This window comes from Sutcliffiella horikoshii (genome assembly GCF_019931755.1).
Classification (GTDB): Bacteria; Bacillota; Bacilli; order Bacillales; family Bacillaceae_I; genus Sutcliffiella_A; species Sutcliffiella_A horikoshii_E.
Genome location: NZ_CP082918.1, coordinates 1,724,733 through 1,780,715 on the forward strand (window position 1 = coordinate 1,724,733; position 55,983 = coordinate 1,780,715).

Here is a 55,983-nt window from a genome sequence, read left to right on the forward strand (position 1 = left end):
AGCTGAGAACGTAACAGTTGATTTCTCAAAAGTTCAAGAATGGAAAGCTGGAGTTGTTAAGAAATTGACTGGCGGAGTAGAAGGTCTACTTAAGGGGAATAAAGTAGACATCGTTTCTGGAGAAGCATACTTCGTAGACGGTAACACAGTTCGTATCATGGACGAAAACTCTGCGCAAACATACAAGTTCAATAACTGTATCATTGCAACAGGTTCACGCCCAATTGAAATTCCAACTTTCAAGTACTCCAAACGTGTTCTTGATTCTACAGGTGCATTGGCACTTAAAGAAATTCCAAAGAAACTAGTTGTTATCGGTGGAGGTTACATCGGTACTGAACTAGGTACAGCTTATGCTAACTTTGGAACAGAAGTTGTTATTGTTGAAGCAGCAGATGAGATCTTAGCTGGATTTGAAAAGCAAATGAGCTCACTTGTAAAACGTAACCTAAAGAAAAAAGGTAACGTAGAAATCTTCACAAAAGCGATGGCTAAAGGTGTAGAAGAAACAGAAGATGGTGTGAAAGTAACAATTGAAGTAAAAGGCGAAGAGCAAACAATCGACGCTGATTATGTATTAGTTACTGTTGGTCGCCGTCCTAACACAGATGAGCTTGGTCTTGAACAAGTTGGTGTGGAAATGACAGATCGTGGCGTTGTCAAAATTGACAAGCAGTGCCGCACTAGCGTTTCTAACATCTATGCTATTGGTGACATTGTAGATGGACCACCACTTGCACATAAAGCTTCTTACGAAGGTAAGATTGCTGCAGAAGCAATTGCTGGTGAGCCTGCTGAGATTGACTACTTAGGTATTCCTGCAGTAGTATTCTCTGAGCCAGAACTTGCATCTGTAGGTTACACAGAAGCGCAAGCGAAAGAAGAAGGTATCGAAGTAACAGCTGCTAAGTTCCCATTTGCTGCGAACGGCCGTGCATTGGCATTGAACGCAACAGACGGATTCTTAAAGCTTGTAACTCGTAAAGAAGATGGATTAATCATTGGTGCTCAAATTGCCGGTTCTAGTGCATCTGACATGATCGCTGAACTTGGTCTTGCTATTGAAGCTGGTATGACAGCGGAAGATATCGCCATGACTATCCACGCGCACCCAACATTGGGAGAAATCACAATGGAAGCTGCAGAAGTAGCAATGGGAAGCCCTATTCATATCGTTAAGTAATGGAACAAACTAAAGAGCCTCCGCAAATGTGGAGGCTCTTATTTATGCTTTAAACCACAAAAAAGGAATTCCTCCGGCTAATAGGTGGAATTCCCAGCTTGATTTAAAGCTTGTTCAATGGAAACAACGATATCTTTTTTAGGCTTTGAACCTTCGATTTGTGTTACTACTTCATTATCATGAACCACAATTAAAGATGGAGTTGCCTTTACATTGAACTGCTTATATAAGAGTTTTTCATTTTCAGAATGAACTACTTTTAAATTTGCAACTTCATCTGGAAATGAATTTTTCAAATCAATGATCGCATCATAATATGTACTCTCATCCTGTAAATTAGATTCGTCCGTAAAGAAAACGAGTGTCCGAGAATCATCAGGAAATTGAATGTGAGTTATCGATTGATTTTCTTGACAGGAAGATAAAATGAAAAAAGACAACGTGAAAAAGATAACAGCGCCTCTAATCATGGCAATCCTCACTTTCTATTAACAACATATATTAAAATGAATAGTTACTTTTTGTTCCGCTATTTGGTGCTATTCTACCATTAAATTTTATGTAAACAGGCCTTGTCACGTAAATGTTACATAATTGAAAAATAGATAGCTCCTTTCCGGCATATTAATTATAAAGGTTTTCATTCATGAAAAATCGGTTACATAAATAGAAATATGCAGTAAGGAGCTGCTTTTATGAAAAATTATGTGGTGTTTTTAATACAAAATATTTTTTGGGGAACCTATAGTCTGATAGAATGGTTTTCGGTTCGAGATAAAATGCAGGCCAAAATTATTTTGTTAGGTATATTTATCTATCTCTGTTATACCCTCGCCATGTCAATAATTCATAAAAAGAAGCATGCGGCGTTGACAACTGCCATCAGTTTTATTTTCTATTTTAGTTTTCAGAGCCTATTTTACTATTTTGTTTTTGGTGGTTGATTTATCTTACTAAGATTTTATAACTGGAAAAAGATTGCCTTCATATAGTAAATGCTAGTATGATTAAAGGTGAAACTTACGTATGGAGGAAAGAATATGAAAAAATGGATACTATCAGCATCATTATTGCTCCTCCTTGTAGCTTGCGGGCAAAATGGACAAGTTGAAAATGAACAAAATTCCTCTTCAGAAAATCAGACGGAAGGAAATGATTCTGTAGTGGAAGAGGAAGAAAAAGATGTCCCTGTGTCAAAAACAGAAGACCCAAAGAAAGAACCGGAGGAAGAAGAAGTAGTGGACTCCGAGGAAGATTCGAATGAAGAAGAACAAGAAAAAGACTCAGGTAACGAGGACCAAGTACAAGAAACTTCCCCTCAAGAACCCCAATATGTCGTAAATCCTACCACTTCTGCTATAGAACCAATGGGTGATGCAAACTCAGAGGTGGTTCTATTAACAATAGATGACGCTCCTGATTGGTATGCATTAGAAATGGCTACGATTTTGAAAGAACTGGGAGTAAAAGCTATCTTCTTTGTAAATGGACACTTCCTTGAAACGGAAGAAGAGCAGAAGGTACTAAAAACCATTTATGAGATGGGTTTTCCAATTGGAAATCATACCATGACTCATAAGTCCTTAAGGCAGCTTACAGAAGAAGAACAGCATGAAGAAATTGTATTGCTTAGTGATCGAGTAGAAGAAATCACGGGGGAACGCCCTCGCTTCTTCCGTGCTCCATTTGGCACTAATACAGATTATGCCATAGAACTTGTTAAGCAAGAAGGAATGATTCTTATGAATTGGACCTATGGTTATGATTGGGAAACAGAATACATGGATGCTGATTCACTTGCAGATATTATGGTTAATACCGAATTTCTGAACAGCGGAGCCAATTTGTTAATGCATGACCGCGAATGGACCAAAGATGCGTTAGCGGATATAGTAAAAGGGCTTCAAGACAAAGGATACGAAATACTTGACCCAGACCTAATAGGAACTGAAGATGCAAGCGTAGAAACGGAATAAATAAAGAAGGCCCGCTCAACTGTGAGAGCGGGCCTTCTTTATTCAACGTTTATAGTAGTACATAATGCTGCCGGTAAATAGTTTAAGCTCAGCCTCTAGCTTCTTGGCAAGAAACTTGCAAAGCTCATTAGCCTTCGCTTTATCGCCGTGCGTGCTTTGGTCGTGCAAAGTAACTTGTATGTAGGAGAGGGGCTCAGTCTCGTCGGAGGTGGCTGTCTGTGTGCCTACTCCAATAAGGATCATCTTGTACCGATCCTCCGTACCTTTTAAATAAAACCACTGACCTTTGCCTTCAGGCTTTTCTTTTACTTCGTAGGGGAAAGCTGCCTGGCTGTATTCCCATCCTAATTGTTTTCCAGTTTTAGATGTTATGTCTTTATAGTAGTTTAATAACTCTTTTACATGTTCAACGGTAAGCGTTTTCTCTTTTGATTTGGGAACTAAATTAATGTAAGCGCTACTGGCCATCGAATTCACTCCTAAGATAACTATTCCATTATATATATTCTAGCATTATAGGAAATCAGCTGACAATCACTAAGTGAAAATTCTTGCAAATCAAGCATTTTATAAGTTATAATAATATTCTGAATAACCAAAAAATAAAAAGGAGGTACCTTATGAACTTATTTGACAAGCTTTATGATAACAATGAGAATGTTCCAGTTCGCTTTGTTGGTTTTACGACTAAAGATGTTAGATATGATTTTGGTATCGTGTACACGAATATGTTTTTTGGTAAGCCCCTTGTCATCTGTATGCAAACCGGCCGTTCTACCCTCCTCGACCCTAAAGACATTACTGACCTTAACCACCTTCAGCATGTATTCCGAATTGATTCACAAGAGCAAGCAGAAGACCTTGCAGAGTTTTTTACTGAGGCTATACCGGCAAGTCCTTTTCAAGAACAATATGAATAACAGTTAATCTCCTTCGAGGCCAATGTCCTGTTTTTAGGGCATTGGCCTATTGAATTGACAAAAAAGTGGAACCTATAAGCCCGAACAGGTAGCGAATTGATCAAAACGGTCAAATAGAAGGGTTCTATACGCCCGAACGGTGGAGAAATCCGCGTGAACTGTCCAATAGAAGGAAATAAATGGAACAACCCATAAACTCAATTTTTAAATGTGTTATACAATTTAATCATTGACATAACACATTTGAGGCTTTATGATGTAAGTAACAACATAAAGCGCTTTCAATTAAAGGCGGCTTTGCAAAAAAAATTTCTTTTAGGAAAGAGGTTGAAGGGTATGGGTACAATCATTTGTCAAACTTGTAACAGCGCAGTGGATCACTTTGAGGATGAAAAAGTTACGACTTATTATGCAAAATGTGCAGATTGTCAGTGCTCTGAAAAAAGCGAAGATTTAGCCTAGAATCATATATTAATAGAAAGAGCAGGTCCCCGGGGTATGAGGGGACCTGCTCTTTGTTCATTTTATCGAATTGCTTTGTGTTCTTTAATTACTCTTAAGGTCTTCAATTCGTGATCTTCGGGACCTTGTACTGGGAGTCCTACCTCTAAAGTTCTTGTAATGTAGGACAAGTTATCTTCTGTTATGATCTCCCCAGGAGTAAAAATAGGAATGCCCGGAGGATATACCATGATAAATTCTGCGATAATACGGCCGGCAGATTTTTCGAATGGAACAACTTCCGTCTCAGAGTAGAATGCATCGCGTGGGGCGATAGCTAACACCGGAATGTCGGGAAGAAGAACCTTTACTTTTTCGCCGGAATCTCCAGCCTGGTGATGAAACTCTTCTGATAAGACTTTAAGGGCTTCTAACAATGTTCCTGTCTCAACTTCAGAGTCTCCAGGTGTGATAATACAAAGGATGTTATAGAGATCGGAAAGTTCCACTTCAATATTGTATTTTTGACGAAGCCACTTCTCAACATCATATCCTGTCAGGTTTAAATTCTTTACAGAAATAATCAGTTTAGTCGGGTCATAGTCAAAGGTTGCTTTTCTGCCTAAAATTTCAGGACCTATACAATGTAAGTGTTCAATCTCATTGATAGCATCCCTTGTTTTATTGGCAAGTTGGATGGTTTTTTCTATAAGCAAGTGTCCTTCGGTGGCAAGGCGTTTTCTTGCAACATCCAATGAAGCCAATAGAAGGTATGAGGTGGATGTAGTCGTTAACATACTTAAAATGCTTTGAATGCGATTTACATTCACTAATCCTTCTCGCACATTCAAGATAGAACTTTGTGTCATAGAGCCCCCAAGCTTATGGACACTTGTCGCAGCCATGTCAGCTCCGGCTTGCATAGCCGATAAAGGAAGCTCCTCATGGAAATGGATATGAACACCATGGGCTTCATCCACAAGAACAGGCACATTAAAAGAATGGGCAATTTCAACAATCTGACTTAAATCGGCTGAAACACCAAAATAAGTAGGGTTAATGACAAGTACACCTTTTGCATCAGGATGTTGCTGAAGCGCCTTTTCTACAGAGTCTGTCGTGATGCCATGGGAGATCCCTAAGTCTTTGTCCACTTCTGGGTGAATAAAGATTGGTACTGCTCCTGAAAAAACAATGGCTGACATGACAGATTTATGAACATTCCTAGGCACGATAATTTTCTCTCCAGGCCCGCAAACAGCCATTACCATTGTCATGATGGCTCCACTTGTACCTTGTACGGAGAAAAATGTATGGTCAGCTCCAAAAGCTTTTGCTGCAAGGTCTTGAGCTTCTTTTATCATTCCCTTTGGCTGATGAAGATCATCAAGTGGCCCAATGTTAATTAGATCTATGGAAAGAGCATTTTCACCGATAAATTCTCGGAATTCAGGGTCAATGCCTGCTCCTTTTTTATGTCCGGGAATATGGAATTGAACCGGGTTCCCTTTGGCATGATTTAAAAGTCCAGTAAATAATGGCGTGTCGTTTTGAGAATATGTCAACTTACTTATGCACCTCTTTAATTTAGCTTAGTATCGGTTTCGTTTATCTTAACGCATCTAATTACGCAGAACAAACATTCACATAAAACAAATGAAATTATAGCATTTATCCCCTTCATTGCATAGCAGGAATTTGTCATATTAAAAAGAAACATATAAAGAGAGATAGAAAGGAGAAGATAATCATGAAATGGGAGACAAGAGTAACTAAACTTTTAGATATAAAATATCCAATTATCCAAGGTGGACTTGCTTATTTAGCGTACGCGGACCTGGCTGCCGCCGTTTCAAATGCAGGAGGTCTCGGGCAAATAACGGCCATGAGTTTGGAAAGTCCTGAATTACTAAGAGAAGAGATTCGAAAGGTTAGAAGGATGACAGATAAACCATTTGGTGTGAACTATGCAATTGGCCAACATGGGAGACCTTTTGAGCATATGTTGGATATTGCTTTGGAAGAAGAGGTCCCTGTCATCTCCATGACAGGAGGAAACCCTTCACCGATCTTCAAAAGGCTGGAGGGCTCAGAATGCAAAAAGTTAGTTCTTGTTGCTGCTCGCAGACAAGCAGAAAAAGCGGAAGAACTTGGCGCTGATGCCGTCATGGTCGTAGGACAGGAAGGAGGAGGTCATTTAGGCAAAAACGACTTAGGTACCATGGTATTAGTCCCTAAAGTAGTAGACGCCTTAAAGATACCTGTCATCGCTTCAGGAGGCATTGGTGATGGACGAGGGTTGATGGCTGCATTGGCACTTGGTGCGGAAGGAATAGAAATGGGTACAAGGTTTATCGCAACAAAGGAGTGCATGCATGCTCATCCCGTTTATAAAGAAAGGCTGGTAGACGGAACCGAGAATGATACGGTGGTCATTAAAAGAAGTCTGGGTGCACCTGCAAGAGCCATTCAAAATACTTGGACGGAACAAATATTGAAGATAGAACAGGAAGCAAAAGGGTATGAAGGATTGAAAGACTTTATTAGTGGCACTGCGAACAAACGGTATATCTATGATGGCGAAACCGATTATGGTTATGCATGGGCAGGTCAGGTAATGGGATTGATCGAGGATGTGCCAAGTGTGGAACAGCTTTTGTCTAGAATGGTAAAGGAAGCGGAAAATATTAGAGAGAAGTGGACAAACTAGAGAAGGAAAATGATATACTTTACTTTTCCACTATACATATAATGAGGTGAAGTTATGGATTTCTCTTATCCCATTTCCTATGACTGGTCTACAGATGAAATCGTAGATGTTATTGCACTATATGAAGCGGTCGAGCTCACTTATAGCAAAGGCGTGGAGCGTGATCAGCTTTTATCCTTATATCGCCGGTTCAAAGAAATAGTGCCAGGCAAGGCAGAAGAACGAAACCTTGCAAATGAGTATGAGGAACTTAGTGGTTTCTCTGTCTATCGTACGATAAAAAAAGCAAAAGACATGAATCCAGGCGAACAGGTGAAGATGTCGAAGTGATAAGAAAATGAAAATCTCAGAACCATGATGGTTCTGAGATTTTTTACTGTATTAAGCTTCCACCGTCTGTTTGGTCATCTGATAAAGTCCTCGGACTGTTTGGATAGCTTCCTCGATGCGCGCGATCGTTTCATCTCCAGAAAGCTTGATTGCCTCTTCTTTTGGTATTTGGATGCCGCAAAGTATTTCCGCTTTCTTTACATTGATCAAACGTTCGAAAAGCTCTTTGTGGGCGTCTTCAGTCAAATCAGATTGGCGGATAACTTCTGGCTTTGTGTGATCCTTGGACCAGACAAAGTCGGAAGGGATCTGCTCTTGAATGGATGTTACATTTTTAAGCAAAATTTCGCCAAATGCTTCTTTCATCGGTGCTTCATAGATAACAGCAAACCAGACAAATACATGGGTTTCCCACAAGCCGATCTGGAAATGTGGTAACATCTTGTATCCGCGTGCGTTGTTTGCAAAGGCAACCCAGGAATCTTTTGGAGGATTCTTGGTTCTTCTTGCATGCTTGGCTACATGATAGTGCATTTCATCACCAGTCATAGCAGTTAGTGAGGGAGAGAAATATTGGCCAAGCTGCTCAAACTTTGGCTGTATTTGAGATTTTAAAACTTCCATTCTTTCTTCAAGACCATCTATTGTAAATACTTCAAAATCTTCTTTTTTAAATCCATCGAAACTTTTGTTTGTCATGTAGTCGCCCCGTTTCTAAATACTGCTTTTTTTTATATTACTTATTTTAGCATAGCCCATTTTCCCTGCCAAAAGATTAGATTTTACAACCTCTTACTTTCTTTTTAGGTAACTGCACATTTTAGTTACCATCTTTCATTCCTTTCATATGATATAGCAACCATTAGAAAATGAATCCTTAGGAACCGAGAAACTTTTATGAAGGAGGGAATTGTTGTGAAACAAGTGGCGACACCTTGGAAGAAGAAAAAAGAGGATAATCAGCGCGCGGTCTTACGAATGGAAATAGATTATGAATTGGCAGTTTTGTATGAGGCAATACAAGAGAGTGATAAGGAAAAAAAGAAGAAAACGATATCTAAATTAGAGCAATTAAGAAAAGAAATGCTAAGTCTAGAGGTTTAGTGGCATGTGCTACTTAGACGAACCTGTATGAGGTTCGTTTTTCTGTGTGACCTATTACTTGATTTTGCCCCTTTGTTTCAGTAAGCTAAAACATACATAATTTGTTTAATCGTAATAGAATAGCTGCAATGACAAGGCTAACAGAAGGGCAGGAGAATACATGAATTGGACTGAAATTGATGAGAATGCAAAAAAGTGGACGAGAGAAGCGGGAGAACGTATTCGAACTTCTTTCAGCAAGGAATTGATGATACATACAAAATCCTCTCCTGATGATCTGGTGACTAATATTGACCGGGAAACGGAACAATTTTTTATAGAACACATTAGAAAAACCTATCCAGACCACCAAATTCTCGGAGAAGAAGGATTTGGTGATGAATTGGATAAACTTGATGGAACGGTTTGGATCATTGACCCCATTGATGGAACGATGAACTTTGTCCATCAACAACGTAATTTTGCCATCTCCGTTGCAGTATATGAAGATGGTATCGGGAAGATCGGGCTAATTTATGATGTGGTTCATGACGAGCTGTATCATGCAAAAGCAGGGGAAGGAGCTTATCTGAACGATACAAAACTCCCACAGCTAGAAGAGGTGGCAGTAGAGAAAGCTGTTATCGGCTTGAATGCAACATGGATTACGGAAAATAAGCGGATCGACCCCACTATTCTGGCTCCGCTTGTGAAGAAAGTAAGAGGCACAAGATCTTATGGATCTGCAGCTCTTGAAATGGCGTATGTAGCAACAGGGCGCATTGATGCATATATTACGTTGAGACTTTCCCCTTGGGATTTTGCAGCGGGACTAATACTTGTAAACGAGCTCGGTGGTAAAGTTACCACACTCCATGGTGAACCTCTTAACTTGCTTGGACAAAACAGTGTCTTTGTATGTAAGCCGGGTTTGCATGAAGTGATCAGCAAGGATTACTTGTATAAATTAAAGTAATAAATGAAACCCACGGCCGTAAATGAGGAAGTGGGTTTTCATTGTTTTTATATGTTATTGCAGGAACATATTGTAAGTGTTTATAATTGTCCGTTTTCGCGCATTTTTCTTTTTGTCTTGAAACCAAGTCCCATGACCACACCGAATAATACAAACGCTCCAACGATTCCAAGCGTGTTTCTTTCTCCAATTGCGATTCCGACCATGCCTAAAGAAACCGCTGCCAAAACAGCATAAAGCATGAAAATCCACTTAATATCCTTCATAAAATCAACTCCTTTGGATAACCCTAATTTCATATAACTTATATTTTACATAAGTCTCTTTCTCTTTTCTACCATGTTTGTGGTATAATACTAAAGTTATTAAGTTGTAAAATTAGGGAGATGAAATAGTGAACATCCGCAATGATATCAGAAACATCGCAATTATCGCTCACGTAGACCATGGTAAAACAACGTTAGTGGACAAATTGCTACATCAGGCTGGTACGTTTAGAACGAACGAGCAGGTAGCAGAACGTGCCATGGACTCTAATGATTTAGAAAGAGAACGTGGGATTACAATATTAGCTAAAAACACGGCAATTAACTATAAAGATACGCGCATTAACATCATGGACACACCTGGACATGCCGACTTTGGTGGAGAAGTGGAACGTATTATGAAGATGGTTGATGGAGTTCTTTTAGTAGTAGATGCTTATGAAGGCTGTATGCCTCAAACGCGCTTTGTATTGAAAAAAGCGTTAGAGCAGAACCTGACACCAATCGTAGTTGTAAACAAAATTGACCGTGACTTTGCTCGTCCAACTGAAGTTGTTGACGAAGTAATTGACTTGTTCATCGAGTTAGGTGCAAACGAAGAACAACTAGAATTCCCAGTTGTTTATGCATCCGCGATCAACGGTACTGCTAGTACAAATCCTGAAAAGCAAGATGAAAACATGGAAGCAATCTATGAGTCCATTGTTGAACATATCCCAGCTCCAGTTGATAACAGTGCCGAGCCGCTTCAATTCCAAGTAGCGCTTCTTGACTACAATGACTATGTGGGCCGTATCGGGGTTGGACGTATCTTCCGTGGAACCATGAAAGTTGGCCAACAAGTTGCTCTAATGAAGCTTGATGGTTCAGTAAAACAATTCCGTGTAACCAAGCTATTTGGTTTCATCGGTCTTAAACGTGTGGAGATCGAAGAAGCAAAAGCTGGCGATCTTGTTGCCGTTTCCGGAATGGAAGACATCAACGTAGGGGAAACGGTTTGCCCGGTTGACCACCAAGATGCACTTCCTGTTCTTCGTATTGACGAGCCGACTCTTCAAATGACTTTCTTGGTAAACAACAGTCCGTTTGCTGGTAAAGAAGGTAAATTTGTTACTTCTCGTAAAATTGAAGAGCGTTTAGAAGCTCAGTTGGAGACAGATGTAAGTTTACGTGTAGACCCTACTGATTCTCCGGATGCTTGGGTTGTTTCAGGACGTGGAGAGCTTCACCTTTCCATCCTGATTGAGAACATGCGTCGTGAAGGCTTTGAGCTTCAAGTGTCAAAACCTGAAGTAATCATTAAAAATGTTGATGGTGTTAAATCTGAGCCGGTTGAGCGAGTTCAAATCGATGTACCGGAAGATTACACTGGTTCCATCATGGAATCTATCGGTGCACGTAAAGGTGAAATGGTAGACATGATCAACAATGGTAACGGTCAAGTTCGTCTAATCTTTATGGTACCTTCTCGTGGACTTATTGGTTATACGACTGAATTCCTTTCCCTTACTCGCGGTTACGGAATCATCAACCACACATTTGACAGCTACCAGCCTATGGCAGCAGGTCAAGTAGGTGGACGTCGCCAAGGTGTTCTTGTTTCTATGGAATCAGGTAAAGCATCTACTTATGGTATCATGGGTATTGAAGACCGCGGAGTTATCTTTGTTGAGCCTGGAACTGAGGTTTACGAAGGAATGATCGTGGGAGAGCATAACCGTGAAAATGACCTTGTCGTTAACGTTTGTAAGATGAAGCAAGCGACTAACGTACGTTCTGCAACGAAAGATCAAACGGTAAGTATGAAAAAGCCTCGTCTTATGACATTAGAGGAGTCTTTGGAATACTTGAACGATGATGAGTACTGTGAAATTACTCCACAATCCATCCGTTTGCGTAAAAAAATTCTTGATAAGAACGAACGTGAAAGAGCAGCGAAAAAGAAAAAGTACGCTGAAGCATAAAAAGTAGAAGCTGGGATGCAAGGGTGCTTAAAAGAGGACCTTTGTCATCCCTTTTTCTAAATAACTGTCTAAAACTGTTAGAAATGGGGAAAAGGCAATGGATGTAACACAAAGATTATCCTTTTTTGCTAGTCTATTCCGTGTCGATGAAAACCCGGATTCAGGCATGTGGCTGTTGTATTTTACTATTTTAGGACTGTCCATTTTAGTTTATAAACTTGGATTCGCCTTGAAACTGCCTGTATTAAAGTCAGTGATTATTTATACTTTCCTTGCTTTAGGAAGTACAGTACTTACGTTTCTTGGAATCTTTCTTCCTGTTGGAGAAGGCTTGGTAGTGGCGGCTTTAATATTGATTATCTATAAGATTCGACTTCATCGTTCTAAGCAAGCGGAAAGCACAGAATCATAGGGGGTCAGTATATGAGGTCTTTACAAGACACACTTTATAATTGGCTGACCATCAAGGTGGTAGCAGAAGCAAGACCGGATGATAAATCCGCGCATGATACCATGAAGTTGTTTGAAGGAATCCTTTTAGAAGATCATAAGCTCTCAAACATCGTAGTCTCTAAAGAGGAACCAATGTATTACGTGGAATATGATAAGGATGCAGAACGGCATAAAGTAAGATTTCCAATCGAATTAATCGACGTGATGCTCGAACAAATTCAGAATGAACCTGATAAGTACCATAATTATGAATAAATTAGAAAAAGGATAGCTCCTTCTCGAGTGATTGTCACTTGCGAGGGATCTATCCTTTTTGCTTCTTTTTATAAAATATAGGAAGAAATACTGCAAACGCCAGATGCCCGATCGACCATAATAGTAACGCAATTGCATCTGTTGGTGCCGGGGTCTCTTTTATAGCCAGTATCGTTAAGGGAAAATACAGAAGAATAGTAGGGAAAGTGATACCTATAGCGAGCAGGTATTGCCTTCTTTTATCAAACAATTGGAAGTGTTCCACTATAAAAGCAAACATAATCCCAATCAGCACAGCAACAATCAGATGAAGGGAGAATTCTGTCAGTTCCGAAAGGTTTGCATTTTTGAAGCCTGGGATAAAATCTACATTCAGTAAAAGTACATATATCTTTTTTCCCGAAAGGACTTCAAGGGCTTTAATGAACACACCCATCAAGATACCGCTTATCAAACCTGTAAAAGCGCCTCTTAGTATCAAGGTCTACCACTCATCCTGATTTTGTTTTTGTTCATATAGCTTAAAATTCCCTGTAGCTTTTCTCTCGTTGGTTCTTTTTTCAATTCTTTCACTGCATTCGTCGCACATATATGTATGGATTGGTCGGTTGCGAAGCCTTTTCGCAACTAACGTTTCGTCATCGATGCTTTCAATTTTATCACAAATTACACACTTGACTCTCATGGTCCACCTCTTTATTCAATCTTATTTAACAGTATAGCATAAAGGGTGAAAATTAAGAATTAATTGCGAACAAGAGCGGTTTAATGTACATCGTAACCTTCTGTTTCTTCCTATAGAAATGTTGATATGGTACTATTAATAAAAATAAAGAGGGGGGATGGACCAATGCCTAACCTTGTAGAAAATGTTCTGGTAGAACCACTCATAGGAGCACTGCAAAAAGAAACCCTAGTGACAATAAGTACTGTAGATCATGAGACAGGTGGTCCAAATGTGAGTGCAATTTCCTGGCTGTATGCGCCAGATGAGAAAACCATTTTACTTGCCGTCAATGCGGAATCACGCATCGTTAAAAATGTCCTACATAAAAGCGAGCTAGTGGTAAATCTGATGGCCAATGATTCCGTTTATTCCATTCACACCAAAGCAACTGTCAAAGTGGAGAGAATGGAAGATGTTCCACTGAAATTGGCATTATTGCATCTAGATGTAAAAGAAGTGAGGGATGTCATGTTTTACGGAGCGAAGATTAGCGTGGAGCCGAAATTCGAGAAGACATATGATGTGGAAGCTGCTAAGAAATTGGATCATCAGGTGATGACAGCGATTCAAAGGTATAGCTAAGCGCAGGTGATTCTGGAACCAGGTGTATGCCTGGTTTTTTTGTTGAAAGGTAAGGAGATATAAAATCCGGTTGATTTCCGTTCCAGGCGCTTCGCTTGCCTGCGGGCGGTCCGTGAGCCTCCTCAGGCTTCGCCTTCCGGGGTCTACCTGTTCCTTCCTCCCGCGGGCGTCTGCGCGCCTTCCACTCCAATCAACAAGGTGGCTTCATTCATCAGAGGGTTTATGAAACAGCACTTAAACGAGTTAACTGAATAAGCATTTACGTATCGTTTACCTAATTTCCAGCTGTGGATTGGAGCAAATGGCGAAGACTCCAGCGGGGGAATAACGGTAGATTGAGACCCCTGAAGCGTTGGGAGGAGGCTCAAGCACCGTCCCGCGGAAAGCGAGCCATTTGCGGAAAGGAACAGCGTCGATTAACCAATAACTTATGATTATGCTAAAGGTGGACCTGGTGCTTTTTGCACGTTTTCTTTGAGAGAGAGAAGAATATTGCTGTGTTATGTCGATTTCTTGATATAATCTGTTTTTTCTTGATATATCCAAAAATTTATTGATATATCTCCAGAATTATTGATATATCAGGAAATTTATTGATATATTGATTTTTTTCTTGATATCCCATCCTACACAGTACCAGCACTGCATAAAAAACTGCCCCGAAGTGGATTAAACTCCACTTCGGGGCAGCAAACAACCTGTTTAGTCCTGCTTAACTTCCTTATATCGTTCTTCGTCCTTTAGGTTATTGGACTGATTCTGTTGTTTCTGTTCCAACTGTTTTTCTTGATCCTCTGGAAGTTTGGAATTATTTTGCTCCGTAGGGTTTGGAGCTACTGGTTCTTTCAGGTCAATCGGAATTTCCGGCATAACCCTTCCAACAATCTCTGCCAATTCTTCCATCACGCCTGTTACAGGCCGGCCGTTTTGAATGTCTCGTCCCATTTCTTGCAGACGAACAAAGGAGTCTGCATCTGCAAGGATGATAGCCGTAGCCCCATATGGGTCGTTCTTAAGGCTCTCTGCCACCGAATATTTAATGGTGCTGACTCTTTCACGGTCTAGATCGGAGTTTACGTCAATCCCAACCACTGCATATGGACCAAGCACAACAGCGGTTGCATCATTTACATTGGGAACTCTTGTAGCAAGTTCCACCAGATGAGCGGACACTTCCTGTCCTGTTTTTCTATCCACCTGGACATCTGCAGAATCTTTGACATGAATGATTCGAGAGTTTTCATCTTCACTTGAAATATTTTTTGGTTGATTGTTCATACAACCTGTAAGAGACAATGTAACGATTGCAGTCACTAATAAATATCTTTTCACCTATTTCACTCCTTCTTTAGGATGATTCCATTTTCATCTGTCTTGATTTTATTGTTTATTTGTTCTTCTATCTTTATTCATTCCGACATATATTTTAACAACGGTCCGTCCCTCTTTTATGGTCAAGTAGTAACACACTAATTGTATTGGGGCCATATAATGAAAGGGAGGATGCCTTGATTCACTCCAGAAAGACAAAAGAAGGGCTGAGAGTAGGAGGCGGCAGGTTGGGTAAAATTTATGTGTTGGATACAAATGTATTGTTACAGGATCCATATGCAATCTATTCCTTTGGGGATAATGAGGTAGTTATTCCTGCGGTGGTTTTGGAAGAAGTGGATTCGAAAAAAAGATATATGGATGAAATAGGAAGAAACGCCAGACAAGTTTCCAAAATAATTGATTCCTTAAGAGCTACAGGAAAGCTTCATGAGAAAATACCCTTGCACAATGGGGGAGCGCTTCGGATTGAGTTGAACCATAGGAGTTTCCATCAGTTGCAGGAAATTTTCGTGGAGAAGACAAATGATAATAGGATTCTCGCAGTCGCGAAAAATCTTTCATTGGAAGAGCAGACAAAAGAGGATGGGCGCACCGTCATATTGGTGAGTAAGGATGCCTTAGTGCGCGTAAAGGCAGATGCAATCGGGTTGATTTCTGAGGATTTTTTAAATGACCGTGTAGTGGAAGTGGATCATATTTACAAAGGGTTCCTCGAGATTTATGTGCCGACAGATACCCTTAACACTTTTTATGTAAAAGGGGAAATTAGTGCGGCTGAATTAGCCAATCACCCGTTTTATGCCAATCAATTCGTAATCATGAAGGATGCATTGGGCGGTTCGGCTTCAGCAGTTGGTATTATTGACTCCACTGGGAAGAAAGTAAAAAAACTAGTTTTTGATCAAGATCATATTTGGGGAATTAGACCTCGTAATGTTCAACAAACGATGGCGTTCGAAATGCTTTTACGGTCAGATATACCACTTGTTACATTGACGGGTAAGGCAGGAACGGGGAAAACTCTTTTGGCGTTAGCTGCAGGGCTTATGCAAACGGAGGATTTGAATCGTTATAAAAAACTGCTAGTGGCACGGCCTATTGTGCCGGTTGGTAAAGATATCGGCTTCCTTCCTGGCGAAAAAGAGGAGAAGTTAAGACCGTGGATGCAACCGATCTATGACAACTTGGAATATTTATTTAATACAAAAAAACCGGGAGAGCTTGACGCTATCCTTGCTGGTATGGGATCCATTGAAGTGGAAGCATTGACCTATATTAGGGGTAGAAGTATTCCCGAGCAATTTATTATTATTGATGAGGCCCAGAACCTTACGAAGCATGAGGTGAAAACCATTTTGACGAGGGTAGGGGAGCGGAGCAAAATTGTTTTGATGGGTGATCCGGAGCAGATTGACCATCCTTATTTGGATGAGTATAACAATGGTTTGACTTATGTGGTGGAGCGGTTTAAGGACCAGAAGTTGGCTGGGCATGTGAAGCTTGTAAAAGGGGAACGTTCCATGCTTGCAAAGCTTGCCGCTGATCTTTTATAGAAGATAGGGGTTTGTTAAACACCGCTGTTGATTTCCGCAAAAGAAAAGTGCCGCCGTAACTTTGTCACGGCGGCACTTTTGGGGAGTCCCATTTTATTTTACAATGATTTTATGTACTCCTGTTAGCGGTTCAGAATGATTGGAGCCGTCCTCGAAGTAAATGTGGACAGGTCCGTTTTCTTTTAGCGGTTTGCCTTTTTTCGAAAAGGCAAGAATGATTTCTTGTGCAGTTGGGATGTCTACTTCGAGTTCCTTATCCTCTCCAACAAATACAACTTTCGTAGAATCAGGTTGTGGTTCTGCATTGTGCAAAAATGGACCGAATTTTATACCAAATGTACCGTTCAACAGTTTTTCTTTTTCAAATTTACGTTCTGATTTCAATGTCGGCGGTTGAATGGCACCTTCCCTGATTTCACGCTCCCAATGTTTCGAAACTGCTTTTGTATATTCTTCTAGCTCATCTGTTTTCTCTCGTTTTTGTTCTGTGAAATATGTATCTAAATCAATTCTGCGATCGTCGAATATCCAGACACCCGGATCGAGTGTAATCGAGAAATTGACTTTGCCTTCTATTCTGATGATATTTTCCATGTTGTCCCCCTCAATTGTAATCCTTTTCATTATTATATAACTTGAATGTTTTTTTGTCATGTAATCGGGGAATCTATTGGTAGATTAACGTCGGATATTAAGGGGTGTCGCGATTGGCATGTAGAAGTGAGGATATTTTACAGTCATTAGTGGAAGAAGCAAAGAAGGTAGCATTTGAAGGGAAGGTGGCAAATTACATACCTGCATTACAAAAGGAAAACCCTGAGCATTTGTCATGTGCCATTGTTTATCCAGATGGTAACTGTGTATCTGCAGGGGATATTAAGAAGCGATTTACGCTGCAAAGCATTTCAAAAATCATAACACTAGCACTTGTCCTAATGGATTATGGGCCTGAACATGTTTTCCATAGAGTAGGGATGGAGCCAACAGGTGATCCTTTCAACTCGATTATCAAATTAGAAACCTCTTCAAAAGCCAAGCCACTCAACCCAATGATAAATGCGGGTGCCCTCGCCGTCACTTCCATGATGAAAGGCAGTAATGCCGAGGACAAAGTAGAATATATATTGGATTTTGTCAGGAAGCTAACAAATGAACCTGAAATTGATTTTTGTGAAGAAGTCGCTATCTCAGAATTTACTACATCTTTTCTAAACAGGTCTCTCTGTTTTTATATGAAGGGTGACGGAGTAATACATGGGAATGTAGAAGAAATTATGGAAGTATATACGAAACATTGCGCCATAAGAATGAATTGTCTTCAATTGGCACGGATGGGTGCTGTTTTTGCAATGGATGGAATTAATCCGTTGACGAACGAACGGGTGATGCCAAAGGAAGTTGCGCGAATCTGTAAAACATTCATGGTTACTTGCGGTATGTACAATGCATCTGGTGAATTCGCCATAAAAATTGGCATACCGGCAAAAAGTGGCGTATCAGGGGGGATTATGGGTTCTGTTCCGGGACGGATGGGAATAGGTATATTCGGACCTCCATTAAATGAAGTGGGGAACAGCCATACAGGTCTAAAATTACTAGAATTACTACAGGAAAAATATGATTTAAGCATGTTTTAATATTCGGTTATAGTAAATACGCTTATCCTCCTTGCAATTTTTTAAAAATAACGATAAAATTTATAGATAAGATAGGCAATTGTACGTAAACGGAGGGATCGATATTGGCATCAGATATCGTGGTCGATCATCGTGATAAAGCTATTACGCTTTTAAAAGCTGATTCAGATAAAATTTTAAAGCTGATTCAAGTCCAAATGGACAACTTGACCATGCCTCAATGTCCATTATATGAAGAAGTGTTGGACACCCAGATGTTCGGACTTTCTCGAGAAATGGATTTTGCGGTTCGCCTTGGCTTAATTTCCGAAAAAGAAGGGAAAGACATCCTTTCTAAATTGGAAAAAGAACTTTCCGCACTCTACGAAGCATGGGAAAGAAATTAATACTAATAACGCTCAATCATGCGATAGTTGCTGATTGAGCGTTTTTATTAAATTTCACATAGAACAGTTGTAAATCAACATTAATCTCATTTTTTCTACATAATTAGTAAGGATTGTATCGAAAAAGAGGAAAGTTATCGAAAAATAATGTATAATGACTTTTATAATTGATAAAATATTCTAAACTTTTCCGCGCGAGAAGTAGCTACTAGGGGGAGACAATATGACGAGAAAAATAAACAAGGTTCTTGTTGCGAACCGCGGCGAGATTGCAATTCGTGTTTTTCGAGCTTGTACAGAACTGAACATTCGAACAGTTGCTATTTACTCAAATGAGGATATCGGCTCATTCCATCGCTATAAAGCAGATGAAGCATATCTTGTAGGGGAAGGCAAAAAACCAATTGATGCATATCTTGATATCGATGGAATCATTGAGATTGCAAAAGCAAATGACGTAGATGCGATTCATCCTGGTTATGGTTTTTTATCTGAGAACATACATTTTGCCAGAAAATGTGAAGAAGAAGGCATTATCTTTATAGGGCCAACATCCAAACATTTGGATATGTTCGGAGACAAGGTAAAAGCAAGAACGCAAGCTCAGCTAGCCAATATACCTGTTATACCGGGTACAGATGGTCCGGTTCACTCTTTGGATGAAGTGATGGACTTTGCTGCAACTTACGGCTATCCATTGATGATCAAAGCTGCATTAGGTGGCGGCGGTCGAGGAATGCGTATCGTCCGTAGCAAATCTGAACTGCGTGAGTCATTTGACCGTGCAAAATCAGAAGCGAAAGCAGCATTTGGTAACGATGATGTGTATGTAGAAAAACTAATCGAAAATCCAAAGCATATTGAAGTTCAAATACTTGGAGACCAACATGGTGAAATCATTCACTTGTTTGAACGCGATTGTTCCATTCAAAGACGTCATCAGAAAGTGGTGGAAATTGCCCCGAGTGTTTCTCTTACTGATGATCTGCGTGAACGAATTTGTAACGCTGCAGTAGAGTTGATGGAAAATGTGGATTACATTAATGCAGGTACAGTTGAATTCCTGGTTGCAGGAGACGAGTTTTATTTCATAGAAGTAAACCCTCGCGTGCAAGTAGAACACACCATTACAGAAATGGTAACCGGTGTGGACATTGTGCAATCCCAAATCATGATTGCAGAAGGACATGCCTTACATAGCAGCAAACTTGGTATTCCGAAGCAAGAAGACATTAGGGTTCACGGGTTTGCGATTCAGTCCCGTGTAACAACGGAAGATCCGTTAAATGGCTTCATGCCGGATACTGGAAAGATCATGGCATACCGTTCCGGTGGAGGATTCGGTGTCCGCTTGGATGCAGGAAACGGTTATCAGGGAGCAATCATCACGCCTTATTATGACTCATTGCTTGTTAAACTCTCCACATGGGCATTAACATTCGAACAGGCTGCATCCAAAATGGAGCGAAATCTTAAGGAATTCCGTATTCGTGGTATCAAAACCAATATCCCGTTCCTAGAAAACGTAGTAAAGCACCCGAATTTCATGAACGGGGAATATAATACTTCCTTTATTGATACTACGCCTGAACTTTTTGTCTTTCCTAAACGAAAAGACCGTGGAACGAAAATGCTTACGTATATTGGGAATGTAACGGTTAACGGATTCCCAGGTGTGGAAAAAAGGAAGAAACCTATCTTCACGAATCCTAGAATGCCGGAAGTCAGCCGCATCGAGGAAGTTCCAAGCGGTACCAAGCAAATATTGGACGAGCGTGGAGCAGATGGATTAGTCAAGTGGGTGACAGATCAGAAGGAAGTCTTATTAACAGACACGACCTTTAGAGATGCCCATCAGTCTTTATTGGCTACACGTCTTCGTACGAATGATTTAAAACAGATTGCGGAACCAACAGCTAAGTTGCTGCCAAATCTTTTCTCCATGGAGATGTGGGGGGGAGCAACATTTGATGTTGCATACAGATTCTTAAGTGAAAATCCTTGGGATCGTCTATTGACATTGCGCGAAAACGCACCGAATGTTCTTTTTCAAATGTTACTAAGAGCTTCTAACGCAGTTGGTTACAAGAACTACCCAGACAACCTGATAAAAGAATTCGTCGAAAAGTCTGCTTATGCAGGAATTGATGTCTTCCGTATTTTTGACAGCTTGAACTGGGTCAAAGGGATGACCTTAGCAATTGATGCGGTTCGAGACTCCGGAAAACTGGCAGAGGCAGCAATCTGCTACACAGGAGATATCAATGACCCAAGCAGAACGAAATATGATCTGCAATATTATTGTGATATGGCAAAAGAATTGGAAAGAAGCGGTGCTCACATTCTTGCTATCAAGGATATGGCGGGGCTTTTAAAGCCACAATCAGCTTATCGTTTAATTTCAACTTTGAAAGAAACGGTGGACATTCCAATTCATCTTCATACACATGATACTAGTGGAAATGGAATCTATATGTATGCAAAAGCAATTGAAGCAGGCGTTGATATTGTGGACGTGGCCATTAGCTCCATGGCGGGGCTGACTTCTCAGCCAAGTGCCAATTCCCTGTATTATGCACTTGAAGAAACAGACCGCAAACCGGATGTATCGGTAAAAGCTCTCGAACAGCTTTCTCATTACTGGGAGGATGTACGTAAATACTACAGTGATTTTGAAAGTGGCATGAACAGCCCTCACTCCGAGGTTTATATGCACGAAATGCCTGGGGGGCAATATAGTAATCTTCAACAACAAGCGAAAGCGGTAGGACTTGGCGCGCGTTGGGAAGAAGTGAAACAAATGTACCGTCGTGTAAACGATATGTTTGGTGATATTGTCAAAGTAACACCATCCTCTAAGGTAGTCGGTGATATGGCATTATTCATGGTTCAAAACAACTTATCTGAACAAGATGTGCTGGAAAAAGGAGAAACGATAGATTTTCCGGATTCTGTTATTGAATTGTTCGAAGGGTATTTGGGACAACCTCATGGAGGGTTCCCTGAAGATCTGCAAAGAGTCATTCTAAAAGGGAAATCACCAATTACGGTTCGTCCGGGCGAGCTATTGGATGATGTAGACTTTGAAGAGATTCGTAAGAAATTGTTTGAAACATTGAATCGTCAAGTAACAAGCCATGAGATGATTGCTTATGCTCTATATCCAAAAGTGTTCTTGGATTATCAAAAGAAATATGAACAATATGGTAATGTATCTGTCTTGGATACACCGACGTTCTTCTTTGGTATGAGACTTGGAGAAGAAATCCAAGTGGAAATCGAGCAAGGAAAAACATTGATGGTTAAGCTTGTTTCCATCGGAGAGCCGCAAAAAGATGGTACGAGAGTTGTGTACTTTGAATTGAACGGACAACCTCGTGAAGTGAACATAAAAGATGAAAGTGTCAAATCAGATGTAGTGACAAAACCTAAAATGGATGCGACAAACCCTACACATATCGGTGCAACGATGCCAGGAACAGTTATCAAGGTATTGGTGGAAAAAGGGGAGAAAGTTTCCAAAGGAGATCACTTGATGATCACAGAAGCGATGAAGATGGAGACGACCGTACAAGCTCCATTCAGTGGTACCGTTAAACAAATACATGTGGCAGCTGGAGAAGGCATTGCAACTGGAGACTTATTGATTGAAGTAGATAAAGTTTAATTAACATTTACAATTAAAAGAACCTGAGAGTGATGGACCATCCTTCTCAGGTTCTTTTTTATTTAACCCATCCAAACTTTCTTTCGTTTAGTTATGTACCTATAATGGTGTCTGAGGTGACTAACTTATGACTTTATCAATCATGTGGTTTCGCAGAGATTTTCGCTTACAGGACAACACTGCCTTATACCACGCGGTAAAGGAAACACAACATAGAAAAGAGCCTTTACTGTTTGTATACCATCTAGATCCGGTTTTCACCACAAATGATACCCCTAATCACCGCTTTTTCTTTGCTGCGTTGGACAGGTTTGTTAAACGGTGTGAAAAGCAGGGGATATATATTCATTTAGTGGAGGGGACTTGGCAAGAAGCATTCTCTCAAATTTTAGAACACTTCCCTGAAGTGACATCATTATACTATAACCAAGATGAAGTCGGAGCTGGGCAAAAGCGAGATGAAGCTGTAGACAAGTTCGTTCTTGAAAGAGGAATTCGGGTTTCTTCCCATATCGACTACACCATCCACGGTGCTAATGAAGTGAAAAAGCCGGACAATTCCATTTACAAAGTTTTTACTCCCTATTTTAAGAAGTGGATTGCTCAGCCTAAAAGAGATCCGTATATCTTAACTAAAGAAGACCTAACTATAAACAGTATCAAAAATGATGCATTGTATTCTAAGGGGAAAAATGCTTTAACAAATCTGATAAAGGTATCAGATCAACATTTAATTCCGGATGAAGAAGCTGCATGGAAAGTATTAAACTCATTCTTAAAAATGAAAATTGATGAGTATGATCGTTTTAGGGACATCCCCTCTGCTGATGCGACTTCAAGGTTATCCGTCCATTTAAGAACAGGAACTATATCCGCTAGGACAGTTTTGTATTATATTCAAGAAAAGCAACAAACTTCCTATAGCACAGGGATGGATACATTTTTAAAAGAACTGGCATGGCGGGACTTCTACAATATGATTTATCATCACTACCCTGATAGCAAAACAATGGAAATAGATGATAAGTATCAGGAGCTCAAATGGAATGACGATCACAACCTTTTAGAGTTATGGAAAAAAGGAAGTACAGGATTTCCAATTGTAGATGCGGGAATGAGGCAACTGGCCGAAGAAGGATGGTTGCATAACCGTGTAAGGATGATTAACGCTTCCTTCCTCACGAAAGACTTTATGATGGATTGGAGGCTGGGAGAGAGGTACTTTGAACAGATGTTACACGATTATGATGAGGCATCCAATATCGGAGGCTGGCAGTGGGCAGCATCTGTTGGGACGGACGCAGTGCCGTATTTCCGTGTCTTTAATCCTATTACACAATCAATCCGGTTTGATCCTAAAGGGGAGTATATTAAAAAGTACCTTCCAGAGCTAAGTGGAGTTTCCGAAAAGTACATTCATGAGCCTTGGAAAATGGATGAATATGAACAAGAGGAAGCAGGATGTGTGATAGACAAAGATTATCCTCGACCTGTGGTAGACCATGCGGTACAAAGGAAAAAGGCAATTCAAATGTTTAAGGAATTATAGTGACTTTATATAAAAAACGAGTGGGCGTTGTGAGCCCACTCGTTTTTATATAGATTTCGTTGTTTGGTTGTTTAGTTTCACTTGATTGGTTTTATTCCGGGTTACTAGCATTAAGAAGTAGCTCAATACTCCGAATAAACAAGAGATAATTAAAGCGTGTAAAAGTGCTACAAAGATATTTAAGTTGGTCAGCACAACTAATGCTCCGGTTGTAGCTTGAGAAAGTACAAGAATGGAGCAAATGACCCAGCCGATTTTTATTACAGGCTGGTGTTTGTATTTCTTGATGGCAAGGATTGTGACATAAACAATCCAGACGACAATTAGTCCTGCCGCAGCTCGGTGTCCCATTTGAATCCATTCATGCATTTGGGTGGGAATCCCCAGTCCGTTCCGTGTACAGCTTGGCCAACTTGGGCATGCTAAGCTTGCGCCAACATGTCTTACTAATGCTCCACTATATACCACCAGATAGCAGTAAACAATAATACCGATAATATGGAACGACATACGTCGGTCTACTATCAATGTTTCAGCATCAAACTTCTTATCTACTTCAAAAATGAGTAGTGTAAGAAGGAAGACGGAGGCAAATGAAATGAGTGAAATCCCAAAGTGAAGTGCCAGAACTGCAGAAGATTGTCCCCACATAACAGCAGCAGCTCCAATTAGAGCTTGTAAGATTAATACCAGAAAGGATAACAGTGCCAAAAATTTTGTCTCTCGTTTATGGCCAATTACTCTCCAAGCCCATACTGCAAGAGTCAGAACCATAAGAGCTGCTAATCCTGAAACTATACGGTGACTTAACTCAACAATAAGAGCGAAGTCGATATTACTTGGAATAAGTTCACCATGACAGAGAGGCCAAGATCTTCCGCACCCCATACCGGAACCGGTTTTTGTAACAAGTGCTCCCCCAATCAAAACAAATAGCATGACAATAGACGTGCAAACGGCGAACCATTTTAACAATTTATACACTAGATTCACCTTCTCAGAAAGAATTTGTATCTCCCTTATATTAAAAAAGAAACAGAAATGGTAAAATAATAAACGTCCTCCCAATACTACACAATCTTACGGTAATTGACAATATCCTCATATAGTTCTCGTTGAGGAAATTATTATCGTGAAAAAGGTTGAATAATGGGGTGGAGTTTGCTAGTAATATATAAGGGAAGTTTGTAATTAGCTGTTTCACACTTGTGAAAAGCTTCAACAAATCCTATTATATACCGTTTTATTACGCACGGGTTGCAATCTCTCTAGGTGACACAAATTAGTCATATTTTCTTCAAATATAATTCACAAAGTATTTAGCAAATATGATTTAATATACAGAGAGAATGTTGCCAAGCACTTGTTGCTCTTTACGTGCATAACCCGCATTAAAGTGCGGTAGTGAAAACGCATTCACATGCTCATTTGTTTTGCAAATGATTGCATTAAGGTTCAAAGGAGGAATATAAATGGCAAATTTGAGGACTTTGGACCAAGCGCCTGCTTCATTATCAGATGAACGTCCTCAAGATATGGAAGTTGCTCCTTCAAAATGGAAAGACTTCTTAGCGCTAATTAAAATTGGAATAGTGAACTCCAATTTCATCACAACGTTTACCGGTCTCTGGTTAGCTATATATTTTACCCAGACAGATGGTTTTATCGCTAATTTGGATATTGTCCTTTTAACTATGATAGGATCTTCACTGGTAGTTGCGGGTTCCTGTAGTTTAAACAACTATATTGACAGAGATATTGATCATCTCATGTCTAGAACGAAGAACCGTCCTACTGTAACCGGAAGAATGGATCCAAAAGGAGCGCTTTATCTTGGTTTGTTCCTTACAGCAGTAGGAACCATTATCCTAGCTTTTACAACGATTACAGCAGCTGTAATCGGACTTATCGGGGCTTTCACCTATGTGGTTTTATATACAATGTGGTCAAAAAGGAAAAATACGCTCAACACTGTAATAGGAAGTGTGTCAGGTGCGGTGCCGCCGCTTATCGGATGGGCTGCAGTTGACCCAGGACTTTCTTTGATTGCCTGGATATTATTTTTCATCATGTTTGTATGGCAAATACCACATTTCCTTGCCATCGCCATCCGAAGATGCGAGGAATACCGAAATGCAGGCATACCAATGCTTCCTGTTGTTCATGGTTTTGACATAACAAGAAGACAAATGCTTGTATGGGTTGCCTGTTTATTGCCGCTTCCTTTTTGGTTATTTGACCTCGGAGCGGGATTAATCATATTGGCGACACTGTTGAATTTAGGCTGGCTTGCTCTTAGTATTGCAGGTTTCAGGATGAAGGATGGAATGAAGTGGGCAACATTGATGTTTGTTTACTCATTAAATTATCTAACTATCTTATTTGTTTCCATGATCATCGTTACTATCTTTTAAGATCAAGGAATATATAAGAGAGCATGACAGCTATTGCTTATAAAGGGTAGCTGTCTGTTTTCACGCGAAACACCTCAAATTTTAAGGGTGAAATTACATAACCTGTGGTATAGTAAACAATGGGTGCGAAAATTGTCCTTTTGAGGTAAAAAGTGTATAGCTGATATGGTGAAAACCAGTTGGCTCTAAATCTTTGTGATTAGATTCTTTCTCTAAGCTTTGAAGGAATTTATCAATACATTCTACTTCACTCACTAAATATGAAAGAGGGGTTTGATTAGGCTATGAAGAAATGGCTACCTAATTGGCGTATAGTATCACTTTTCAGTGTAATGGCGCTATTCTTAGCAGGCTGTGGTAAACCGTTCTTATCTACACTTCAGCCAGTAGGTGAAGTGGCAGATATGCAAAAATCACTGATTTTGTTAAGCTCAGCAATTATGATTCTTGTAGTAGTTGTGGTTTCTATTATCTTCATTTACGTTGTGGTGAAATTCCGCCAGCGTAAGGGCGATAAAGAAATTATTCCAAAGCAAGTGGAAGGAAGCCACAAGCTTGAAATCACCTGGACTGTTATTCCGATTTTATTACTTTTAATCTTAGCAGTTCCAACTGTATCTTACACTTTCAACCTTGCGGATGTCCGCGAAATGGATAAGGAAGAGTCTGATGCACTAGTAGTAAACGTTACTGCACATTTGTACTGGTGGGAGTTCGAATACCCAGAGTATGGTGTTGTAACAAGTCAAGACTTATATGTACCTACAGATGAAAATGTTTACTTCAACTTGGAAGCAAGTCAAGTAAAACACTCATTCTGGATTCCTTCTGCGGGAGGAAAAATGGATACAAATACGGACAACGTAAACCGTTTCTGGTTGAACTTTGATTCAGAGCGTGTTGGCCAAGCAGAAAACTTATTCCACGGTAAATGTGCCGAGTTATGCGGACCTTCACATGCACTGATGGATTTCAAAGTGAAAACCATGCCTCGTGAAGATTTTGATCAATGGATTGAAAACATGCAAGGCAAAGAGCATGCAGCAGATACTGATCTTGCGCAAGCTGGTGAAGAAATCTTCAACCAAAGCTGTATCACATGTCACGCTGTTGGAGCAGATGCACAAGCTGACGCTGGGGTTGCACCTAACTTAACAAACTTCGGGGACCGCACTAAAATTGCTGGTATATTAGATCATACTCCAGAAAATCTGGAAAAATGGTTGAAAGATCCTGAAAAAGTTAAACCAGCTAACTTGATGACAGATACTTACGGTAACTTGGAACAAGAAGAGGTTGACGCTCTTGTTGAATACTTAATGTCATTAAAAGTGGACGAAGAATAGATTTCACAGAAAGGGAGGTTACATTGTGAGTACGTTAGCACAGAAAAAAGGCTTTGGCGCAACTGTATGGGACTATCTGACAACAGTAGACCATAAGAAAATTGCCATCCTTTACCTTATTGCCGGCGGTTTCTTCTTTATCGTCGGTGGCTTGGAAGCGATGTTCATTCGTATCCAGCTGGCTTTGCCTAATAATGATTTTTTAGCTGCAGGCCTTTATAATGAAATACTTACTATGCACGGAACAACAATGATTTTCCTGGCAGCCATGCCATTATTGTTTGCGTTTATGAACGCAGCTGTTCCATTACAAATCGGTGCACGTGATGTTGCATTCCCATTTATCAACGCACTAGGTTTTTGGTTGTTCTTCTTCGGAGGAGTATTCCTGAACATGAGTTGGTTCTTAGGTGGGGCACCTGATGCTGGATGGACTTCTTATGCATCGCTTTCACTAGCATCTGAAGGTCATGGTATTGACTTTTATGCGTTAGGGCTTCAAATATCGGGTATTGGTACACTAATTGGTGGTATTAACTTCCTAGTTACGATCATCAACATGCGTGCACCTGGTATGACATATATGCGTATGCCATTATTCACATGGTCTACGTTTGTAGCATCCGCATTAATCCTTTTTGCTTTCCCTCCATTAACTGTAGGGTTGGCGTTAATGATGTTCGACCGCCTTTTCGGAACAGCATTCTTTGATCCGAACCTCGGGGGTAACACGGTAATCTGGGAGCATTTATTCTGGATTTTCGGACATCCTGAAGTTTACATCTTAATCTTACCGGCATTCGGTATTTTCTCTGATGTATTCTCAACTTTCTCTAAGAAACGCTTGTTCGGATACTCTTCCATGGTATTTGCAACTGTTTTAATCGGATTCTTAGGATTCATGGTATGGGCTCACCATATGTTCACAACAGGTCTTGGACCGATCGCGAACGCAATCTTTGCGGTTGCAACAATGGCAATTGCCGTACCAACTGGTATTAAAATCTTTAACTGGATGTTCACGATGTGGGGCGGACAGTTACAAATCAATACTGCAATGCTTTGGTCTATTGCTTTTATTCCAAGTTTCGTACTTGGTGGGGTAACAGGGGTAATGTTAGCTTCTGCTGCGGCTGACTATCAATACCATGATTCTTATTTCGTAGTAGCCCACTTCCACTATGTAATCGTTGGTGGAGTAGTGTTTGGTCTATTCGCTGGACTTCACTACTGGTGGCCGAAGATTTTTGGTAAGATTTTAGATGAGACTTTAGGAAAGATAACTTTCTGGTTATTCTTCATTGGTTTCCATTTAACGTTCTTTATCCAACATTTCCTTGGACTTATGGGGATGCCACGTCGTGTATTCACATTCGGTAAGGATTTAGGATGGGAACTTGGGAACTTAATCAGTTCCATCGGTGCTATTTTCATGGCACTTGCAACTGTTGTATTGTTCATCAATATCATAAAGACTGCTTTAAGCAAGCAGACTGTTGCTGGCGATGCTTGGGGCTATGGCCGTACATTAGAATGGTCCATTCCTTCTCCACCACCAGAACACAACTTTACGCAAACACCACTTGTTCGTGGACTTGATCCTCTATGGGTTGAGAAGATGGAAGGTAAAAAAGGCATGACGCCTGCAGAACCAATCGGAGACATTCATATGCCAAACGGTTCCATTCTTCCGTTCATCATTTCATTAGGTCTATTCATTGCAGCATTTGGTGTTATGTATAGAGCAGATTACACATGGGGTCTTCCAGTGATGATCATTGGTCTATTAGTAACATTTGGTGCCATGTTCTTCCGTTCTATAATCGACGATCATGGATATCATATTCATAAAGAAGATCTTCTTGCTGAAGATGATGACAAGGGGGCGAAGCTATAATGCATACAGAAGAAAAATTCACAGCAGAAACTTTCCCAGCTTCGCCTGAAAAGGCGACCCTTGAAGGCAAAAACAAGTTTTTAGGCTTCTGGCTTTTCCTAGGTGGAGAGACTGTACTTTTTGCTTCATTGTTTGCAACATATTTAGCTCTAAGTGGACCTGATTCCATTGTTTCCGGTCCAAACCAAAAAGAATTATTTGATTTAGCACTAGTTTTTGCTGCAACAATGATTCTTTTAACGAGTTCTTTAACAAGTGTGTACGCAATGTACCACATGAAAAACTTTAACTTCAAAAAGATGCAATTGTGGATGGGTATCACATGGCTTCTAGGATTATCTTTCTTAATCTTAGAGATCTATGAGTTCAATCATTATATCCATTTAGGCCATACAATTACTAGTAGTGCATTTGGTTCTGCATTCTACGTATTAGTTGGTACTCACGGTGCCCACGTATTCTTCGGTTTACTTTGGATTGGAACTCTTTTAATCCGTAACATGAGACGTGGTTTGGATCTATACAATGCTCCAAAGTTCTATGTAGCTTCACTATACTGGCACTTTATCGACGTTGTATGGTTATTCATCTTTACTGTTGTATATTTAATGGGATTGGTGTGATGACTGATGGCAAATACTCAATCAAATACAGGTAACCCAAAAGTAGACTTAGAATTCCGTCGTAAAAAGAATAAGGAAGAGATGAAATACCAGGTTGTATCCTTCGTATTGATGATTTTCCTTACTCTTCTTGCATTCCTTGCAGTAGGAGCTGAGATGTCCAAGTACTTTATCGTACCTTTCATCATTTTGCTTGCTATTGTACAGTGTATCTTCCAACTATACTATTTCATGCATATGAACCATAAAGGGCATGAAACTCCAGCTTTATTCTTATATTCTGGATTGGCAGTTGGATTAATTACAATCTTGGCATTTACTACTATCATCTGGTGGTAAAAACCAAACAAAAAGGCAGCCCATAGAGGCTGTCTTTTTTGTTGCCCAGGGAAGGAACATTGTCTAATTCATGACACTTTCTGCTAATGTGGACTATCCTATTTGTATCACATTGAATGAGCTTGTGCTTGTATAGTATAATATGGTTATGCAAAGTGAGACTGATTAGAGTCTCGATAAAATTGAGGTGACAGCATAATGATCGGCAACTTGGATATGTTCGGATTCCAAGCTTTGTGGAGTCCATTTTTATTGATTTTCACTATTATTACCATAGTATTATATTTGTATATAACCGGAAAAGGGAGACACCGTTTCAAAGACTCTGAGGAAATATCGAATAAGCAGCGAACTCTCTTCCTTATCAGTATGATACTGTTTTACCTTGTAAAAGGATCACCAGTTGATTTGTTATCACATTTGATGTTAAGTGCGCATATGACTCAAATGGCGATATTATACTTGGTAATTCCGCCTATTTTACTTATGGGAATGCCTGCTTGGGTTCTTAGAAAAATTATTAATCTTCCAGTGGTAAAGCCGGTGTTCCGGTTCTTCTCAAAACCACTTATTGCATTATTCGTTTTTAACGTACTGTTCTCCCTTTACCATATTCCAGTCGTATTTGATACGATAAAGGTTGATATGGTGTATCATACCACTTATACAGCTGTTATGTTCTTAGGTGCGTTTATCATGTGGTGGCCGCTTGTTAATCCACTTCCTGAAGAACAACGACTATCAGGTATCAAGAAGATTGGCTACATCATGGCAGACGGAATGTTATTGACACCTGCTTGTGCTTTGATTATTTTCGCTGATCAGCCACTTTACTCTACCTATTCGGAGTTGACGGCATGGATGGCAGCACTTGCTTTGTGTGTACCGGCTGGAACATTAAGCGGTCTTGATCTTGGTGGACCAGAGTTGTTCAATGCTTTGCCATTAGTAGAAGATCAACAACTCGGCGGAGTCATCATGAAGATTATCCAAGAAATTATGTACGGCAGTATTTTAGCTTATGTTTTCTTTGGTTGGGCAAAACGCGAAAGAGAAAAGGACGAAATCGACCTAAACAAAGCCATGCATCCAAAAATGGTGGAGTAAAGGAAAAACAGCAACACTTTATTGTTGCTGTTTTTCTATGTAGCATTATTTACAATATAATGAACGTTTTATAATCATGTTGATTGAACGTTAAATGTTTTCTAAAATAAAGATTGAATAGAAGTACGAGAGGAGAACAAAATGGATCACTCAATCCCAATAATGCCTACAATAAGTACATTTTTTATTGTACTGAGCGCAATATTTGTCGCGATAGGCTGGTACTTAATAAGTAAACGGAAAATTGAAGCACATAAAAAAGCCATGTTTTTTGCAGCTATCTTCGCCATTATTTTCTTCGTTATCTATGCTTCAAGAACTATTTTTGTTGGCAATACGAGCTTCGGAGGACCTGATGATATAAAAGTTTATTATACAATCTTTTTACTCTTCCACATCACCCTTGCGACAGTTGGGGCTGTTATGGGAATCATCACCCTATGGACAGGCTACAAAAATAAGCTGGATAAGCATAGAAAGCTTGGCCCGATTACAAGCATCATCTGGTTTTCTACCGCCATTACAGGCGTTGCAGTTTATTTGCTTTTATATGTAATTTATCAAGGCGGCGAAACTACTTCTGTTTTCAAAGCAATATTAGGTTTATAAAAAACAAAAAAGGTGGTTGGACTATTGTCCAATCACCTTTTTTCGTGCTAAATTTTAAAGTTCATTTTAATAATTCCTGCTTCACGTGCAGAATTAAATGCAATCAATAATAAAGGTCCTACGATGAATCCTAGTATACCAAGGAGCTTTAAACCTAAATACATGGCAATCAAGGTTGCTAGTGGAGAAAGTCCGATATGACTACCCATTACTTTCGGTTCGACAGTCCTTCTAATGACGAGAAGCACGATCGCCAAAATGGACAATTGAGTTCCAAGTCCTATATCACCCGTGATAAAGTGAAATATTGCCCATGGGCCTAAGATAACAATAGATCCTATAATTGGAATGAAATCGATGACCCATATTATAAAAGCCATAATTAAAGCCACATCTGGTGCAATAAATAACAACCCAATCAAGCTGACGAAAAATATAATGACGCTGACCAGGAATTGTGCTTTAAAGAAACCGAATATTACATAAGATAATCTTGAGCTCATGAATTTGACCTTGGCTGCCGTTTCTTCTTTTAAGTGTGAATATAGACCTGCTTTTAGACGAGGCATATCAATTAAAAACAAGAATAGGGCAATCAGGTAGACAATAAAACTCACCAAATAATTTGGGATATTTGTGAAGATATTTTTTACATTTTGTATATTAAACAGGTCGGTTAAATATATTCTCAGATCATATAGAAATTTGTCTACTTGCAAGCTGATTTCAGTCACAAACTCTGGTGGAAGGTCCTCAGAAGCATTATTCATATCTGATTGGAAATCACGCCATACCCTATTGACTTCATTTATGTAAGAAGGGGCATTTTCGACCAAGTTGATGCCTTCTGTAATCACTTTCGTTGTTAGGAAGTATCCTAAAATCCCGATACTTGTCAGGAATAAAAGAAATACAATGAAAACAGAAAGGTTTCGTTTCAACTTTGCTCTCGCTTGTAAAAGCCTAACCAAAGGTTCAAGAAACAATGCAGTAATCAAAGCGATGATGATGGGAATCGATACCGGCAATATAAAAAATGCAATTACTGCTATTACAGCAATAATGATTAGTATAAAAAGTGTTCGAATACTAAACAGCGTTGACAATGGATGTCTCCTTTCTAATACCATACTCCTACATTAATTATAGTATGGATTTTATTGAAATAACAGTATGTAAGAAAATAAATATGTGAACTGTTTCTTTTTATACATTCTTTACATCGCAGAAGGGAAAAAGTAAACAAACGTTAAACAAGCACAGCTTTTGGCATAATGGCATAAAATAATAAAACCCCTCAGGAGAAAAGGAGGTATACATGATGTTGGTACTGAAGAAAGGACAGGAAGAGATGAGTAATATGCTCCTGCAAACGGTTATAGCCATCTGCATATCAGATATTGGTGATATTAAACTTCTTCCACCAAGGTCGGTGGGAAGATTGTATTCCATTTTAAATAGAGACGAAATAAATCGGGCACTGATTCACTATCATGATGAAAAAAATCTTAGCATCGACCTTTTTGTTGCCATCGTATACAACAAATGTATTCCACAAAAATGCAAGGAACTTCAACAATTAATAAAAAAAGAAATTGAAATCATTACCGGACAAACGGTATCGGCAGTTCACATTTATGTGGACGCAATTTGGAAAAAGTAAAAATCATAAGAAAAAGGTGAAGCTAGGCCTAAATGCCAGCGATTCACCTTCTAGAATGTTGCATTATTTTATAGCATCCATACGTTCTTTAGCTTGTTTTAATAAAGATGTCGAAGTGGATACGATATTTGATGGAAATGTTTCGCCTTCTCCATACTCCACGCCATGTGGATAGTAATGCTTCCCTAATAGCGGTGTCATTAAGTTAATGATAGCATGAGACCCGCCAACATCACCTTCTACAGCATAACCTTGTACACGAAGGTAGAAAATTCCTTCTTTTGTTTCAAATTTACGGTCATAGGTTACTCGCTCATAATCCCACTGACCAGCAAGGTCAAAACCTAAATCTTCCATAATGTCTGTCAAACGGGATAATTCCACTCTTTCATTTTCAAAACCTGTATTTTCAATTTTCATGTATGTACACTCCTTTTTCTATCTCTGTGAAACCAAATAAAGTATGCTCCCTGTTTATAATAGTACGAAAGCGGACAACTTTCAATAAAAGGTTCTCAATCTAGCCATAGTCCAGTTAAGTTTTTTAGAAAAATTCATGATTTTGTAGAAAATGGTGAACCTAAAGATGTAGAAGATGATACCTTTATCCTCTTCAAAATAGTTGACTGCTATGTATGAAATATAACGGAGGTAGAAATATGCAAACAGTGAGAGATGTTATGACAACGAATGTAGACTTTTGCACGCCATTGGATAATGTTTTTGAGGTGGCAACCAAAATGAAAGACCTAGATGTAGGAGCTATTCCTATTGTGGAAGACGGGGAGCTTTTAGGAATGATTACAGATAGGGATTTAGTTGTTAGAGGGATCGCAGAAAAACATCCAGGTTCTAATTCAGTTACGAATGTAATGAGCGATCATTTAATTACTATTGGTCCAGATACTTCTATAGCAGAGGCTTCTCATCTTATGGCAGAACATCAAATCCGAAGATTGCCTGTAGTGGAAAACGGACATCTGATTGGGATAGTATCCCTGGGTGATTTGGCAGTGAGGGATTTCTCTGATGATCAAGCTGGCGATGCGCTAAGTGATATTTCAGAAAAATAATTAGAAAGCATAACATACTGTTGATTTCCGTTCCAGGCGCTTCGCTTGCCTGCGGGCGGTCCGGAAGCCTCCTCGGGCATTCGCCCTGTGGGTCTTCCCTCTCCCTTCCTCCCGCGGGCGTCTGCGCGCCTTCCACTCCAATCAACAAGTTGACTGCATTCAACTAAGGGTTTATAAAATGCATCTAACCAAGTTATCTGAAAAAGCATTAAGGTTTCTTCCTAGTAGTTTCTAGCTGTGGATTGGAGCCAATGGTGAAGACTCCAGCGGGGGAGTAACGGTAGCTTGAGACCCCGCAACGAAGTGAGGAGGCTCAAGCACCGTCCCGCGGAAAGCGAGCCATTGGCGGAAAGGAACAGCGGCGATTTACCGACAACTAAAGTTCTCAAGATGACCGGGTGAATTTCGACCGGTCTTTTTAAATGTGAAAACAAAAGTATTCATTCTTCTTTTATAGGGTATAGATAGAATAAATCTACCAATGTCTACTAAAACATAAAAATGTGAATGAAAGTGAATCTAGTAAATATAATGATAGAAAAGGGAGGGGAAAAGAGAATGAGGGGTTTATTCTTCTTGCTATTTATTGCATTTTGTCTATATTTATTTGTAAATGTTGAACCACATGAATTGGAACAGCTCATTAAAGAGCCACCACTCACGGGCCAAATTGCTCCTGAGCAGAGACAATCAGAAGAAAAGGCCTTTGTGCAATCTGAAATACAAATGAATGAAGATATTGAGGGACTAGCATCTTTCATGGGGAAAGAATCACAAACCTTACTGGACAAGTTAGGAGAACCAGCGAGAAAGGATTTGTCTTCCTATGATTATGAATGGTGGATTTATAATGAGAATTTAGAAAATTATATGCAGTTTGGAGTGAATAAGGGAAAGGTCGTCACTATCTTTAGTACAGGCAGTCAAAGTAAAAACGAACTGTTTGAAATAGGGCAGTCTTACGAAGCTCTGAATAATAAATTTAAGTTTACGGATAGTTTAACAGTTTCACATGAAGAAGGCTCTTATCGTTTTCAGTTAAAGCAAGAAGAGTTAGAAACAAGACCCCTTATGAAAGTGGAAGATTTCTATGTGCAGTTATATTTCGATGATTTTGAACAAACACTTTCAAGTATTCGTTACATGGACAGCTCGACACTGATTAAGCAACGACCTTATGAACTTGTTTATAGAGGTCCTTTAGTGGAGCCGAAGGAACTGAGTGAGGAAGAATGGGCAAAGGTCGAAGAAGGGGATGCAAAACAGATCATCGATTTTACCAATATTATTAGACACCGTTTTGACCTTTCACCAGTAGAATGGGACGAAGATACAGCAGGCGTTGCATACTTACATAGTAAGGATATGAGAGAGGAAGACTATTTTTCTCATACATCGCCCACAAAAGGTACTTTGACGGATAGATTAACAGTTGGGGAAGTTCCATTTCGTTTAGCCGGTGAAAATATTGCGGCAAAATATGTGGACGGAGTTGCTGCGGTTGAAGGCTGGTTAAATAGCGAAGGACACCGGAATACGTTATTAAATCCAAGATTTACCCACCTTGGTGTAGGAGTGAAAGAAAAATATTACACGCAGAATTTTATTGAAACCTGGTAGAAATGCAAAAAGACAGTCATAGACTTCATGGCTGTCTTTTTATATTCATTGCATTGATTTCCCCTGCGAGAAATAGTTCCCCATCCCAGCTTCCAACAACCTGTAATATGTCACCTTTACTATATGAAGGAGGGGTACTTGCAGGAGTAAATGGTTGCTTATACACTACTGTTGTTATTTCCTTATAACTTTGTATGTAAAAAGTGGATTCTAGAATATACAATTGGTGATAAAACCGTTTTTTTTCTGTATGTAAGGAAAGAATAGTCCCTTCCACTCTAGCTTCAGAGGGTACCATGGAAACGTTCTTCCAACGTTCTTTCTGTTTTTTTGCCTCTTTTATGGTAATCCAATAAAAATAACCAATCAGAATAGGAATAACGATGGCAGTAACCATTCTATCCTTCCTTTCTAGATCCTTTTAGGAATTACAAAGAAACTGCCTGTAGCATGGGCAATCAGGACACCGTCACTACGATAGACTTTGCCTTCCATAACCAATAACTTCGATCCTTTATGAATCACAGAAGCCACACAAGTAAAATGATCTCCTACGCCTTTTGCAACGTAGTTTACCTTCATTTCAGTCGTAACTGCTGCTTTGTCATCAGGAATTAATTTGAAAGCAAGCGTTCCCATTGCAGAATCCAGCAATGTGGCAGTTAAACCACCATGTAAAATATCTAAGGAGTTCTGCAGCAACTCTGTATTTGGTATTGTCATGGTTAACGTATCAGGCTCTTGAAATTCACTGTTGATTTCCATAAGTGCTCCGATATGTGTGCCGTTCGAACCATTTCTTTTGCGTTCTAGGCTTTTTAAATATAAGGAAGCGACCTGTTGTTCCTCCTCAGTAGCATTTGTTAAAAAGTCACTCCATTGTTGCTTGATATCCATTACTCTGTCCTTCTTTCTCGAAAAGTCTACCTACATCTTAACAAGGCTAGGCAAGGAAGAAAAGAAAAATAGGCGAACGCTTTTACTTTTTCCAAATAAAATAAACTAGGCATATTAACGAGGAGAGGGGTGAGAGAATGGCAACTAATCAAAAACATCCTAGCATTGAAAAGTTCAAAGACTTTGTAAAAAGACATCCAAAGCTTTCTCAAGAAGTGAAAGCTAAGAAAAAGACCTGGCAGGAATTATTTGAGGAATGGTATTTGTTAGGGGAAGAGGACGAAAGTTGGAAAAGTTACCGCGATGAAGAGACACAAGAAGATTCAACAGAAAAAACAACCAAATCCACTGATGTTATTCCTCAACTGTTGCAATCTATAAAGAAGATGGATATGAACCAGATGCAATACCATCTGACAAATGTCAATTCTGCTATAGGGAATATTCAGCAGTTAATTTCACAGTTCATTCCGAATTCAACCAAAGGCAGTTCCCCGACTCAGGGTGTGAAAAATCCTTTTTCGTTTCGAAAAGACTAGGAATGGATGAGAATTATGAGAAAAGACATCTATGAATATATCCAAAAAAAGAAAACGTTAAAAAGCTACTTAAGAGAACAGCCAATATGGTATCGAACTTTGACTAGAAACCCGGAAAAACTTAACGACTTTGAGTTATCTTCCATGCACTATTATAAGCAGACTATCCCCCACAAAGTGGAGAAATTCCAAAACTCTGTCCAAATGGCTTCTATGATGGTTCATATGTTTCAGACGATGAAGAATATGGATTAAACTCCACATCAAGCGCACCGCTTTTTCAGCGTGCGTTTTTTTCTTATTCGAATAGAATAGATACTCCTTTCTCACACTATAGAAAAAGCTATGCCAGAAAGGAGCAAAAAAAATGAAGAAATCAATGATGATAATGATATGCCTTATAACACTTGCGCTTGGAGGATGTAAAGAAGATCAACAAAAGCCCAAAAGTGAAGATGTATCAGGAGAAGAGGTAGTGGAGGTACTTACCACAAATACAACGTCCGATAAAAAAGACATTTCTATGACGATCCATCATTCTGTGAAAGGTCAGGATATCTATCTAGAATGTATTATTACACCAAATTTTAAATTTAAAGAGAACAGAGACACTAAAAAACAAGGTGAAGGGCAGGTTGTGGTGTACTTAGACAATAAAAAGTGGGACAGCTTCGCAAAAGGTGCATTCATTCTTAAATCCGTACCAAAAGGTAAACATGACTTGACGGTCAAATTGTTACATAATGACTGGACCGAATACGGAATAGAACAGACAATCCAAGTAGAAATATAATCACCCTTTTGGGTATTATACATCTCTAGAAAAACATGGTATGATGGATTTGGAGGTGTATTCGATGATGATTGCTACTTTTGAGCATGTTCAAATGGTTGAAAAAGCGGAAGAATTAGCGAAAATGATCTGGCAGTCCGAACTTGCTGAAGATTATCATCGCTGTTTATATAATCTACAACATGACGAAGAAGCACAGGAGCTTATCCGTGCATTCGATTCTATAAAAGAAAAATATGAGGAAGTTCAACGATTCGGGAAGTATCACCCGGATTACCGTAAAGTAACCCTCGAAACTCGTGAGTTGAAACGTAAAGTGGATCTTCACGAAACCATTCACGCTTTTAAAGAAGCTGAAGATGCCATACAAAAAACACTTGATGAAATAAGTGTCATGATAGGGCAGGCTGTATCGACAAATGTAAAGGTTCCAACAGGAAACCCATTCTTCGATTCCATGTCAAGCTGCGGCGGCGGTTGCGGCTCAGGCGGCGGCTGTGGATGTAAAGCAAGCTAACCCCCCAAAAAGAAGCTGCAAAAACCGCAGCTTCTTTTTTAATGATTAAAAGGTAACGCTTGGAGTTACAGATACATAGCTGTTGATTGGAGCAAATGGCGTAGACTCCTGAGGGAGATAGCGCTAGGTGGAGACCCCGCAAGCTTGCCGAGGAGGCTCTCGTCAGCCCCTAGGAAAGCGAAGCCATTTTGCGGAAATCAACAGCGGCTTTAAAAAAACCAAATTATTTAACTCTTAACCGAATACAATCATCACACAGGTTGCCACAACAGAACATTTTTTCCTGAGGAACATAGAAGCGGTGTCTATAAACAAAAAGACAGTCTTGCCTTCGCACAAAATGCGTTTCCACCGTCACTTTTTTCTTATGCATCGCTACCTTCGAACAAACTCCAATAAAGGATCTGCCCTTTTCTTCCCAACCAGAAATATGTTCAGGATCAACCTCTACATATAGAAAAGGAATACCAGCTACATGTTTTCTGAAACAGCAAATGACTAAATCATTTTTATCTACTTCTTCTAAAAATACATTCCAAATCTGTTCCAGCTCCATGGAAAACGTCCTTTCTTTCTATTTAATGATCGAATATTCCCCAATTGGTGTGCTTAAAGTATGTCATAATATTTCCATTCATGCTAAACTATAATAAAAACGTGGATCAATCTTCTTAAAGGGGTAAATTATATGCTATCACAAAGACAAGGCATTGTAGTGTGGCTCCATTCATTAAAGCAGGCCAAATTGCTGAGGCGCTATGGAAATGTCATCTATATATCAAAAAAATTAAAATATGTCCTGTTCTACTGTAACAGTGAGGATACGGAAGTATTAGTGGAAAAGCTTAATAGACAATCTTATGTTAAAAAGGTGGAGGTTTCACATAAACCTTCCATAAAAACTCATTATGAAAACTCCAGGCCGGACAAAGCAAAAGAATATGACTATAAGATGGGCTTATAAAAAATGCAGTACAAACTTAAGTAATTAGGTTTCGTACTGCTTTTTTTATTATCCAAAATGTCCGACACTGATATGTTTCATGATTACCTTAAAGCGGGAATATAATGATTTAACCGCAATATCCCGATTAAATATTGAAAATAAAGCTCTTTCTCTGCAAAAACTTCAGTAGGTTTTACTTCGAATTGAATGATTTCCTTATCCAATTCTTTTGCAAGCTCCTGAAAAAGATCCGCGCGTTTATTTGGTTGGAACTGGTGGTTTGGAATCCCTTCCAAACTGATGTAAAGAGCTTGGAAATCACCAGGATTTGTTGGCTTCATTACAACAACAAAAGAGGATAATTTTCGTTCGTTTTTCACTGTATGGAGCATGATGAGATGCTGCAATCTATTTTTATTACTTCTTGCCAGCTCCATAAGTTCATATATATCAGAATAGCCTTCTCCGAGTTCTATGAATCGTTGTATCATTTTTTTCTCCTCTCAAACTGCTTTACTCAAACATACTTTACCATGTTCCATTTGAAAATTGAAGAGAATATAATGCTTGAAGGAGGTATGCCGATGCTTTGGTTCACCTTGATTCTTATATCAAGTTTGATCATTTTGTATATTCATGACCATTTTTACGGGAAGAATGTTTCCCCGTCCAATAAGGGTCTGCCTATCAAAGGGATACTGGTAACTGGGATTTTATACTATCTTGTTCAAGAAGGTCTCTTAACCAAGGAAGAAGAAAAAGAATTAGTAGGAAGCAGTCTTGAGGAAATAGAAGGTTATGTTTCAGAGAAGGGCATCTTGAACCAGGACGAATGGGGAGAACTATGTTTATACCATTGTGAGACACATGAGAATGTGCTTGATCTCGACATGCCAACATAATTATCAAACAAAAAAACCCTGCTCGGATGTCCGGGCAGGGTCCTTCCATCCCTTGAAACTAATCAAGGTTAAGAAGGCAAAGGGAGAGGAGAAACCGGAGGAAGAACTTATGGGGAAACGTAAGTCTTCTCCGCGGTTGGCAACAACATCACACGAAAGGATGTTGTTAACACTAAGTATGAACCAAAAGGTGTAATGCTATACACAATTGATAAAACTAAAATTGCGCCTGAGAAATACTTTTGAAATTCATGTCGAATATGATAGGATATTGTTGATTGGTAATTTCGAAACAAAGTATGGTGAGAAGATGAGAGTAGTTTCAGGGAAATGGAAAGGTAGACAATTGAAAGCGGTTCCGGGAATGAATACGAGACCGACGACAGATAAAGTGAAAGAGTCCGTGTTTAATATGATCGGGCCATATTTTGACGGAGGTTTGGCACTTGACCTGTTTGGCGGGAGCGGATCTCTCGGTATAGAGGCTTTAAGCCGCGGAGTGGACAAGGTGATTTTTGTCGACAAGGATGGAAAAGCCATCCAGACAATCAAGCAGAATATAGAAACCTTTCAATTAGGGGAACAGGTTGAAGTTTATCGAAACGATGCAGTCAGAGCATTAAACGCTTTAAAAAAACGTGAAATCAAATTTGACTTAATCTTATTAGATCCCCCTTATAAAAAGCATCATTTAGAAGAATTAATACATAAAATAAGTGAATTTGAACTTTTGGAAACAAGCGGGCTGATCATGGCCGAACATAGCAATGAAGTGGAACTGCCTGAAATAATGGGTACCTTTCAAAGAACAAGGAAGGAAGTCTATGGTTTGACGGTCATCTCCGTTTACCACCATAGCAGTGGAGAAAAAGGGGGAGAATGACGTGGCAAGTGTAGCAGTTTGTCCGGGAAGTTTTGATCCGGTCACTTTTGGGCATCTAGATATCATCAAAAGAGCTTCTAAAGTATTTGATAAGGTGTATGTTTGTGTATTGAACAACTCATCTAAGAAACCTTTATTTACCGTTGATGAGCGGGTTGATATGATCAAGCAGGTGACGAAAGAGTTTGGGAATGTAGAAGTAGAAGAATTCCATGGCTTGCTTATTGACTATGCACACAGCAAAAATGCCAGTTCCATAGTCAGAGGATTGCGTGCAGTTTCTGATTTTGAATATGAAATGCAAATCACCTCCATGAACAGGGTATTAGATGAAAGTATTGAAACATTGTTCATGATGACCAATAACCAATACTCATTCCTAAGCTCAAGCATTGTGAAAGAAGTTGCGAAATACAATGGATCCGTTTCAGAATTGGTTCCGCCGACAGTGGAAGAGGAACTGAAAAAGAAGTTTAATAATAAAGATTAAAGTGAAAGCTGTCATGAAAATTAGATTTAATTTTCATGACAGCTTTTTTGGTATGAAATAACTTATGCATGTTCATTTTTAACACTTCTTTTTATGAGGAGTAGTAGGTATATCCATAACATTGCAATCGTAAATATCGGGCCATATGTCTGAAATAAACCAAAGGCGGTTTCCCAAAAACCTTCAGGCAGAAAAGGTGAGAAAACGGGAAGATCTCCATTAGCTGTTTCAAATCCTTTTAACTTTTGATCCAACGGCTGCCATAGAATAAAAGTAATGACTGCTGCAAAGATACCATGCAGGATACGAGCTAGAAAAAAAGGTTTAAAGCGGATATCAGACTCCGCCAGAATGCTTGCAACCTGTGCTTGAACGGAAAATCCACTGAAAGCGAGGAAAAAGCTTGTCACGATAATCTGTTCCATTAGACTGACCCCTGTTACCTCACTTGTCAGTTTTCCGCCAAGCGTGATTTCAAACAGACCTGATATGAGGGGATAACTAAGATCTTTTGAAATATCGAATATTCCAAGTAAAACACTGATAAGGGCTGCAAGTATTGCTGTAACAGAAAATAAGGACAACATGCTGTTTAATACCGAAAAAAGGATTAAGAATCCGCCGACCATTAAAAGTGTCTGAACTGAGGACAAAACTGCATCCCCAAGCAGTTTGCCAATAGGCTTATTGTTTTTTAGGCGTGTTCTGTGCAACTCGGAAAAGGCTCTCCTGATAGATACTTTTTGAGGAGTTCTTGAAAGGTCTTCTTGACGCTTGGACACATAGTAAGGTCCATAAAACCGCATAATCAAACCAACACATATATTCCCTAAATAATGGGCCGCAGCAAGTATAATCCCGACTTTAGGATTGTGAAAAAAACCAACAGCTATAGCGCCAAAAATGAAAAGTGGATTTGAAGAATTGGTGAAGGAGACAAGGCGTTCGCCCTCAATTTGCGTAATCTGTTTTTCCTGACGCAGTCTCACTGTTAATTTTGCTCCAGAAGGATAACCCGATGCCATTCCCATTGCCCATACAAAACCTCCGACTCCAGGTACCCTGAAGAGTGGTCGCATAAATGGCTCTAAAATAACGCCGATAAAAGCCACTACCCCAAACCCGATCAGCAGCTCACTGATTATCAAAAAAGGCAAAAGAGAAGGGAATACAATATCCCACCACATATTAAGTCCTCTTACACTTGCTTGAAAAGACGCTTGAGGGTTAAGAATAAGAGATAGTGTAAGCAGGGAAATAATAATAGCAAAAATAACTGTCTTGACTTTCGAATAGTCCAACCGATTAACCCCCTTCATAAGTATAAAAACAAGTAATATATTCACAAAAGCAAATAATGAATTAGCTCTTCATTTCTTTTTTGTACAAGAATGAATGGGTTTTTGTTAGAATAATAATAATTACCCCTAGATTGGCAACCAGGTTTGTCCCGTCACCTTACCTTTCAATATACGTAAAAGGGACAGTGGAATAGAACCTAAATTGACCCAAGTCTTCACAGTTTGTTCACCAAGAAAAAGGAATAGCGTATGATAAATTAGAGGAATCAAAGGATAATGGTATAGGACTTGATAATTTGGTTGCTGTAAAGCTTTAGGTGGCTGTACACAGCTTGAGGTGATAACTTGAAGGAACCTATAGTAGGAATTGCATTGGGATCTGGTGGAGCACGCGGCTTTGCCCATCTTGGCGCCCTTAAAGTATTGCAAGAAGAGAATATAAGGGTGGATCTTATTGCCGGAAGCAGTATGGGGGCACTTGTAGGAAGCTTCTATGCAATGGGACATGATATGGATCGCCTTTATAAAATTGCCACTGCATTCAAACGAAAGTATTACTTGGACTTTACTGTTCCGAAAATGGGATTTGTAAGTGGAAACCGGGTGAAGGAACTTATCCGGATGTTCACTCAAAACAAAAACATTGAGGAATTAGACATCCCCCTTTCCATCGTTACGACAGATCTGGAAAAGGCGGAGAAAGTAGTTTTAACGAGCGGACCTATATCGGATGCCGTGAGGGCAAGTATTTCCATTCCTGGAATTTTTGTACCCGAAAAGGTAAATGGTCGTTTGCTTGTCGATGGAGGAGTGGTAGACCGTGTTCCTGCCAGCGTAGCAAAGGAAATGGGTGCGGATATCGTTATAGCAATAGACGTTTCGCAAGTCAAAACGAATGAACCGGTTGATTCGATTTTCGATGTCATTTTGCAAACAATTGATATAATGCAAAATGAGTTGGTCAAACGAAGTGAAACAGAGGCTGATGTCATGATTAGGCCTGCTGTTGCTCATTACAGTTCACGGGCATTTACCAACATTGAGGAAATTATCCGAATCGGTGAAGAAGCGACCAGACTGCAAATTCCCTATATTAAGAAGACGATAGAGGAGTGGAAGGAGAAACAGCAACATGAAAAGTAAATATTTTATGAGGTCCCTGTTAATTGGGATAGTGCTAGCAGTGGTCTTGAATTTTGTGACATTGCCTTATTATGTAACACGTCCTGGTGATGCACAGGAATTAAGACCACTTGTATCGGTAGAAGGCGGGGATGAAGACGAAGGAAGCTTTATGCTGACCACCGTTAAAATGGGGAAGGCCAACATTTTTACGTATGCTTTTGCAAAAGTAAGTGAATACCAAAATATCTTCCCTATCAACCAGATCCGTGCTGAGGATGAGACGGATGAAGAGTATAACTATCGTCAGTTACATATGATGGAAAGTTCCAAAGAAACAGCTATTAAAATCGCTTATGAGAAGGCTGGTAAAGAGGTCGAATTGATCTCCAAAGGAGTATATGTTTTTAGTGTAAAAAAAGGACTAGCAGCTGAAGGCAAGCTGGATATTGGGGACCGTATTACACATATTGATGGGAAAGAAACAGCGACCGCAGAGGAACTGATGGAAGTGGTCGGTGAAAAATCCATCGGGGACACAATAGAGCTTACTTTTGATCGCGACGAGGAAGAAAAAACAACTTCTATTACATTAGGAGAGCATCCTGAAGATCCAAACCGGGCGGGGCTAGGAATCAGTTTATTGACTGATTACGAAATTACGATGGATCCACCCATTACTATAAATTCTGCACAAATTGGAGGGCCATCAGCAGGTTTGATGTTCTCCTTGGAAATATATAACCAGCTTTTAGACGAAGACATTTCCAAGGGCTATGATATCGCAGGCACAGGAGCAATCAATGAAAAAGGAGAAGTCCTCCGAATTGGCGGAATCTCCCAAAAAATTGTTGCCGCCGATAACTCAGGCGTTGATATTTTCTTTGCACCAAATGAAAAAGGTGCAGAAGGCTCCAATTATCAAGAAGCCCTTGTAGCGGCTGAAGATATTAAAACGTCCATGAAGATTGTACCTGTAGATACATTTGAAGATGCCATTGAGTATTTGGAGCAGTTGGAAACTAAAAGTGAATAAAGGAAAAACGCCTTACCAGTAGTGGTGAGGCGTTTTATTATCAGGAGGAAATTAAGGTAAGGACGAAGTAGTAAAACTTCTTTGGATTACGAAATGTCACAATAACCCGTAAAAATGTCACAATAACAGTCGAAAAAGTCACAATAACTACGAAAATAGTTACAATCATCTCCTGAAAAATCACAATCCAGATATTTAAGGTACCTGAGGAAGAAGAACAAGCGAAAAACATTTATAAACTTCATGAAAACTACCAAAATATAAACTTTCCCAACAAAAAAACTCCCCAGATCATAAATAATCATGAAGGAGTTAAAACTTTTTCATCATATAACTTTCATCATCAGAAGGTGTTTTGTTTTTTCATCAAATGAACCTATATTCCAGTTCATCGTAACGTATAGGCGGTTTGGAGAACTCCTGCAACATCCAATCACTCCGTGCGGGCTCGCCAAACTTCATGGCATATGTGTTGGTTGCACGAATATCCATATCGAGCATCGCATTCTCCACACCAGAGACTTTAGAAAGTATAGGGATTTCTGTTTCTTTCTTAATTTGCTTCAAATAAGCCTGTCCACGCTTTGACATACCTAACAAACGAATATACTCACTTTGCTTAGAAGCGGAAACATCCAGCATGGTATCCTTCTTCGTGTTGGTTAGAAGATGTGTACACATCCGTTGCAGCCTTGTCCACGTATATCTTTTTGTTTTTAACTTGGTCATAAATTCATGGAAGGAGGAACTTTCTTTCATGGTTTGAATTAACCTGTGTTCGAGTCCTTCCTCGACTTCGTATATCTCTGAAAGCTCTGAGGGGGTGCTGCAGAGAATGCGATATTTAAGGAGGGTGAAATAATCCTCCCATTGATGAAAGCTGCCTACATGCTCTTTATAGTGGCCTAACAGATCATATGTAGGCCTTGGTACAAACCTTTGAACCTTTTCAATATTTCCGCTATGATCAAAAAGATGTTTTCTGATGCTTGTTGCACTCGCAATGGGTGAATCATTGAATTCAGGATCATGATAACCTGCACCCGTTCGTTCAATAGTGCAAGGTTGAATCGAACTATTTTGTTCTTGGATCGCTTTCACATAATGAAATCCAAGAATGTTATTCGGTTTGGTCAAATCCAAAACTTTTTCCGTCTTTTCAGTCAATCTTAAAAAAGCCAACGAAGAAGCTTTCGGAAAGCTGTATCCTTGTCCGATAAATTCCTGAACATACAAATCATAAGTATCTTGATGTTCGTTCATTAATCGAATCGTACGTTCAAAGTCCTGAATGTTTCCCTGTTCGCTTCCAAAACAGACATTATCGCATTTTAATCCAGACAAAATAGAGATCGAACCACTAGCAAAAACTTCTGCTTTCTGCGTAGCAAATGCGTACGGCAACTCCACTACAATGTCAATGCCGTTAGAAAGCGCCATTTTTGTGCGGGTCCACTTGGAAACCAGTGCTGGTTCTCCGCGTTGAAGGAATTGTCCGCTCATTACAGCAATAACAACTTCTGCACCTGTTAGTCTTTTTGATTCTGTTAAATGAAAAAGATGCCCATTATGAAAAGGGTTGTACTCCACAATTACACCTAAGGATTTCATCTCACACCCACTCCATCAATATTTCTTCCATCATTTATTTTCTTGGATACTTGTTCAATTTACGTTATTATGTCTATAATTATAGTGTAAAGAAAAAATATTGACAAATAAACTTGCGAAAGCTATAATTACTTTTGTTGCCTTGAGGTGAATATCTTGTTGAAATGGACATTATTCCAGTTAAATCAGTTACAACATAAAGGTTTAGAAATCGATGAAACAGTTGATGTAAGTGAAATTACGGCACATAGTGAAATTCGATCTGTCAAACCAGTTCACGTAACTGGAAGAGCTGATTTAAGTTCAAAAAAAGCTACGTTTCATCTAACTGTGGAAGGTAGTATGGTTTTACCATGTTCACGTACGTTGGTTGATGTGGACTATCCTTTTACGATAAAAACAACTGAAACTTATCTTTTTCAGCCTGACGAGTATGAAACGGACGAAGAAGAGTTGCATACGGTCGAAGGAGACGTTATCGATTTAATTCCAATTATTCGAGAAGCGATTATCTTAGAAGTGCCGATGCAAGTGTTCAGTGACTCTCCCAATAAGGAAGAGGCAGCTCCCCAATCCGGTAAAGACTGGGGCGTCATTTCAGAAAAGGAAACACAGGAAAAAGTGGATCCAAGACTTGCAGGACTGGCTAAGTTTTTTGAGAAAGACAAAGAGTAGACATTACATGATGTAGTAGATGCTCATTTTTTAAGGAGGTGGGAAGAATGGCTGTACCTTTCAGAAGAACGTCTAAAACTGTAAAAAGAAAGCGTCGTACACACTTTAAACTACAAGTTCCTGGTATGGTAGAATGCCCAAGCTGCGGTGAACAGAAATTATCACACCGTGTATGCCCGGCATGCGGTACTTACAAAGGGAAAGAAGTAGTAAATAAATAATAAAAAAAGCATGAGGCCAGGTGCCTTGTGCTTTTTTTATTTGTCTCGGTTTTTAAGTGTCCTCAAATATTCCCCACTCCCACCAAATATAAGTTAAAATAAACACAATACTCCAAAAAAAGGTGGTCCGCATAATAATGACAGAATCAAAAGTCCACACATACATAGATGATGACCAATTCTACTGGTTTACAATCAACCGTCCCGACAAACGAAATGCCATCGATTATGATGTAATGAACGAATTAAAGTCTACACTAAAGCAAGTAAGAGAGAACCATGACATTCGAGCATTCATCATCACTGGAAGTGGAAATCAATCCTTCTGCTCCGGTGGAGATTTGTCCGTATTCCATGCATTACATACTAAAGAGGAAGCCTATAGCATGCTTTCTAAAATGGGGGAAATATTATATGACCTCATGACGTTGCCGGTGCCTACCGTTGCTTTGATAAATGGTACAGCAATAGGGGGAGGCTGTGAAATTGCGGCCGCCTGCGATCACCGATGGGCTGTTACCCATGCAAAACTCGGATTTGTTCAGGGAAGACTGGGCATAACAACAGGTTGGGGAGGAGCGAGCATGTTGATGGAAAAAATCCCGCATGCGAGTGCCATCAAAATGCTGTCTTCAGCTAGTACTTATACGGCAAGTGAAGCACTGGAATTAGGGTTTATCCAAAAAGTGGTCCCATTCTTCGATTCTCAGTCATTACAAGAAGAGATTGCAGCCTCTTCCGCAGTGTTAAGAAGTTATAAAAAGAGTTTCATCTCCAAGTGGGAACAGACAGCTTTAAAAGAAAGAATGCTAGCTGAAATAGAGCAATGTTCCATCCTTTGGGAACAAGATGAACATCACGATGCCGTAAAAGCCTTTCTAGAAAGTAAGAAAAAATAAGAGAATATAGGGCATTTTACTCAACGCTTAGTCTATCTTTTCTATTACACGCATATGTATAGGGTAAAAAAGTGTGTAAGGGGGATAGCAATATGTCTACTGTTCGTCAAGATGCTTGGACTCAAGATGAAGATTTATTGTTGGCGGAAGTGGTTTTACGATATATAAGAGAAGGTGGAACCCAATTGACTGCATTTGAGGAAGTGGGAAAAAAGCTTTCTCGAACTTCAGCTGCATGCGGTTTTAGGTGGAATTCTTATGTGAGAAAACAGTATGCTACCGGAATAGAATTAGCGAAGAAACAGAGAAAAGAGCTAAAGAAAGAGCAAGCTGCCCCTCAGCAGGTTGCCTTTGAAAATACTTATAGTGCCATTAATAATAAATTGTATGCAGGAGATAACCTGACAATTTCGGCAGTGATCAGTTATTTGAACCATCTAGAGCAATTAGAGAATGAATACACCAAAATTAAAGAAGAGAATCATAGTCTGAAAAAGAAAGTGGAACAATTAGAAGGTGATCTTAAACATTTAGCAGAGGCTAAGCTTGAACTGGAATCGTCCATGAATTTGGTAGAAGAGGATTACCGCGCTTTAATCGAAATTATGGAACGTGCCCGGAAAATGGTCGTTCTGCAGGATGATGAAAAAAACAAAAAAGTGAAATTCCAAATGGATCGAAACGGAAATTTGGAAAGAGTGGAAAAATAGCATCTTTAAATCAAGACCATCCTTTTCTAGGGTGGTTTTTTCAGTTAGTTAATAATAATTATAGTTAAAAGGATACATATTGAAGTATTAGTTGTATAATGAAGAAGTAATGGAATGATCTGGATGGTTCCTGAAAGGAGAGATTTAATGCCTGAAATTCATACTGAGCACCCTGTCCTTCTTTTTGATGGTGTATGTAATTTGTGTAATTCCATGGTGACTTTTGTGATAAAACGTGATCAAAAAGCGACCTTTAAATTTGCTTCCCTTCAGTCTGAAGTGGGACAAACCATTTTAAAGGAGCATTCTCTCCCGCCGGACCAGTTTGATAGCTTCTATTATGTAGAAGGCAAGAATTTATTTACAAAGTCGACAGCAGCCTTAAAAGTGGCAAAAGAATTAGATGGTGCTTGGAAGCTTTTCTATCCATTGATAATTATACCTAAACCTTTAAGAGATTTAGTTTATTCCTTTGTTGCGAAAAATCGATATAGATGGTTCGGAAAGAAAGACCAATGTATGTTGCCCAATTCAGAAATGAAAAAAAGATTTCTATAGGAGAGGAAGAGAGTAATGAGCACTAAAACACGATTGACTGGCTCGATATTTCTTTCGAAACTAATTACGCAATATGCATTTATCCATGAAAAGACAGTGGGGAAAACAGCCGGGGAATATATTCGTCAAATCGGATTGAGAACAGGGGAATGGATTGAGGATTTTTACGGTAACAGAGAAGATGATTGGTCTGTAAGCAAATATGCAGAAGTGATTGTAGACTTAAAAAATTCCATTGGTGGGGACTTCTATATCTCATCAATTACTCCAGAGTATGTCATTGTAAAAGCGAACCGCTGCCCTTTCGGTGAAATGGTAAGGGATGCTCCACATCTTTGTAATATGACTTCTAGTGTGTTTGGAGGAATTGCCTCACGAAAGTTTGGGTACGGGAAAGTTGACTTAAAAAAACGAATAGCCGTGGGTGATCTTGGCTGTGAAGTGGTAATCTATTTTAAAGCAAATGAATTCGTCGATGGTGATGTGTATGAAAATCTACCTCGGACACCTGAAAATGTAGATCCTTTTCAATGGGAAAATGAAACGATTGTGCTATTGAATGAGGAATTGAGAAAAAGTGATGAACTTGTGGTTAGGCTACTGGAAGAACTGGAAAGCCTGAAAAAACAGGTGCAAATGGGAAGAAATTAGTTTAAGAAAAGAAAAGGTAATTGCCTGCATTGCAGCAATTACCTTTTTTAAATTAATCGGTTGAATCCTCTTTAGTGGAGAGTCTTTCTTGAGCCTTGACGCCTTCTGGGTACCACACAAGCGGGTTTTCCCCTAGATCCCTTTCCACATCATATTGCACAGAGGTGAATCCCATGCGGTTCCAGAAATCGGCTGATTTGATTCGCGGGTTCGTTTTGATTGGAAGTCCGAATCCTTTTGCGAAATCGACCAGTTCTTTTCCAAAGCCTTTACGCTGGTAGTTAGACAATACTTCTAATTTCCATAACTCTAAATAATCTTGTCGAGGTTCAAAATATTTATCAAGCTCTTTAGAAACTCGGTACAGGCTCATCCTTGCCACAAGTTTTTCGCCATAATAAATACCGTAGAATGGTGATTCACTGTCATTTTCGATAATGTTATCTTGGAGATCTTCCAACATGGATAGTTCTTGTATGCCGTATTCCCGGAACTGTTTGAATTCTTCCAGTGTTTTATAGTTAATTGATAGTTTTTTAACAGTCATGTACAATTCCCCCTTGAATATCACTAATTGAAGCGCTTACCACTATACTTATTAAGCAGAATGGTTTATTTTAATATTAATTATATAACAAAAAAACAAAAAATTCTGCAATAATTTTAGAAAGCGCTTGCAATTAAAGGAGGAAATCGAGGAATTATGTAGAAATAGTAGTTTGTTAGGGATTTAAATTGCAAGTTCTTTAGAAAGGGGATAACTCCATGCAAAAAATACTGATTGCTAATCGAGGAGAAATTGCAGAACGAATCATACGAACATGTCAACGATTAGGGGTAGAAACAGTTGCTATATATTCTGACGCTGATAAAGATTTGCCTTATGTTCAGCAAGCGACAGTAGCAAGACATGTAGGTGAGGCCCCGCCTCAAAAATCTTATTTAAACGTAGAACGAATCTTGGAAATTGCGAAGGAAGAAAACGTGGATGGAGTCCACCCGGGGTACGGTTTCTTATCGGAGAATGGGGAGTTTGCACAAGCGCTTCAGGATGCAGGACTGACATTTATTGGTCCAAGTGTAGACGTCATTAAATTAATGGGGGATAAATTATCATCCCGCAGAGCGATGATTAAAGCCGGTGTGCCAGTTGTACCTGGTTCTGAGCAGCCTGTTGAATCATTGGAGGAAGCGTTGTTACTTGCAGAGGAAATCGGTTTCCCTGTTATGTTAAAAGCTAGTGGAGGAGGCGGTGGGATTGGTATGCACCGCTGTGAAAACAAACAGGATATCGAGAATACTTACGAACAGACCAAGAAACGAGCGAAAGCTTATTTCAAAAATGAAGATATGTTTATTGAAAAATACGTTGGGAATGCCAAGCATATAGAGGTGCAAATCTTCGGAGATGCTCATGGAAATGTCGTACATATGTTTGAAAGGAACTGTTCTGTTCAAAGACGGAATCAAAAGGTTATTGAAGAAGCCCAAAGTCCGGCTATGAGCGAAGAGACTCGAATAAAGATTTGTGAAGCTGCTGTTTTGGCTGCCAAAGAAGTAGGTTATAAGAATGCCGGAACGGTTGAATTTATTATGGATGAAGAGGAAAACTTCTATTTCCTTGAAATGAATACAAGATTGCAGGTTGAACATCCGATAACGGAGTGCATCACTGGGCTTGATCTTGTAGAGTGGCAACTTCATGTGGCAGCTGGAGAAAGGCTTCCGTTGCAGCAAGAGGAAATCACAAGTGCTGGACATGCTATAGAATTTCGCTTATATGCAGAAGATCCAGTCAAATTCTTTCCTTCACCCGGACTTATTACTAAATGGCACCTTCCAAGTGTTGAAGGAGTCAGAGTGGACAGCGGCTATGGCCCAGATTTAAAGGTAACACCATTTTATGACCCTATGATCGCTAAAATAATCGTTTCAGGTGAAACGAGAGAAGCGGCAATAAATAGGGCTAAAAAGTATTTAACTGCAGCTTCGGTAGAAGGGATTAAGACGAATCTTCCGTTTTTAATTCGTGCCCTTGAGACCGAACAATTTGTTTCGGGACATTATCATACTGGTTTCATTCAGTCGATGAACCCAATTACAACCTAAATATATTACAACAAGAGATCAGGAGGAAATTATGATGAAAAAAGTAGAAGCAGCAATGGCAGGTACGGTTTGGAAAGTGTTAGTGGAAGTGGGCGATGAAGTAACAGCTGGTCAAACTGTTATCATTTTAGAATCTATGAAAATGGAGATTCCTGTGGAAGTGATGATGGACGGGAAGGTAGCGTCCATCTCTACTGCAGAAGGGGAATTTGTAAATGACGGAGATGTGCTGCTGGAACTGGAATAGACTTTTACAACGTTGAGAAGAAAGCGGGGGATTATGATGATAAAAACTACCAATGATTTAGAACAAGAGTTTCAAGAAACGGTTGAAACAATTAAGAGCGGCGGAAGTGAAAAATATCATGAGAAATTAAAGGAACAAAACAAACTATTTGTTCGTGACCGCCTTGCTCTTTTATTTGATAACGGACAATACGAAGAGGATGGACTTTTTGCTAATAATAAAGCAAAAGGTCTTCCGGCTGATGGCGTTGTTACGGCAATAGGGAAAATAAATGGTCAAACAGTGTGTGTAATGGCAAATGATTCTACTGTAAAAGCAGGTTCATGGGGAGCAAGAACGGTAGAAAAAATTATTAGAATTCAAGAAACAGCAGAAAAACTAATGGTTCCTATTCTATATCTCGTTGACTCTGCAGGTGCGAGAATTACAGACCAACTAGATATGTTCCCGAACAGACGTGGCGCTGGAAAAATCTTTTATAACCAAGTGAAGCTTTCTGGAATGGTTCCGCAAATTTGTCTATTATTCGGTCCATCCGCTGCTGGAGGTGCTTATATACCGGCTTTCTGTGACATTGTGGTTATGGTAGATGGCAATGCATCCATGTACTTGGGCTCTCCTCGTATGGCAGAGAAGGTAATTGGGGAGAAGGTAACACTTGAAGAAATGGGTGGAGCAAGAATGCACTGCTCTGTGAGTGGTTGTGGAGATGTTCTCGCCGCTACGGAAGAAGAAGCAATTCAGCAAGCCCGTAAGTACCTAGGATATTTTCCTGGCAGCTACCAGGAGAAGACAAAAGAAATGGATCCAGTAAGCCCTAAAGAAGGTAGGGACCTAACTGATATCATCCCTGTAAATCAAAATGCACCATTTGATATGTATGAAGCTATAGATCAACTAATTGATGCCAACAGTTTCTTTGAAATCAAGAAATTATTTGCGCCAGAGTTGATAACCGGTTTTGCCCGTATGGATGGAAAGGTAGTCGGAATTATCGCTAACCAGCCAAAAGTGAAGGGCGGCGTCTTATTTGTAGATTCAGCGGACAAAGGTGCCAAGTTCATTCAGCTTTGTGATGCATACCATATTCCATTACTCTTCCTTGCTGATGTTCCAGGTTTCATGATTGGGACAAAAGTGGAACGTGCAGGCATTATCCGCCACGGAGCTAAACTCATTGCAGCCATGAGTTCTGCAACTGTGCCGAAAATCTCTGTTGTGGTAAGGAAGGCTTATGGTGCCGGACTTTATGCAATGGCAGGCCCGGCATTTGAACCGGATTGCTGCATTGCACTTCCAACAGCACAAATAGCAGTGATGGGGCCGGAAGCGGCTGTTAATGCTGTATACTCCAACAAAATTAATGAAATTGAAGATCCAAAAGAAAGAATTGCTTTTGTACAAGAAAAGCACCAAGAATATAAAGAACATATCGATATTTATAAATTAGCTTCCGAAATGATTGTAGATGATATTGTACCTGCAAAAGATTTGCGAAGTGTATTGATTAGTCGCTTCCATTACTATTCAAGTAAGCAAATGACATTTAGTCATCGTAAACACCCGGTATATCCGGTGTAGAAAACAAAGATTGTCCAGTGCCCGTTTGAGGCACTGGATATTTTTATGGGCATAGTACTTCAGAAGGAAAAGAACAGTACAATCCCAAACGATAAATTGGTACAATAAGAAAAAACAGGACTAAAGAAGGGGAATCGATGAGAATTGGAATTGTTGGCGGCGGCGCTGTAGGTCTCTTATATGCCTTTCAGCTATCGAAAATATTTACAGTCACTCTTTATGTAAAACGGGATGAAGCATTACAAGCTCTAAAGAGTCAAGGCATAACAATTTTGTATAACGAACATAAGCAGGAAACAAGAAAAGTCGAAGTCATGAAGTGGGAGAGCAATGTCCCTTTAAGGGACGACTTAATCATAGTGGCGACAAAGCAATATGGACTATCAGCTATCCTTCCTGTGCTGAAATTGTGTACAAAAGACCAATCCATCCTTTTTCTCCAAAATGGGATGTCACATATTGACATGCTAGAACAAATCTCTAATCCACAAATTTTATTGGGGATCGTGGAGCATGGTGTGAAGAAACATAATGATTGCACCGTAATGTGGACAGGAAAAGGTCGTACGAAACTGGCAGGTTATCCTGCAACTAAGAATGATCGACACGCA

The 55,983-nt window shown here is 39.5% G+C and carries 66 protein-coding genes (2 of these 66 running past the window's edge); 47 read left to right on the forward strand and 19 right to left on the reverse strand.

The window, feature by feature from the left end:
• A protein-coding gene (gene lpdA / locus K7887_RS08785; RefSeq protein ID WP_223493194.1) for a dihydrolipoyl dehydrogenase crosses the window boundary here: on the forward strand, nucleotides 1–1,183 show its 3' portion. 230 nt of this gene lie to the left of the window's left edge; only the last 1,183 of its 1,413 coding nucleotides appear in the window; its start codon lies off the left edge, out of view; it ends in the stop codon at nucleotides 1,181–1,183.
• 77 nt (nucleotides 1,184–1,260) lie between these two features.
• Here lpdA and K7887_RS08790 read toward each other — a convergent pair whose 3' ends face one another.
• Complete coding sequence (locus tag K7887_RS08790) at nucleotides 1,261–1,653, reverse strand: thioredoxin domain-containing protein (protein ID WP_088017976.1); 393 nt, start codon at nucleotides 1,651–1,653, stop codon at nucleotides 1,261–1,263.
• A gap of 570 nt (nucleotides 1,654–2,223) precedes the next feature.
• Between K7887_RS08790 and K7887_RS08795 the strand changes: the two genes are divergently transcribed.
• Nucleotides 2,224–3,159 carry a polysaccharide deacetylase family protein gene (locus tag K7887_RS08795; protein WP_223493195.1) on the forward strand — a complete coding sequence of 312 codons (936 nt, stop codon included), beginning with the start codon at nucleotides 2,224–2,226 and terminating at the stop codon, nucleotides 3,157–3,159.
• A 42-nt stretch (nucleotides 3,160–3,201) separates the two neighbouring features.
• Here K7887_RS08795 and K7887_RS08800 read toward each other — a convergent pair whose 3' ends face one another.
• On the reverse strand, nucleotides 3,202–3,627 hold the full coding sequence (locus K7887_RS08800) for a DUF1885 family protein (RefSeq protein ID WP_223493196.1): 426 nt from the start codon (nucleotides 3,625–3,627) through the stop codon (nucleotides 3,202–3,204).
• A gap of 152 nt (nucleotides 3,628–3,779) precedes the next feature.
• Between K7887_RS08800 and K7887_RS08805 the strand changes: the two genes are divergently transcribed.
• Complete coding sequence (locus K7887_RS08805) at nucleotides 3,780–4,079, forward strand: DUF3055 domain-containing protein (protein WP_010192774.1); 300 nt, start codon at nucleotides 3,780–3,782, stop codon at nucleotides 4,077–4,079.
• A gap of 336 nt (nucleotides 4,080–4,415) precedes the next feature.
• Nucleotides 4,416–4,541, forward strand: a complete 126-nt coding sequence (locus tag K7887_RS08810) for a GapA-binding peptide SR1P (RefSeq protein ID WP_082380950.1) — start codon at nucleotides 4,416–4,418, stop codon at nucleotides 4,539–4,541.
• A 62-nt stretch (nucleotides 4,542–4,603) separates the two neighbouring features.
• On the opposite strand, the gene K7887_RS08815 is transcribed toward K7887_RS08810, so the two are convergent.
• Nucleotides 4,604–6,085 carry an aminotransferase class I/II-fold pyridoxal phosphate-dependent enzyme gene (locus K7887_RS08815; RefSeq protein WP_223493197.1) on the reverse strand — a complete coding sequence of 494 codons (1,482 nt, stop codon included), beginning with the start codon at nucleotides 6,083–6,085 and terminating at the stop codon, nucleotides 4,604–4,606.
• 185 nt (nucleotides 6,086–6,270) lie between these two features.
• On the opposite strand from K7887_RS08815, the gene K7887_RS08820 reads away from it, so the two are divergent.
• Complete coding sequence (locus tag K7887_RS08820) at nucleotides 6,271–7,230, forward strand: NAD(P)H-dependent flavin oxidoreductase (protein ID WP_223493198.1); 960 nt, start codon at nucleotides 6,271–6,273, stop codon at nucleotides 7,228–7,230.
• 54 nt (nucleotides 7,231–7,284) lie between these two features.
• Entirely contained in the window at nucleotides 7,285–7,560 is a 276-nt protein-coding gene (locus tag K7887_RS08825) for a UPF0223 family protein (protein ID WP_088017986.1), read from the forward strand.
• Between the two features lie 51 nt (nucleotides 7,561–7,611).
• Here K7887_RS08825 and K7887_RS08830 read toward each other — a convergent pair whose 3' ends face one another.
• On the reverse strand, nucleotides 7,612–8,259 hold the full coding sequence (locus tag K7887_RS08830; protein WP_223493199.1) for a YktB family protein: 648 nt from the start codon (nucleotides 8,257–8,259) through the stop codon (nucleotides 7,612–7,614).
• Between the two features lie 216 nt (nucleotides 8,260–8,475).
• Here K7887_RS08830 and K7887_RS08835 point away from each other — a divergent pair, with 216 nt between their 5' ends.
• On the forward strand, nucleotides 8,476–8,664 hold the full coding sequence (locus tag K7887_RS08835; RefSeq protein ID WP_223493200.1) for a hypothetical protein: 189 nt from the start codon (nucleotides 8,476–8,478) through the stop codon (nucleotides 8,662–8,664).
• A gap of 160 nt (nucleotides 8,665–8,824) precedes the next feature.
• Nucleotides 8,825–9,619, forward strand: coding sequence for an inositol monophosphatase family protein (locus K7887_RS08840; RefSeq protein WP_223493201.1), 795 nt, complete (start codon nucleotides 8,825–8,827; stop codon nucleotides 9,617–9,619).
• A gap of 80 nt (nucleotides 9,620–9,699) precedes the next feature.
• On the opposite strand, the gene K7887_RS08845 is transcribed toward K7887_RS08840, so the two are convergent.
• Entirely contained in the window at nucleotides 9,700–9,885 is a 186-nt protein-coding gene (locus K7887_RS08845; protein ID WP_010192789.1) for a YlaF family protein, read from the reverse strand.
• A 128-nt stretch (nucleotides 9,886–10,013) separates the two neighbouring features.
• Here K7887_RS08845 and typA point away from each other — a divergent pair, with 128 nt between their 5' ends.
• The 3 genes from typA (at nucleotide 10,014) to K7887_RS08860 (ending at nucleotide 12,557) form a co-directional block, all read left to right on the forward strand.
• Complete coding sequence (gene typA / locus K7887_RS08850; protein WP_223493202.1) at nucleotides 10,014–11,849, forward strand: translational GTPase TypA; 1,836 nt, start codon at nucleotides 10,014–10,016, stop codon at nucleotides 11,847–11,849.
• A 97-nt stretch (nucleotides 11,850–11,946) separates the two neighbouring features.
• Complete coding sequence (locus tag K7887_RS08855; RefSeq protein WP_223493203.1) at nucleotides 11,947–12,261, forward strand: YlaH-like family protein; 315 nt, start codon at nucleotides 11,947–11,949, stop codon at nucleotides 12,259–12,261.
• Nucleotides 12,262–12,272: 11 nt separating this feature from the next.
• A complete protein-coding gene (locus K7887_RS08860) occupies nucleotides 12,273–12,557 on the forward strand; it encodes a hypothetical protein (protein WP_223493204.1) in 285 nt (94 codons plus the stop codon).
• A gap of 49 nt (nucleotides 12,558–12,606) precedes the next feature.
• Here K7887_RS08860 and K7887_RS08865 read toward each other — a convergent pair whose 3' ends face one another.
• The gene (locus tag K7887_RS08865; RefSeq protein ID WP_223493205.1) at nucleotides 12,607–13,038 is read right to left on the reverse strand and encodes a hypothetical protein; all 432 of its coding nucleotides are present in this window, start codon (nucleotides 13,036–13,038) and stop codon (nucleotides 12,607–12,609) included.
• A 3-nt stretch (nucleotides 13,039–13,041) separates the two neighbouring features.
• Nucleotides 13,042–13,242, reverse strand: coding sequence for a YlaI family protein (locus K7887_RS08870; RefSeq protein ID WP_010192800.1), 201 nt, complete (start codon nucleotides 13,240–13,242; stop codon nucleotides 13,042–13,044).
• Nucleotides 13,243–13,407: 165 nt separating this feature from the next.
• On the opposite strand from K7887_RS08870, the gene K7887_RS08875 reads away from it, so the two are divergent.
• On the forward strand, nucleotides 13,408–13,866 hold the full coding sequence (locus tag K7887_RS08875; protein WP_223493206.1) for a pyridoxamine 5'-phosphate oxidase family protein: 459 nt from the start codon (nucleotides 13,408–13,410) through the stop codon (nucleotides 13,864–13,866).
• A gap of 702 nt (nucleotides 13,867–14,568) precedes the next feature.
• Here K7887_RS08875 and K7887_RS08880 read toward each other — a convergent pair.
• Nucleotides 14,569–15,198, reverse strand: coding sequence for a YhcN/YlaJ family sporulation lipoprotein (locus K7887_RS08880; protein WP_223493207.1), 630 nt, complete (start codon nucleotides 15,196–15,198; stop codon nucleotides 14,569–14,571).
• Between the two features lie 227 nt (nucleotides 15,199–15,425).
• Here K7887_RS08880 and K7887_RS08885 point away from each other — a divergent pair, with 227 nt between their 5' ends.
• On the forward strand, nucleotides 15,426–16,754 hold the full coding sequence (locus K7887_RS08885) for a PhoH family protein (RefSeq protein ID WP_223493208.1): 1,329 nt from the start codon (nucleotides 15,426–15,428) through the stop codon (nucleotides 16,752–16,754).
• Nucleotides 16,755–16,847: 93 nt separating this feature from the next.
• On the opposite strand, the gene K7887_RS08890 is transcribed toward K7887_RS08885, so the two are convergent.
• Nucleotides 16,848–17,348, reverse strand: a complete 501-nt coding sequence (locus K7887_RS08890; protein ID WP_223493209.1) for a peptidyl-prolyl cis-trans isomerase — start codon at nucleotides 17,346–17,348, stop codon at nucleotides 16,848–16,850.
• Between the two features lie 113 nt (nucleotides 17,349–17,461).
• Here K7887_RS08890 and glsA point away from each other — a divergent pair, with 113 nt between their 5' ends.
• The 4 genes from glsA to K7887_RS08910 all read left to right on the forward strand — a co-directional run bounded on the left by glsA (nucleotide 17,462) and on the right by K7887_RS08910 (nucleotide 23,993).
• Entirely contained in the window at nucleotides 17,462–18,391 is a 930-nt protein-coding gene (gene glsA, locus K7887_RS08895; protein ID WP_223493210.1) for a glutaminase A, read from the forward strand.
• Between the two features lie 104 nt (nucleotides 18,392–18,495).
• Nucleotides 18,496–18,777: an Fpa/YlaN family protein gene (locus K7887_RS08900; protein ID WP_010192813.1), complete on the forward strand. Its 282-nt coding sequence runs from the start codon at nucleotides 18,496–18,498 to the stop codon at nucleotides 18,775–18,777.
• Nucleotides 18,778–19,000: 223 nt separating this feature from the next.
• Nucleotides 19,001–22,444, forward strand: coding sequence for a pyruvate carboxylase (gene pyc / locus K7887_RS08905; RefSeq protein ID WP_223493211.1), 3,444 nt, complete (start codon nucleotides 19,001–19,003; stop codon nucleotides 22,442–22,444).
• A 127-nt stretch (nucleotides 22,445–22,571) separates the two neighbouring features.
• Nucleotides 22,572–23,993 (forward strand): cryptochrome/photolyase family protein, encoded by a 1,422-nt coding sequence (locus K7887_RS08910; protein WP_223493212.1) that lies wholly within the window; start codon nucleotides 22,572–22,574, stop codon nucleotides 23,991–23,993.
• 45 nt (nucleotides 23,994–24,038) lie between these two features.
• On the opposite strand, the gene K7887_RS08915 is transcribed toward K7887_RS08910, so the two are convergent.
• A complete protein-coding gene (locus K7887_RS08915) occupies nucleotides 24,039–24,977 on the reverse strand; it encodes a COX15/CtaA family protein (RefSeq protein WP_223493213.1) in 939 nt (312 codons plus the stop codon).
• Between the two features lie 488 nt (nucleotides 24,978–25,465).
• Here K7887_RS08915 and cyoE point away from each other — a divergent pair, with 488 nt between their 5' ends.
• From cyoE to K7887_RS08950, 7 genes are all read left to right on the forward strand, one after another.
• Nucleotides 25,466–26,407: a heme o synthase gene (gene cyoE / locus K7887_RS08920; protein WP_317849245.1), complete on the forward strand. Its 942-nt coding sequence runs from the start codon at nucleotides 25,466–25,468 to the stop codon at nucleotides 26,405–26,407.
• 284 nt (nucleotides 26,408–26,691) lie between these two features.
• Nucleotides 26,692–27,753, forward strand: a complete 1,062-nt coding sequence (gene coxB, locus K7887_RS08925) for a cytochrome c oxidase subunit II (RefSeq protein WP_223493214.1) — start codon at nucleotides 26,692–26,694, stop codon at nucleotides 27,751–27,753.
• 25 nt (nucleotides 27,754–27,778) lie between these two features.
• The gene (ctaD, locus tag K7887_RS08930) at nucleotides 27,779–29,650 is read left to right on the forward strand and encodes a cytochrome c oxidase subunit I (protein WP_223493215.1); all 1,872 of its coding nucleotides are present in this window, start codon (nucleotides 27,779–27,781) and stop codon (nucleotides 29,648–29,650) included.
• Nucleotides 29,650–30,273 (forward strand): cytochrome (ubi)quinol oxidase subunit III, encoded by a 624-nt coding sequence (locus tag K7887_RS08935; protein ID WP_168864018.1) that lies wholly within the window; start codon nucleotides 29,650–29,652, stop codon nucleotides 30,271–30,273. The genes ctaD and K7887_RS08935 overlap by 1 nt, the downstream gene beginning before the upstream one ends.
• A gap of 6 nt (nucleotides 30,274–30,279) precedes the next feature.
• A complete protein-coding gene (gene ctaF, locus K7887_RS08940) occupies nucleotides 30,280–30,612 on the forward strand; it encodes a cytochrome c oxidase subunit IVB (protein WP_223493216.1) in 333 nt (110 codons plus the stop codon).
• A 198-nt stretch (nucleotides 30,613–30,810) separates the two neighbouring features.
• Nucleotides 30,811–31,719, forward strand: coding sequence for a cytochrome c oxidase assembly factor CtaG (ctaG, locus tag K7887_RS08945; RefSeq protein ID WP_223493217.1), 909 nt, complete (start codon nucleotides 30,811–30,813; stop codon nucleotides 31,717–31,719).
• Between the two features lie 141 nt (nucleotides 31,720–31,860).
• On the forward strand, nucleotides 31,861–32,328 hold the full coding sequence (locus K7887_RS08950) for a DUF420 domain-containing protein (protein WP_223493218.1): 468 nt from the start codon (nucleotides 31,861–31,863) through the stop codon (nucleotides 32,326–32,328).
• A 47-nt stretch (nucleotides 32,329–32,375) separates the two neighbouring features.
• Here the strand turns inward: K7887_RS08950 and ytvI are convergent, their stop codons facing one another.
• The gene (gene ytvI / locus K7887_RS08955) at nucleotides 32,376–33,434 is read right to left on the reverse strand and encodes a sporulation integral membrane protein YtvI (RefSeq protein ID WP_223493219.1); all 1,059 of its coding nucleotides are present in this window, start codon (nucleotides 33,432–33,434) and stop codon (nucleotides 32,376–32,378) included.
• Between the two features lie 212 nt (nucleotides 33,435–33,646).
• Here ytvI and K7887_RS08960 point away from each other — a divergent pair, with 212 nt between their 5' ends.
• Nucleotides 33,647–33,991 (forward strand): Asp23/Gls24 family envelope stress response protein, encoded by a 345-nt coding sequence (locus tag K7887_RS08960; protein WP_223493220.1) that lies wholly within the window; start codon nucleotides 33,647–33,649, stop codon nucleotides 33,989–33,991.
• Nucleotides 33,992–34,054: 63 nt separating this feature from the next.
• Here the strand turns inward: K7887_RS08960 and K7887_RS08965 are convergent, their stop codons facing one another.
• Nucleotides 34,055–34,411, reverse strand: a complete 357-nt coding sequence (locus tag K7887_RS08965) for a YugN family protein (protein ID WP_223493221.1) — start codon at nucleotides 34,409–34,411, stop codon at nucleotides 34,055–34,057.
• A gap of 239 nt (nucleotides 34,412–34,650) precedes the next feature.
• Between K7887_RS08965 and K7887_RS08970 the strand changes: the two genes are divergently transcribed.
• Together K7887_RS08970 and K7887_RS08975 are read left to right on the forward strand one after the other, a co-directional pair.
• Entirely contained in the window at nucleotides 34,651–35,064 is a 414-nt protein-coding gene (locus K7887_RS08970) for a CBS domain-containing protein (protein WP_223493222.1), read from the forward strand.
• Between the two features lie 558 nt (nucleotides 35,065–35,622).
• Nucleotides 35,623–36,684, forward strand: a complete 1,062-nt coding sequence (locus tag K7887_RS08975) for a CAP domain-containing protein (protein WP_223493223.1) — start codon at nucleotides 35,623–35,625, stop codon at nucleotides 36,682–36,684.
• Between the two features lie 25 nt (nucleotides 36,685–36,709).
• Here the strand turns inward: K7887_RS08975 and K7887_RS08980 are convergent, their stop codons facing one another.
• Both K7887_RS08980 and K7887_RS08985 read right to left on the reverse strand, forming a co-directional pair.
• Nucleotides 36,710–37,081, reverse strand: coding sequence for a hypothetical protein (locus tag K7887_RS08980; RefSeq protein WP_223493224.1), 372 nt, complete (start codon nucleotides 37,079–37,081; stop codon nucleotides 36,710–36,712).
• A gap of 14 nt (nucleotides 37,082–37,095) precedes the next feature.
• Entirely contained in the window at nucleotides 37,096–37,581 is a 486-nt protein-coding gene (locus K7887_RS08985; protein WP_223493225.1) for a PaaI family thioesterase, read from the reverse strand.
• A 137-nt stretch (nucleotides 37,582–37,718) separates the two neighbouring features.
• Here K7887_RS08985 and K7887_RS08990 point away from each other — a divergent pair, with 137 nt between their 5' ends.
• From K7887_RS08990 to K7887_RS09005, 4 genes are all read left to right on the forward strand, one after another.
• Nucleotides 37,719–38,120 (forward strand): YlbD family protein, encoded by a 402-nt coding sequence (locus K7887_RS08990; RefSeq protein ID WP_223493226.1) that lies wholly within the window; start codon nucleotides 37,719–37,721, stop codon nucleotides 38,118–38,120.
• A 15-nt stretch (nucleotides 38,121–38,135) separates the two neighbouring features.
• Entirely contained in the window at nucleotides 38,136–38,375 is a 240-nt protein-coding gene (locus tag K7887_RS08995; protein ID WP_223493227.1) for a YlbE-like family protein, read from the forward strand.
• Nucleotides 38,376–38,487: 112 nt separating this feature from the next.
• On the forward strand, nucleotides 38,488–38,913 hold the full coding sequence (locus tag K7887_RS09000; protein WP_223493228.1) for a hypothetical protein: 426 nt from the start codon (nucleotides 38,488–38,490) through the stop codon (nucleotides 38,911–38,913).
• A gap of 67 nt (nucleotides 38,914–38,980) precedes the next feature.
• Entirely contained in the window at nucleotides 38,981–39,430 is a 450-nt protein-coding gene (locus K7887_RS09005) for a YlbF/YmcA family competence regulator (RefSeq protein WP_223493614.1), read from the forward strand.
• A 223-nt stretch (nucleotides 39,431–39,653) separates the two neighbouring features.
• Here the strand turns inward: K7887_RS09005 and K7887_RS09010 are convergent, their stop codons facing one another.
• Complete coding sequence (locus tag K7887_RS09010) at nucleotides 39,654–39,986, reverse strand: hypothetical protein (RefSeq protein ID WP_223493229.1); 333 nt, start codon at nucleotides 39,984–39,986, stop codon at nucleotides 39,654–39,656.
• Nucleotides 39,987–40,118: 132 nt separating this feature from the next.
• On the opposite strand from K7887_RS09010, the gene K7887_RS09015 reads away from it, so the two are divergent.
• Nucleotides 40,119–40,394 carry a YlbG family protein gene (locus tag K7887_RS09015; RefSeq protein WP_010193017.1) on the forward strand — a complete coding sequence of 92 codons (276 nt, stop codon included), beginning with the start codon at nucleotides 40,119–40,121 and terminating at the stop codon, nucleotides 40,392–40,394.
• 83 nt (nucleotides 40,395–40,477) lie between these two features.
• Here the strand turns inward: K7887_RS09015 and K7887_RS09020 are convergent, their stop codons facing one another.
• Nucleotides 40,478–40,867 carry a DUF7147 family protein gene (locus K7887_RS09020; RefSeq protein WP_223493230.1) on the reverse strand — a complete coding sequence of 130 codons (390 nt, stop codon included), beginning with the start codon at nucleotides 40,865–40,867 and terminating at the stop codon, nucleotides 40,478–40,480.
• A 93-nt stretch (nucleotides 40,868–40,960) separates the two neighbouring features.
• Between K7887_RS09020 and K7887_RS09025 the strand changes: the two genes are divergently transcribed.
• The 3 genes from K7887_RS09025 (at nucleotide 40,961) to coaD (ending at nucleotide 42,651) form a co-directional block, all read left to right on the forward strand.
• A complete protein-coding gene (locus K7887_RS09025) occupies nucleotides 40,961–41,278 on the forward strand; it encodes a hypothetical protein (protein WP_223493231.1) in 318 nt (105 codons plus the stop codon).
• A gap of 310 nt (nucleotides 41,279–41,588) precedes the next feature.
• On the forward strand, nucleotides 41,589–42,161 hold the full coding sequence (rsmD, locus tag K7887_RS09030; protein WP_223493232.1) for a 16S rRNA (guanine(966)-N(2))-methyltransferase RsmD: 573 nt from the start codon (nucleotides 41,589–41,591) through the stop codon (nucleotides 42,159–42,161).
• A gap of 1 nt (nucleotide 42,162) precedes the next feature.
• Nucleotides 42,163–42,651, forward strand: coding sequence for a pantetheine-phosphate adenylyltransferase (gene coaD, locus K7887_RS09035; protein WP_223493233.1), 489 nt, complete (start codon nucleotides 42,163–42,165; stop codon nucleotides 42,649–42,651).
• Nucleotides 42,652–42,713: 62 nt separating this feature from the next.
• Here coaD and ylbJ read toward each other — a convergent pair whose 3' ends face one another.
• Entirely contained in the window at nucleotides 42,714–43,970 is a 1,257-nt protein-coding gene (gene ylbJ, locus K7887_RS09040) for a sporulation integral membrane protein YlbJ (protein ID WP_399209510.1), read from the reverse strand.
• Nucleotides 43,971–44,297: 327 nt separating this feature from the next.
• On the opposite strand from ylbJ, the gene K7887_RS09045 reads away from it, so the two are divergent.
• Nucleotides 44,298–45,095, forward strand: coding sequence for a patatin-like phospholipase family protein (locus tag K7887_RS09045; protein WP_223493235.1), 798 nt, complete (start codon nucleotides 44,298–44,300; stop codon nucleotides 45,093–45,095).
• Complete coding sequence (locus K7887_RS09050; protein ID WP_223493236.1) at nucleotides 45,085–46,110, forward strand: SepM family pheromone-processing serine protease; 1,026 nt, start codon at nucleotides 45,085–45,087, stop codon at nucleotides 46,108–46,110. Before K7887_RS09045 ends, K7887_RS09050 begins: the two co-directional genes overlap by 11 nt.
• A 366-nt stretch (nucleotides 46,111–46,476) precedes the next feature.
• On the opposite strand, the gene K7887_RS09055 is transcribed toward K7887_RS09050, so the two are convergent.
• Nucleotides 46,477–47,721 carry a nucleotidyltransferase gene (locus tag K7887_RS09055; RefSeq protein ID WP_223493237.1) on the reverse strand — a complete coding sequence of 415 codons (1,245 nt, stop codon included), beginning with the start codon at nucleotides 47,719–47,721 and terminating at the stop codon, nucleotides 46,477–46,479.
• A gap of 159 nt (nucleotides 47,722–47,880) precedes the next feature.
• Between K7887_RS09055 and K7887_RS09060 the strand changes: the two genes are divergently transcribed.
• The 6 genes from K7887_RS09060 (at nucleotide 47,881) to K7887_RS09085 (ending at nucleotide 51,435) form a co-directional block, all read left to right on the forward strand.
• On the forward strand, nucleotides 47,881–48,396 hold the full coding sequence (locus tag K7887_RS09060) for a YceD family protein (RefSeq protein WP_223493238.1): 516 nt from the start codon (nucleotides 47,881–47,883) through the stop codon (nucleotides 48,394–48,396).
• A gap of 47 nt (nucleotides 48,397–48,443) precedes the next feature.
• Entirely contained in the window at nucleotides 48,444–48,617 is a 174-nt protein-coding gene (gene rpmF, locus K7887_RS09065) for a 50S ribosomal protein L32 (protein ID WP_010193033.1), read from the forward strand.
• Nucleotides 48,618–48,754: 137 nt separating this feature from the next.
• Entirely contained in the window at nucleotides 48,755–49,516 is a 762-nt protein-coding gene (locus K7887_RS09070) for an enoyl-CoA hydratase/isomerase family protein (RefSeq protein WP_223493239.1), read from the forward strand.
• 92 nt (nucleotides 49,517–49,608) lie between these two features.
• Nucleotides 49,609–50,226 (forward strand): RsfA family transcriptional regulator, encoded by a 618-nt coding sequence (locus tag K7887_RS09075; RefSeq protein WP_223493240.1) that lies wholly within the window; start codon nucleotides 49,609–49,611, stop codon nucleotides 50,224–50,226.
• A gap of 147 nt (nucleotides 50,227–50,373) precedes the next feature.
• Nucleotides 50,374–50,784, forward strand: coding sequence for a thiol-disulfide oxidoreductase DCC family protein (locus K7887_RS09080; RefSeq protein WP_223493241.1), 411 nt, complete (start codon nucleotides 50,374–50,376; stop codon nucleotides 50,782–50,784).
• A 15-nt stretch (nucleotides 50,785–50,799) separates the two neighbouring features.
• Complete coding sequence (locus K7887_RS09085; protein WP_223493242.1) at nucleotides 50,800–51,435, forward strand: methanogen output domain 1-containing protein; 636 nt, start codon at nucleotides 50,800–50,802, stop codon at nucleotides 51,433–51,435.
• A gap of 52 nt (nucleotides 51,436–51,487) precedes the next feature.
• Here K7887_RS09085 and K7887_RS09090 read toward each other — a convergent pair whose 3' ends face one another.
• Entirely contained in the window at nucleotides 51,488–51,982 is a 495-nt protein-coding gene (locus tag K7887_RS09090) for an N-acetyltransferase (protein WP_223493243.1), read from the reverse strand.
• A gap of 218 nt (nucleotides 51,983–52,200) precedes the next feature.
• Here K7887_RS09090 and K7887_RS09095 point away from each other — a divergent pair, with 218 nt between their 5' ends.
• The 4 genes from K7887_RS09095 to K7887_RS09110 all read left to right on the forward strand — a co-directional run.
• Complete coding sequence (locus K7887_RS09095) at nucleotides 52,201–53,544, forward strand: acetyl-CoA carboxylase biotin carboxylase subunit (protein WP_223493244.1); 1,344 nt, start codon at nucleotides 52,201–52,203, stop codon at nucleotides 53,542–53,544.
• A 34-nt stretch (nucleotides 53,545–53,578) separates the two neighbouring features.
• Nucleotides 53,579–53,791, forward strand: a complete 213-nt coding sequence (locus K7887_RS09100; RefSeq protein ID WP_010193042.1) for an acetyl-CoA carboxylase biotin carboxyl carrier protein subunit — start codon at nucleotides 53,579–53,581, stop codon at nucleotides 53,789–53,791.
• 36 nt (nucleotides 53,792–53,827) lie between these two features.
• The gene (locus K7887_RS09105) at nucleotides 53,828–55,372 is read left to right on the forward strand and encodes an acyl-CoA carboxylase subunit beta (protein WP_223493615.1); all 1,545 of its coding nucleotides are present in this window, start codon (nucleotides 53,828–53,830) and stop codon (nucleotides 55,370–55,372) included.
• A gap of 137 nt (nucleotides 55,373–55,509) precedes the next feature.
• A protein-coding gene (locus K7887_RS09110; RefSeq protein WP_223493245.1) for a 2-dehydropantoate 2-reductase crosses the window boundary here: on the forward strand, nucleotides 55,510–55,983 show its 5' portion. Its footprint extends 444 nt past the window's final position; the window shows 474 of its 918 coding nt (coding positions 1–474); its start codon is at nucleotides 55,510–55,512; its stop codon lies beyond the right edge, outside the window.

Bases quoted from the DNA above. Each gene is read 5' to 3' on its own strand.
- K7887_RS09015 (WP_010193017.1), top strand. From the start codon at position 40,119: ATGCTATCACAAAGACAAGGCATTGTAGTGTGGCTCCATTCATTAAAG.
- K7887_RS08965 (WP_223493221.1), bottom strand. From the start codon at position 34,411: ATGAAAATTGAAAATACAGGTTTTGAAAATGAAAGAGTGGAATTATCC.
- K7887_RS08810 (WP_082380950.1), top strand. From the start codon at position 4,416: ATGGGTACAATCATTTGTCAAACTTGTAACAGCGCAGTGGATCACTTT.
- K7887_RS08800 (WP_223493196.1), bottom strand. From the start codon at position 3,627: ATGGCCAGTAGCGCTTACATTAATTTAGTTCCCAAATCAAAAGAGAAA.
- K7887_RS08870 (WP_010192800.1), bottom strand. From the start codon at position 13,242: ATGAGAGTCAAGTGTGTAATTTGTGATAAAATTGAAAGCATCGATGAC.
- K7887_RS09080 (WP_223493241.1), top strand. From the start codon at position 50,374: ATGCCTGAAATTCATACTGAGCACCCTGTCCTTCTTTTTGATGGTGTA.
- K7887_RS08790 (WP_088017976.1), bottom strand. From the start codon at position 1,653: ATGATTAGAGGCGCTGTTATCTTTTTCACGTTGTCTTTTTTCATTTTA.
- rpmF (WP_010193033.1), top strand. From the start codon at position 48,444: ATGGCTGTACCTTTCAGAAGAACGTCTAAAACTGTAAAAAGAAAGCGT.
- K7887_RS08995 (WP_223493227.1), top strand. From the start codon at position 38,136: ATGAGAAAAGACATCTATGAATATATCCAAAAAAAGAAAACGTTAAAA.
- K7887_RS08825 (WP_088017986.1), top strand. From the start codon at position 7,285: ATGGATTTCTCTTATCCCATTTCCTATGACTGGTCTACAGATGAAATC.
- pyc (WP_223493211.1), top strand. From the start codon at position 19,001: ATGACGAGAAAAATAAACAAGGTTCTTGTTGCGAACCGCGGCGAGATT.
- K7887_RS09020 (WP_223493230.1), bottom strand. From the start codon at position 40,867: ATGATACAACGATTCATAGAACTCGGAGAAGGCTATTCTGATATATAT.
- K7887_RS09090 (WP_223493243.1), bottom strand. From the start codon at position 51,982: ATGACTGTTAAAAAACTATCAATTAACTATAAAACACTGGAAGAATTC.
- K7887_RS09010 (WP_223493229.1), bottom strand. From the start codon at position 39,986: ATGGAGCTGGAACAGATTTGGAATGTATTTTTAGAAGAAGTAGATAAA.
- coxB (WP_223493214.1), top strand. From the start codon at position 26,692: ATGAAGAAATGGCTACCTAATTGGCGTATAGTATCACTTTTCAGTGTA.
- K7887_RS09070 (WP_223493239.1), top strand. From the start codon at position 48,755: ATGACAGAATCAAAAGTCCACACATACATAGATGATGACCAATTCTAC.
- rsmD (WP_223493232.1), top strand. From the start codon at position 41,589: ATGAGAGTAGTTTCAGGGAAATGGAAAGGTAGACAATTGAAAGCGGTT.
- K7887_RS08890 (WP_223493209.1), bottom strand. From the start codon at position 17,348: ATGGAAAATATCATCAGAATAGAAGGCAAAGTCAATTTCTCGATTACA.
- ctaF (WP_223493216.1), top strand. From the start codon at position 30,280: ATGGCAAATACTCAATCAAATACAGGTAACCCAAAAGTAGACTTAGAA.
- K7887_RS08805 (WP_010192774.1), top strand. From the start codon at position 3,780: ATGAACTTATTTGACAAGCTTTATGATAACAATGAGAATGTTCCAGTT.
- K7887_RS08830 (WP_223493199.1), bottom strand. From the start codon at position 8,259: ATGACAAACAAAAGTTTCGATGGATTTAAAAAAGAAGATTTTGAAGTA.
- K7887_RS08970 (WP_223493222.1), top strand. From the start codon at position 34,651: ATGCAAACAGTGAGAGATGTTATGACAACGAATGTAGACTTTTGCACG.
- K7887_RS08855 (WP_223493203.1), top strand. From the start codon at position 11,947: ATGGATGTAACACAAAGATTATCCTTTTTTGCTAGTCTATTCCGTGTC.
- ylbJ (WP_399209510.1), bottom strand. From the start codon at position 43,970: ATGAAGGGGGTTAATCGGTTGGACTATTCGAAAGTCAAGACAGTTATT.
- K7887_RS09105 (WP_223493615.1), top strand. From the start codon at position 53,828: ATGATAAAAACTACCAATGATTTAGAACAAGAGTTTCAAGAAACGGTT.
- K7887_RS08975 (WP_223493223.1), top strand. From the start codon at position 35,623: ATGAGGGGTTTATTCTTCTTGCTATTTATTGCATTTTGTCTATATTTA.
- K7887_RS08980 (WP_223493224.1), bottom strand. From the start codon at position 37,081: ATGGTTACTGCCATCGTTATTCCTATTCTGATTGGTTATTTTTATTGG.
- K7887_RS08950 (WP_223493218.1), top strand. From the start codon at position 31,861: ATGGATCACTCAATCCCAATAATGCCTACAATAAGTACATTTTTTATT.
- K7887_RS09025 (WP_223493231.1), top strand. From the start codon at position 40,961: ATGCTTTGGTTCACCTTGATTCTTATATCAAGTTTGATCATTTTGTAT.
- K7887_RS08840 (WP_223493201.1), top strand. From the start codon at position 8,825: ATGAATTGGACTGAAATTGATGAGAATGCAAAAAAGTGGACGAGAGAA.
- K7887_RS08875 (WP_223493206.1), top strand. From the start codon at position 13,408: ATGCCTAACCTTGTAGAAAATGTTCTGGTAGAACCACTCATAGGAGCA.
- K7887_RS08990 (WP_223493226.1), top strand. From the start codon at position 37,719: ATGGCAACTAATCAAAAACATCCTAGCATTGAAAAGTTCAAAGACTTT.
- K7887_RS08845 (WP_010192789.1), bottom strand. From the start codon at position 9,885: ATGAAGGATATTAAGTGGATTTTCATGCTTTATGCTGTTTTGGCAGCG.
- K7887_RS09075 (WP_223493240.1), top strand. From the start codon at position 49,609: ATGTCTACTGTTCGTCAAGATGCTTGGACTCAAGATGAAGATTTATTG.
- K7887_RS08910 (WP_223493212.1), top strand. From the start codon at position 22,572: ATGACTTTATCAATCATGTGGTTTCGCAGAGATTTTCGCTTACAGGAC.
- K7887_RS09000 (WP_223493228.1), top strand. From the start codon at position 38,488: ATGAAGAAATCAATGATGATAATGATATGCCTTATAACACTTGCGCTT.
- ctaG (WP_223493217.1), top strand. From the start codon at position 30,811: ATGATCGGCAACTTGGATATGTTCGGATTCCAAGCTTTGTGGAGTCCA.
- K7887_RS08985 (WP_223493225.1), bottom strand. From the start codon at position 37,581: ATGGATATCAAGCAACAATGGAGTGACTTTTTAACAAATGCTACTGAG.
- K7887_RS09100 (WP_010193042.1), top strand. From the start codon at position 53,579: ATGAAAAAAGTAGAAGCAGCAATGGCAGGTACGGTTTGGAAAGTGTTA.
- K7887_RS08820 (WP_223493198.1), top strand. From the start codon at position 6,271: ATGAAATGGGAGACAAGAGTAACTAAACTTTTAGATATAAAATATCCA.
- K7887_RS08960 (WP_223493220.1), top strand. From the start codon at position 33,647: ATGATGTTGGTACTGAAGAAAGGACAGGAAGAGATGAGTAATATGCTC.
- K7887_RS09050 (WP_223493236.1), top strand. From the start codon at position 45,085: ATGAAAAGTAAATATTTTATGAGGTCCCTGTTAATTGGGATAGTGCTA.
- cyoE (WP_317849245.1), top strand. From the start codon at position 25,466: ATGGCAAATTTGAGGACTTTGGACCAAGCGCCTGCTTCATTATCAGAT.
- K7887_RS09085 (WP_223493242.1), top strand. From the start codon at position 50,800: ATGAGCACTAAAACACGATTGACTGGCTCGATATTTCTTTCGAAACTA.
- K7887_RS08935 (WP_168864018.1), top strand. From the start codon at position 29,650: ATGCATACAGAAGAAAAATTCACAGCAGAAACTTTCCCAGCTTCGCCT.
- K7887_RS08860 (WP_223493204.1), top strand. From the start codon at position 12,273: ATGAGGTCTTTACAAGACACACTTTATAATTGGCTGACCATCAAGGTG.
- K7887_RS09005 (WP_223493614.1), top strand. From the start codon at position 38,981: ATGATTGCTACTTTTGAGCATGTTCAAATGGTTGAAAAAGCGGAAGAA.
- K7887_RS08795 (WP_223493195.1), top strand. From the start codon at position 2,224: ATGAAAAAATGGATACTATCAGCATCATTATTGCTCCTCCTTGTAGCT.
- K7887_RS09095 (WP_223493244.1), top strand. From the start codon at position 52,201: ATGCAAAAAATACTGATTGCTAATCGAGGAGAAATTGCAGAACGAATC.
- K7887_RS09055 (WP_223493237.1), bottom strand. From the start codon at position 47,721: ATGAAATCCTTAGGTGTAATTGTGGAGTACAACCCTTTTCATAATGGG.